General features: G+C 56.9%; 53 protein-coding genes, 1 tRNA gene and 1 pseudogene (2 of these 55 only partly in view). 30 read left to right on the top strand and 25 right to left on the bottom strand.

Translation table 11 applies throughout. The features are described 5' to 3' along the window. The 5 genes from AB4O11_RS10045 to AB4O11_RS10025 all read left to right on the top strand — a co-directional run. Window positions 1-128: the 3' end of an ABC transporter permease gene (locus AB4O11_RS10045; RefSeq protein WP_095047149.1), read on the top strand. It extends 565 nt beyond the left edge of the window; the window shows 128 of its 693 coding nt (coding positions 566-693); its start codon lies beyond the left edge, outside the window; it ends in the stop codon at window positions 126-128. Continuing rightward, window positions 128-817: an ABC transporter permease gene (locus tag AB4O11_RS10040; RefSeq protein WP_099757735.1), complete on the top strand. Its 690-nt coding sequence runs from the start codon at window positions 128-130 to the stop codon at window positions 815-817. Before AB4O11_RS10045 ends, AB4O11_RS10040 begins: the two co-directional genes overlap by 1 nt. Then, window positions 798-2,033, top strand: coding sequence for a methyltransferase (locus AB4O11_RS10035; protein WP_099757734.1), 1,236 nt, complete (start codon window positions 798-800; stop codon window positions 2,031-2,033). The genes AB4O11_RS10040 and AB4O11_RS10035 overlap by 20 nt, the downstream gene beginning before the upstream one ends. Before the next feature lie 430 nt (window positions 2,034-2,463). Beyond that, window positions 2,464-2,539: transfer RNA gene (locus AB4O11_RS10030), tRNA-Thr, on the top strand. 276 nt (window positions 2,540-2,815) lie between these two features. Then, the gene (locus AB4O11_RS10025) at window positions 2,816-3,805 is read left to right on the top strand and encodes an Abi family protein (protein ID WP_116256360.1); all 990 of its coding nucleotides are present in this window, start codon (window positions 2,816-2,818) and stop codon (window positions 3,803-3,805) included. Between the two features lie 455 nt (window positions 3,806-4,260). Here AB4O11_RS10025 and AB4O11_RS10020 read toward each other — a convergent pair. Beyond that, window positions 4,261-4,370, bottom strand: a pseudogene (locus tag AB4O11_RS10020) (helix-turn-helix domain-containing protein); the annotation flags it as partial. A gap of 473 nt (window positions 4,371-4,843) precedes the next feature. Here AB4O11_RS10020 and AB4O11_RS10015 point away from each other — a divergent pair. Then, window positions 4,844-5,125, top strand: a complete 282-nt coding sequence (locus AB4O11_RS10015) for a DUF3077 domain-containing protein (protein ID WP_460130564.1) — start codon at window positions 4,844-4,846, stop codon at window positions 5,123-5,125. A gap of 42 nt (window positions 5,126-5,167) precedes the next feature. On the opposite strand, the gene AB4O11_RS10010 is transcribed toward AB4O11_RS10015, so the two are convergent. Both AB4O11_RS10010 and AB4O11_RS10005 read right to left on the bottom strand, forming a co-directional pair. Next, window positions 5,168-5,833, bottom strand: a complete 666-nt coding sequence (locus tag AB4O11_RS10010; RefSeq protein ID WP_257356805.1) for an RES family NAD+ phosphorylase — start codon at window positions 5,831-5,833, stop codon at window positions 5,168-5,170. 11 nt (window positions 5,834-5,844) lie between these two features. Then, entirely contained in the window at window positions 5,845-6,252 is a 408-nt protein-coding gene (locus AB4O11_RS10005; protein ID WP_093430011.1) for an MbcA/ParS/Xre antitoxin family protein, read from the bottom strand. Window positions 6,253-6,949: 697 nt separating this feature from the next. On the opposite strand from AB4O11_RS10005, the gene AB4O11_RS10000 reads away from it, so the two are divergent. After that, on the top strand, window positions 6,950-7,876 hold the full coding sequence (locus AB4O11_RS10000; protein ID WP_093430009.1) for a LysR family transcriptional regulator: 927 nt from the start codon (window positions 6,950-6,952) through the stop codon (window positions 7,874-7,876). Here AB4O11_RS10000 and AB4O11_RS09995 read toward each other — a convergent pair. The 6 genes from AB4O11_RS09995 to AB4O11_RS09970 form a co-directional block, all read right to left on the bottom strand. After that, the gene (locus tag AB4O11_RS09995; protein WP_007909127.1) at window positions 7,793-8,110 is read right to left on the bottom strand and encodes an AzlD domain-containing protein; all 318 of its coding nucleotides are present in this window, start codon (window positions 8,108-8,110) and stop codon (window positions 7,793-7,795) included. The genes AB4O11_RS10000 and AB4O11_RS09995 overlap by 84 nt on opposite strands. Next, window positions 8,089-8,805 carry an AzlC family ABC transporter permease gene (locus AB4O11_RS09990; RefSeq protein WP_099757732.1) on the bottom strand — a complete coding sequence of 239 codons (717 nt, stop codon included), beginning with the start codon at window positions 8,803-8,805 and terminating at the stop codon, window positions 8,089-8,091. Before AB4O11_RS09990 ends, AB4O11_RS09995 begins: the two co-directional genes overlap by 22 nt. Beyond that, entirely contained in the window at window positions 8,802-9,179 is a 378-nt protein-coding gene (locus AB4O11_RS09985) for a GNAT family N-acetyltransferase (protein ID WP_008080517.1), read from the bottom strand. Before AB4O11_RS09985 ends, AB4O11_RS09990 begins: the two co-directional genes overlap by 4 nt. Window positions 9,180-9,258: 79 nt before the next feature. Continuing rightward, complete coding sequence (locus AB4O11_RS09980) at window positions 9,259-10,005, bottom strand: 2OG-Fe dioxygenase family protein (RefSeq protein WP_034151909.1); 747 nt, start codon at window positions 10,003-10,005, stop codon at window positions 9,259-9,261. 231 nt (window positions 10,006-10,236) lie between these two features. Beyond that, window positions 10,237-11,541, bottom strand: a complete 1,305-nt coding sequence (locus tag AB4O11_RS09975; protein ID WP_093430007.1) for an OprD family porin — start codon at window positions 11,539-11,541, stop codon at window positions 10,237-10,239. Between the two features lie 297 nt (window positions 11,542-11,838). Then, complete coding sequence (locus tag AB4O11_RS09970) at window positions 11,839-12,507, bottom strand: DsbA family protein (protein ID WP_460130562.1); 669 nt, start codon at window positions 12,505-12,507, stop codon at window positions 11,839-11,841. A gap of 256 nt (window positions 12,508-12,763) precedes the next feature. Between AB4O11_RS09970 and AB4O11_RS09965 the strand changes: the two genes are divergently transcribed. After that, entirely contained in the window at window positions 12,764-14,857 is a 2,094-nt protein-coding gene (locus AB4O11_RS09965; protein ID WP_460130561.1) for a TonB-dependent receptor, read from the top strand. A gap of 186 nt (window positions 14,858-15,043) precedes the next feature. Here AB4O11_RS09965 and AB4O11_RS09960 read toward each other — a convergent pair whose 3' ends face one another. From AB4O11_RS09960 to AB4O11_RS09945, 4 genes are all read right to left on the bottom strand, one after another. Further along, window positions 15,044-15,256, bottom strand: coding sequence for a hypothetical protein (locus tag AB4O11_RS09960; protein ID WP_008080512.1), 213 nt, complete (start codon window positions 15,254-15,256; stop codon window positions 15,044-15,046). A gap of 246 nt (window positions 15,257-15,502) precedes the next feature. Next, window positions 15,503-16,609, bottom strand: a complete 1,107-nt coding sequence (gene aguA / locus AB4O11_RS09955) for an agmatine deiminase (protein ID WP_034151906.1) — start codon at window positions 16,607-16,609, stop codon at window positions 15,503-15,505. Window positions 16,610-16,614: 5 nt separating this feature from the next. Further along, window positions 16,615-17,493 (bottom strand): N-carbamoylputrescine amidase, encoded by an 879-nt coding sequence (gene aguB, locus AB4O11_RS09950; protein WP_034151905.1) that lies wholly within the window; start codon window positions 17,491-17,493, stop codon window positions 16,615-16,617. Window positions 17,494-17,798: 305 nt separating this feature from the next. Beyond that, window positions 17,799-20,711 (bottom strand): aminotransferase, encoded by a 2,913-nt coding sequence (locus AB4O11_RS09945; protein WP_460130560.1) that lies wholly within the window; start codon window positions 20,709-20,711, stop codon window positions 17,799-17,801. Window positions 20,712-20,877: 166 nt separating this feature from the next. On the opposite strand from AB4O11_RS09945, the gene rfbC reads away from it, so the two are divergent. Genes rfbC through AB4O11_RS09925 form a run of 4 tightly spaced genes read left to right on the top strand, consistent with a single transcriptional unit; the run spans window position 20,878 to window position 25,108 of the window. Continuing rightward, window positions 20,878-21,423 (top strand): dTDP-4-dehydrorhamnose 3,5-epimerase, encoded by a 546-nt coding sequence (gene rfbC, locus AB4O11_RS09940; RefSeq protein ID WP_034151902.1) that lies wholly within the window; start codon window positions 20,878-20,880, stop codon window positions 21,421-21,423. A gap of 42 nt (window positions 21,424-21,465) precedes the next feature. After that, window positions 21,466-23,274 carry a sensor histidine kinase gene (locus AB4O11_RS09935; protein WP_095047127.1) on the top strand — a complete coding sequence of 603 codons (1,809 nt, stop codon included), beginning with the start codon at window positions 21,466-21,468 and terminating at the stop codon, window positions 23,272-23,274. Then, window positions 23,271-24,656 (top strand): sigma-54-dependent transcriptional regulator, encoded by a 1,386-nt coding sequence (locus AB4O11_RS09930; protein ID WP_093430001.1) that lies wholly within the window; start codon window positions 23,271-23,273, stop codon window positions 24,654-24,656. The genes AB4O11_RS09935 and AB4O11_RS09930 overlap by 4 nt, the downstream gene beginning before the upstream one ends. After that, window positions 24,653-25,108, top strand: coding sequence for a YiiD C-terminal domain-containing protein (locus AB4O11_RS09925; protein ID WP_093430000.1), 456 nt, complete (start codon window positions 24,653-24,655; stop codon window positions 25,106-25,108). Before AB4O11_RS09930 ends, AB4O11_RS09925 begins: the two co-directional genes overlap by 4 nt. A 205-nt stretch (window positions 25,109-25,313) precedes the next feature. Here the strand turns inward: AB4O11_RS09925 and cysQ are convergent, their stop codons facing one another. Then, complete coding sequence (gene cysQ / locus AB4O11_RS09920) at window positions 25,314-26,141, bottom strand: 3'(2'),5'-bisphosphate nucleotidase CysQ (RefSeq protein ID WP_116256366.1); 828 nt, start codon at window positions 26,139-26,141, stop codon at window positions 25,314-25,316. An 11-nt stretch (window positions 26,142-26,152) separates the two neighbouring features. After that, window positions 26,153-26,719 (bottom strand): ADP compounds hydrolase NudE, encoded by a 567-nt coding sequence (gene nudE, locus AB4O11_RS09915; RefSeq protein ID WP_034151897.1) that lies wholly within the window; start codon window positions 26,717-26,719, stop codon window positions 26,153-26,155. A gap of 88 nt (window positions 26,720-26,807) precedes the next feature. On the opposite strand from nudE, the gene yrfG reads away from it, so the two are divergent. Next, complete coding sequence (gene yrfG / locus AB4O11_RS09910; RefSeq protein WP_460089512.1) at window positions 26,808-27,470, top strand: GMP/IMP nucleotidase; 663 nt, start codon at window positions 26,808-26,810, stop codon at window positions 27,468-27,470. A 98-nt stretch (window positions 27,471-27,568) separates the two neighbouring features. Here the strand turns inward: yrfG and lysM are convergent, their stop codons facing one another. Continuing rightward, complete coding sequence (lysM, locus tag AB4O11_RS09905; protein WP_460130559.1) at window positions 27,569-28,009, bottom strand: peptidoglycan-binding protein LysM; 441 nt, start codon at window positions 28,007-28,009, stop codon at window positions 27,569-27,571. Between the two features lie 138 nt (window positions 28,010-28,147). Between lysM and AB4O11_RS09900 the strand changes: the two genes are divergently transcribed. The 4 genes from AB4O11_RS09900 to AB4O11_RS09885 all read left to right on the top strand — a co-directional run bounded on the left by AB4O11_RS09900 (window position 28,148) and on the right by AB4O11_RS09885 (window position 33,120). Then, window positions 28,148-29,035: a LysR family transcriptional regulator gene (locus AB4O11_RS09900; protein WP_460130557.1), complete on the top strand. Its 888-nt coding sequence runs from the start codon at window positions 28,148-28,150 to the stop codon at window positions 29,033-29,035. Window positions 29,036-29,127: 92 nt separating this feature from the next. Further along, window positions 29,128-29,967 (top strand): formate dehydrogenase accessory sulfurtransferase FdhD, encoded by an 840-nt coding sequence (fdhD, locus tag AB4O11_RS09895; RefSeq protein WP_460130556.1) that lies wholly within the window; start codon window positions 29,128-29,130, stop codon window positions 29,965-29,967. Continuing rightward, window positions 29,964-32,312 carry an FdhF/YdeP family oxidoreductase gene (locus tag AB4O11_RS09890; protein WP_099757725.1) on the top strand — a complete coding sequence of 783 codons (2,349 nt, stop codon included), beginning with the start codon at window positions 29,964-29,966 and terminating at the stop codon, window positions 32,310-32,312. Before fdhD ends, AB4O11_RS09890 begins: the two co-directional genes overlap by 4 nt. A gap of 328 nt (window positions 32,313-32,640) precedes the next feature. Beyond that, window positions 32,641-33,120, top strand: coding sequence for a glycine zipper domain-containing protein (locus AB4O11_RS09885; protein WP_093429994.1), 480 nt, complete (start codon window positions 32,641-32,643; stop codon window positions 33,118-33,120). Window positions 33,121-33,187: 67 nt separating this feature from the next. On the opposite strand, the gene AB4O11_RS09880 is transcribed toward AB4O11_RS09885, so the two are convergent. The 4 genes from AB4O11_RS09880 to AB4O11_RS09865 form a co-directional block, all read right to left on the bottom strand. Continuing rightward, window positions 33,188-33,613: an acyl-CoA thioesterase gene (locus AB4O11_RS09880; RefSeq protein ID WP_099757724.1), complete on the bottom strand. Its 426-nt coding sequence runs from the start codon at window positions 33,611-33,613 to the stop codon at window positions 33,188-33,190. A 220-nt stretch (window positions 33,614-33,833) separates the two neighbouring features. Continuing rightward, window positions 33,834-35,060: a 3-hydroxyacyl-CoA dehydrogenase gene (locus AB4O11_RS09875; RefSeq protein WP_460130554.1), complete on the bottom strand. Its 1,227-nt coding sequence runs from the start codon at window positions 35,058-35,060 to the stop codon at window positions 33,834-33,836. A 215-nt stretch (window positions 35,061-35,275) separates the two neighbouring features. Next, window positions 35,276-37,210: a RecQ family ATP-dependent DNA helicase gene (locus AB4O11_RS09870; RefSeq protein ID WP_460130552.1), complete on the bottom strand. Its 1,935-nt coding sequence runs from the start codon at window positions 37,208-37,210 to the stop codon at window positions 35,276-35,278. A gap of 179 nt (window positions 37,211-37,389) precedes the next feature. Next, window positions 37,390-37,893 (bottom strand): polysaccharide deacetylase, encoded by a 504-nt coding sequence (locus AB4O11_RS09865; protein ID WP_460130551.1) that lies wholly within the window; start codon window positions 37,891-37,893, stop codon window positions 37,390-37,392. 302 nt (window positions 37,894-38,195) lie between these two features. Between AB4O11_RS09865 and AB4O11_RS09860 the strand changes: the two genes are divergently transcribed. The 8 genes from AB4O11_RS09860 to AB4O11_RS09825 all read left to right on the top strand — a co-directional run bounded on the left by AB4O11_RS09860 (window position 38,196) and on the right by AB4O11_RS09825 (window position 45,906). Beyond that, window positions 38,196-38,471 carry a hypothetical protein gene (locus AB4O11_RS09860; RefSeq protein WP_007917948.1) on the top strand — a complete coding sequence of 92 codons (276 nt, stop codon included), beginning with the start codon at window positions 38,196-38,198 and terminating at the stop codon, window positions 38,469-38,471. 94 nt (window positions 38,472-38,565) lie between these two features. Further along, window positions 38,566-39,708, top strand: coding sequence for a hypothetical protein (locus AB4O11_RS09855; RefSeq protein ID WP_460130549.1), 1,143 nt, complete (start codon window positions 38,566-38,568; stop codon window positions 39,706-39,708). Window positions 39,709-40,070: 362 nt separating this feature from the next. Then, complete coding sequence (locus AB4O11_RS09850; protein ID WP_460130547.1) at window positions 40,071-40,370, top strand: hypothetical protein; 300 nt, start codon at window positions 40,071-40,073, stop codon at window positions 40,368-40,370. A 176-nt stretch (window positions 40,371-40,546) separates the two neighbouring features. After that, complete coding sequence (locus AB4O11_RS09845; protein ID WP_230669414.1) at window positions 40,547-40,708, top strand: YhfG family protein; 162 nt, start codon at window positions 40,547-40,549, stop codon at window positions 40,706-40,708. Between the two features lie 171 nt (window positions 40,709-40,879). Continuing rightward, entirely contained in the window at window positions 40,880-41,374 is a 495-nt protein-coding gene (locus AB4O11_RS09840; protein ID WP_311997135.1) for a helix-turn-helix domain-containing protein, read from the top strand. Beyond that, window positions 41,371-42,645: a type II toxin-antitoxin system HipA family toxin gene (locus tag AB4O11_RS09835; RefSeq protein WP_460130545.1), complete on the top strand. Its 1,275-nt coding sequence runs from the start codon at window positions 41,371-41,373 to the stop codon at window positions 42,643-42,645. Before AB4O11_RS09840 ends, AB4O11_RS09835 begins: the two co-directional genes overlap by 4 nt. A 245-nt stretch (window positions 42,646-42,890) precedes the next feature. Further along, complete coding sequence (locus AB4O11_RS09830) at window positions 42,891-44,102, top strand: hypothetical protein (RefSeq protein WP_460130544.1); 1,212 nt, start codon at window positions 42,891-42,893, stop codon at window positions 44,100-44,102. After that, window positions 44,095-45,906: an ATP-binding protein gene (locus AB4O11_RS09825; protein ID WP_460130542.1), complete on the top strand. Its 1,812-nt coding sequence runs from the start codon at window positions 44,095-44,097 to the stop codon at window positions 45,904-45,906. Before AB4O11_RS09830 ends, AB4O11_RS09825 begins: the two co-directional genes overlap by 8 nt. A 60-nt stretch (window positions 45,907-45,966) precedes the next feature. Here AB4O11_RS09825 and AB4O11_RS09820 read toward each other — a convergent pair whose 3' ends face one another. Beyond that, entirely contained in the window at window positions 45,967-47,508 is a 1,542-nt protein-coding gene (locus AB4O11_RS09820) for a phosphoenolpyruvate carboxykinase (protein WP_025110978.1), read from the bottom strand. A gap of 181 nt (window positions 47,509-47,689) precedes the next feature. Next, complete coding sequence (gene hslO, locus AB4O11_RS09815) at window positions 47,690-48,592, bottom strand: Hsp33 family molecular chaperone HslO (RefSeq protein ID WP_093429984.1); 903 nt, start codon at window positions 48,590-48,592, stop codon at window positions 47,690-47,692. Window positions 48,593-48,697: 105 nt separating this feature from the next. Between hslO and AB4O11_RS09810 the strand changes: the two genes are divergently transcribed. Continuing rightward, the gene (locus AB4O11_RS09810; RefSeq protein WP_460130540.1) at window positions 48,698-49,498 is read left to right on the top strand and encodes a phosphatase PAP2 family protein; all 801 of its coding nucleotides are present in this window, start codon (window positions 48,698-48,700) and stop codon (window positions 49,496-49,498) included. 151 nt (window positions 49,499-49,649) lie between these two features. Here AB4O11_RS09810 and AB4O11_RS09805 read toward each other — a convergent pair whose 3' ends face one another. After that, window positions 49,650-50,057 (bottom strand): RNA-binding S4 domain-containing protein, encoded by a 408-nt coding sequence (locus AB4O11_RS09805; protein WP_007917939.1) that lies wholly within the window; start codon window positions 50,055-50,057, stop codon window positions 49,650-49,652. A 117-nt stretch (window positions 50,058-50,174) separates the two neighbouring features. On the opposite strand from AB4O11_RS09805, the gene rimA reads away from it, so the two are divergent. From rimA to rimK, 3 genes are read left to right on the top strand one after another with little or no spacing between them, the layout of a single operon-like run. After that, window positions 50,175-50,954: a S6 modification regulatory phosphodiesterase RimA gene (gene rimA, locus AB4O11_RS09800; RefSeq protein ID WP_093429982.1), complete on the top strand. Its 780-nt coding sequence runs from the start codon at window positions 50,175-50,177 to the stop codon at window positions 50,952-50,954. 16 nt (window positions 50,955-50,970) lie between these two features. Then, a complete protein-coding gene (gene rimB, locus AB4O11_RS09795) occupies window positions 50,971-51,450 on the top strand; it encodes a retropepsin-like aspartic endopeptidase RimB (RefSeq protein ID WP_456107225.1) in 480 nt (159 codons plus the stop codon). After that, window positions 51,447-52,352 carry a 30S ribosomal protein S6--L-glutamate ligase gene (gene rimK, locus AB4O11_RS09790; RefSeq protein WP_007949201.1) on the top strand — a complete coding sequence of 302 codons (906 nt, stop codon included), beginning with the start codon at window positions 51,447-51,449 and terminating at the stop codon, window positions 52,350-52,352. Before rimB ends, rimK begins: the two co-directional genes overlap by 4 nt. Window positions 52,353-52,594: 242 nt before the next feature. Here rimK and AB4O11_RS09785 read toward each other — a convergent pair whose 3' ends face one another. Together AB4O11_RS09785 and ompR are read right to left on the bottom strand one after the other, a co-directional pair. Continuing rightward, a complete protein-coding gene (locus tag AB4O11_RS09785) occupies window positions 52,595-53,908 on the bottom strand; it encodes an ATP-binding protein (protein ID WP_016986270.1) in 1,314 nt (437 codons plus the stop codon). Window positions 53,909-54,021: 113 nt separating this feature from the next. Next, window positions 54,022-54,762: an osmolarity response regulator transcription factor OmpR gene (gene ompR, locus AB4O11_RS09780; protein ID WP_095123420.1), complete on the bottom strand. Its 741-nt coding sequence runs from the start codon at window positions 54,760-54,762 to the stop codon at window positions 54,022-54,024. A 357-nt stretch (window positions 54,763-55,119) separates the two neighbouring features. On the opposite strand from ompR, the gene AB4O11_RS09775 reads away from it, so the two are divergent. Then, on the top strand, window positions 55,120-56,001 hold the beginning of the coding sequence (locus AB4O11_RS09775; protein WP_093440637.1) for a Tex family protein. 1,443 nt of this gene lie beyond the right edge of the window; 882 of the gene's 2,325 nt are visible here — the first part of the coding sequence; it begins with the start codon at window positions 55,120-55,122; the stop codon falls past the right edge of the window.

Here is a 56,001-nt window from a genome sequence, read left to right as displayed (position 1 = left end):
TCGCCAAGCATCCATTCACCTTCTATCTGGTCGCAGCCGTCATGTATCTGGGCCTGACCATATTGGCGATGGCCACCATGCACTTCATGGAAAAACGCGCCGCCCGTGGCTTCGTGAGGACGACGTAATGGAATGGGAAGTCATCTATAAGTGGCTGCCGAAGTTCTTTCAGGGCGCCGTCCTGACACTCGAACTGGTGGGCATCGCCGTTATTCTCGGGTTGTTGCTGGCGATCCCTCTGGGCATCGCGCGCTCCTCCAAGCTCTGGTTTGTTCGCGCATTTCCTTACGCTTACATCTTTTTCTTTCGTGGCACTCCGTTGCTCGTACAACTGTTTCTGGTCTACTACGGCCTGGCTCAGTTCGACGCCGTACGCGACAGTTTCATGTGGCCGTATTTGCGAGAACCCTTCTGGTGCGCTGTCGCCACGATGACCCTGCATACTGCCGCCTATATCGCCGAAATCCTGCGTGGCGCCATTCAAGCGATCCCGCCGGGCGAGATCGAAGCCGCGCGTGCACTGGGCATGTCAAAGGCCAAGGCATTGTTCTATATCGTCCTGCCGCGCGCCGCTCGCATCGGCCTGCCGGCCTACAGCAACGAAGTCATCCTGATGTTGAAGGCCAGTTCTCTGGCGAGCACGGTGACCTTGCTCGAACTCACCGGCATTACCCGCACGATCATTGCCCGCAACTACCTCACCGTGGATATGTTCTTCACCGCAGGCGTCATTTACCTGCTGATGTCGTTTGTTCTCGTTCAGGCATTCAAACAGCTGGAGCGATGGTTGCGCGTCGATGCCTGCCAAGGGCGTTGACTCCTCCTGCGTGCTGACGGGCGAGGAGTTACTCGCCCGCTTCACCGCGCTGGATGCTTTTTTGATTGAGCATCAGGCGCTGTGGAAACCTCGTCCGTTCACTCATCTGCAGCTTCCCTGGGAAGCGTCCTACCCGAAGTTGGCCTTGTGGCTACGAGGACGGTCGCTGGACGATGCAGAAAACGCACACAACCAACCTGCTGATCTTGCCGAAGCGCCGGAGCCATTTGCTTCATTGGCAGCGATATCGGCTGAGCTGAGCGCTGTCGGTCAGTTGCCGGGGCATGCGCTGGAAGCTGCGGCGCATCGCTTGAATGTCGATGTACCGGGGCGCAAGTGGCAGCAGATTGAAGCGTTTGCCAGTCGTTTGTCTTTTTCCTCGCAACCGACGCACTGGCTCGATTGGTGTTCCGGCAAGGGGCATTTGGGCCGGCGGTTGTTGAGTGATGGCCAACAGTTGACCTGCGTTGAATACGATCCGGCATTGGTCGCCAGCGGTCAGGCGTTGAGTCAGCGCCATCATTTACACGCGCTGCATGTCGAGCAGGATGTGTTGGCAGCGAATGCTTCAAGTGTATTGAGCGCAGCCCACACACCCGTCGCCCTCCACGCCTGCGGCGATCTGCATGTGCGTTTGATGCAACTGGCCAGCGCTGCCGACTGCCAGCAAATGGCGATCGCGCCCTGCTGTTACAACCGCATCAGTCGCAACGAGTACCAGGCGTTGTCCTCTGTCGGTTTGCGATCCGTCCTACAGCTCTCGCTCGAAGATCTGGCTCTACCCATGAGCGAAACTGTCACCGCCGGTGCACGGGTCCGACGTCAGCGTGACACCTCCATGGCCCGGCGCTTGGCTTTCGATTTGCTGCAACGGCAAGTACGTGGAATAGACGAATACCTGCCCACCCCGTCCCTGCCCAGCGCCTGGTTGGACAAAACCTTCGCCGATTACTGCCGCGATCTGGCAGCGCTGAAAGAGTTATCCACAATCGGCTCGCCAGATTGGTCGACACTCGAAGCCGCCGGTTGGCAGCGGTTGGCCGAAGTTCGTAACCTCGAATTGCTTCGCGGATTGTTCCGACGACCACTGGAGCTTTGGCTGAATCTGGATCGGGCACTTTTCCTCGTCGAACAGGGATACGTCGTACGCCTCGGCACTTTTTGCGACACCTCGCTCACACCGCGTAATTTACTGCTGCTCGCCGAACGCGCTTAAAACCTTACAGCCTGTGGATAACTCTGTTGATGGATTTGCCGTGGATCCAATATCTGCGCCTGTTTCGTCGCCTTAACAACACTGGTCATTTTTTGTTCACATAAATAAAAAACCTGTAAAACAGGGATTTGCGAACAAAATGAGAATAGGTTCACAAAACCTCGCCTGAGTATGACTTCGTGCCTCTCAGTTGTGCATAAGCTGCCAATCAAAACGACATAACCGCCGAATAATTATCCCGCCGAACGAATAATTGGGAAGCTCGAGAAAGCCGAAATTCAACTGTGCGCCCTGCAAAACAGCCCTATCGTACGTAAGGCGCAAATCCTACGTTGCGCATTGCGCAGGGCTTAATTTGCCGCGATGCAAAAATAGTCTGAATTCAGGGGTTTACAGGATCTTCCCAATCGCTATAATCGTCGCCCACAACGCCGGTATAGCTCAGTTGGTAGAGCAACTGACTTGTAATCAGTAGGTCCCGGGTTCGACTCCTGGTGCCGGCACCATACAAAACGAAGCCCCTGCAGAAATGCAGGGGCTTTGTTGTTTCTGGCGTTTGGAACTCCAAGGAGCTTCAGCATCGCTGAGATGCGATCAGCGACGCCACTCAATCAACAGACCAACTCAGCCCGCGCGCCTCGACCCGTTACAATTTCACATCAGCCCAACATTGACGGGCTCTTACACCTACCTATAATGCACCCCAACACACCCGCCAAGCCTAGGTTGACCCTGTCAGCAAGCTCAAATCGTGCGGGTTTTTTTTGCCTGGAGAAAGCTACATGAGGCCCTTCGACAAGCCGGCCCTCAGCGTAGAACAGCAATTGGAACTGCTAAAGCAACGAGGCCTGCAAGTCGCAAACGACGAGCGCGCCATGCGTTTCCTAGAAGTGGTCACGCTGTTTCGCTTGAGCCCCTATATGCGCCCTTTTCAGGAAACAAACCCTGAACACACCTTCAAACCTGGTAGCAGTCTGAAAGCAGTCGTCGACATCTACCGTTTCGATGGTTCGTTGCGACGCATTACCATGGATGCTATCGAACGTGTCGAAGTCGCCATACGAGCGACTATCAGCAATCACATGTGCCCGAAGTACGGGCCTGACTGGATAGCTGATGCGTCAATCTTCTCCTCGTCATACTCTCATTCGGATTTATTGCGGCCCCTGCGAGATCAACTGAGCAAGGAACGCAACAAACTTGGACGTGAGATTGATCGTATAAAAAAGAGCAGCCGAGCAGATCAGATCCAGCAGCAGCGAATTGAAAATCGCACGCGCGATAACTATTTTCGATTCTACGGATCAACATATTCCAATCCCGAGTTGCCGCCCGCTTGGGCTGTTCTGGAAGAGCTTAGCCTTGGGACGGTATCCACCCTGTTCAATGCCATAGGCAAAAGCGTCGACAAGAAAGCGATCGCGAGCAGATTCAATCTCCCCTTCGAAGTACTGGCCTCCTGGCTCCACACTTTGACCTTCATTCGAAACTGCTGCGCCCACCACTCACGACTATGGAACAGAGAGCTCTCGATTCGACCATCCTTACCTAAAGAATGGGTCATCCAAAATGCACCTGGCGATCGGCCTCAGCCCAAGCAGCGGCTATTCATAGTACTAACGATGCTAGCGTATCTAACCGATTTGATCAGTCCAGACAGCCATTGGAAATTTCACTTGGCCGAAATGATGGACGAAAGAGAGCCGGGTTATTTGAGACTTATGGGATTTCCAGATGACTGGAAACGGCAACCGCAATGGTGTTTGGGGTAGGGAAAACATACGTCTTGTTTTTTTGCCATTGCGTCTGGAGAAATGTCAGGAGCGAACGCAGGCCTAAAGCAAAATGTGGTGCCTAAACCACAGATTGCCAACCGTGGATCCGTTCGTCCGGTACCGCACCATACAAAACAAAGCCTCTGCAGAAATGCAGGGGCTTTGTTGTTTCTGGGCGTCTATATCTTTAACCGCGTTTCACCTTCAGTAGAAATAGAGTCTCTCCTCCGCACACGTCGATCTAATTGCCAGACGCCCTTCTCCCAAAAAGCACAGCTTCTGACCAAAACGCTCAAATTTCCGCTTTTATGCCAAATTATGAACTGGCAATAATTATGGCGTGCCCATAAAAAGTGTAATTGCATGAGCAGCGCTTCTCAGCTCACTGAACCGGCGGGGTGAATGGCAACCCGGTTTCCCAGTCCAAGAGTGCTTGATGCCTCGACGCTTTGTTCCTCCGCCGCAGAGAGCAGCATCTGCGTTACGCGCGCGGCCTCACCGGCCTTCATCTGACGCACAGACTCCAGTAAATCCTGCTGGAATGCTCCAGTTCATCGACCATCGCTGATCTCCTCGTTTTGTTGCTTAGAAAAGGCGAAGGACAAGTCGTGACCGACAAAACGCATTGCGCGACATCCTGCGAAATTTTTGTAACGAGAAGCCAAGCAAAGCCACTACGGGCCACGATTGTGCATCGGCTCTTCCTCAAGCTAACGTTCAGTTCGTCGCTGCCAATTCAGCGACCGGGCCTGAGAACCCGGGTAAGATGCAGGCGCACCAGCGCCCCAACTCACGTTTGCCGGCGCATTTTTTGTGTCTGCATTACTGTGCAATGGCGGCTGTGCGTGGGAGACCTTCGGGTCTGCCGGGTTCCTGTATCTCCGGTTTCTCAGCCTGCGCATAGCTGCCACCTTTTCGCCTGAGAACGAAATGGCAGCTCTCATTTGATACAGGGAGTTAACAAATGAAAGGCATTGATCCGTCAGCACACCGGTCACTTCAAGTCCGTCCATCTCGAACGGCAGGTGAACCGAAATGACCCACTCTCAAGATCTGAAAACCCTCGGCCTCACCCACTTTTCCTTCCACTCCAATCAAGCGATGTTCCGCACCAACCGTGGTGTACCGGTAATCGCCGCCCTTTTCCACGCCTCGCACTTGCTTCACATTTCACGACTGCTCACTGCGGACACCTCAGTCTCTCGCGACCCTGACCTTCACGCTTATGCCTCGCAGTATCTGCAGGAGTTAAGCAAAGCGTTGATCGATGATGTCGTGAAAGTGATGGATGCGCCGCCGGACAAGCCGTTGATGTAAACGCCGGTTTAAGGCCCTCGTTGATGCGAGGGCTTTTGCGTTTCAGACCTGACTGATCTCAAACACAAACGAAATCTTCTGCTGACTCGCACTCCACACATAGCGCAAATGCTTACCCTGCTTCGGGATCGACACTGCCGGTGGTCGAAACGCCGCGATGCATTCATGGCCCGGCAGGCGAACGCTGTTGTAGAGCAGCCCCCACGACTCGGTTTCGCGCAGTTGCCGGGCGAATTGCTGAGACGGCCCGTAAGCCTCCGGATCCGGATTGTGCAGTTCGGGGTGATTGTGGCGGATATCGTGCAGCGGTTTAACCACCCGATTAACGTAAGTCCGCATGGTCAATTCAAGGTCCGCTTCTTGGGTCGCCGCAAGAAATCGTTCCTGGTGATAACAGGTCTCGGCGATGGCAGCAGCCTGACTGCTCGCAGCGTAGTAAACGCCGAAGGTGCCGTCGCAGAAACGACTGCGTTTGCCGATGTGGGTAAACGCAGCCATCACCGGAGTCGAGCCGGGGCCGGAGAGTCGATCTTCGAGTCGCACGCGGGCGAGTACGCCGGCCTGTTCGATCAGGCGATCGTTGGTTAGCGCTTCAATCGCGTAGGCAACTTCCAGGTCTTCGGGATCGAGCACGTCTTCGAACAGCGCAATCGGCGGGAAGCTGCTGTTGACGATCCGATAGGCTCTCGGCCACGCCACATCAACCATCTCTGGCGCCTTCAACCGCGCACCCCATCGAGGTAACGACGCACATCGGCGATATCGACCACGCGTCCGGCGAGCATGTAATCCAGCGCCGTTAGCCCATTGAACGGCGCCGCCGTGTTCGGACTACTGACCCATGTGTACGCGCGCTCACGGCTGTTGCTGAAGATGATGCTCAACGCCTTGTGAATGCCCATCAGATAAGAGATGCGCTCAAGGGTATCGTTAGGCAGACGTATGTTCGGCAGGTGTTTGTATTTATAGAACGTGGTGTTACCGACACCGCCCAGCAATGTGCGTTGCTGCTCAGCGCTGCAGCCCCAACGCTCCATGAGGTTAAAGAAGAACTTCAGCGCGACGCGGCCGGCTTCGGGGGCGTCTAGTTGTTCGCGTGGGGTGAGGGCTGGGGATGAGGTAGTCATTGAGCCTCTCCAGATTTGTCTTGCTTTGATACTAGTACATATACGAATAAATCGATAAAAAAGCTCCGTAAGCGTATTACTGGTTACCACATTCCCCATTGATTGGGATTCGGATATGACCGGATTTGAGCATTTCGTCGACCGAATCGAACCGCTGCCGAATAGTTCGTGCTTCCAACATGGCTTGGGCAGTCTTGTCCGTAGGAATTCGTGCAATGGACGGCTGCTCTTGGATTTCAATAACGTCGTGAAGCCTGTTGCCAACTTGGCACTCCATATCGGCCGCTTCTTGTGATGCAATCACTTCGCTTACCTCACTCAGAACTGTAGCCACAGAGACTCGATGTCTCGACGCTGCCACTTCATCTGCTTTAACAAGTCGCCGCTATCAGCTCGGTCGCAAGTTCGCCTAGGATGCATCCACGTATTTCGCAGGCCAAAACCACTAACGTTGTCAGCCATTTCCCCGTGAAAAATCACCCCCACGCACCAAAACCACGCATTTTTTTTGACCCTCATCACCCCCACGTCACCAAAAACCCCGATCCTGTGTCAGCCTCCAGCCATCGGCGAGGACATCAATTCGCTACTAAACCCGCGACAACTATGCTCAGGTACAGGAATATAGCCAGCATATGGCGCCTGACCGGCAGTCTCGTAAACAACAATACCCAGCCCACTTTAGAGGGCATTACCCATGGATAGCAGAACCTTACGCAACCTCATGCGCATCGTGCAGACCGGCTCGTTGTCGGCCGCAGCCGAGCATTCGTGCCTGACTGTGCAGGCCTTGGCCGCGCAGTTGAACAAGGTCGAAGAGCAGTTCGGTTTCCGCTTGTTTCGACGTTCCAACAAAGGCCTGACGCTGACGCCGCAAGGCACTGAGCTGACGCCTTATATGGACAAAGTGCTGATTGCCACGCGACAGATGGAAGAGAAGGTCGAGGCGCTGAAGGTGCCCGGCCAGCGCACGTTGAAGGTGGCGTTGAACAACACTTTGGCGGCTGACTTCAACCGCCGAATGATCGGACGCCTGATCGAGGTGTTTCCCGATTATCAGATGGAATTCAGCTACGCCGAGTCGATGGAAAATCTCAGCAAGCTGAAGAACGAAGACTTCGACCTTGCGGTACTGATCGGCCCGCAGCGGCCGGGCTTGCCGAGTATCGTCCTGCCGGATGTACAGGTGCAGGTCGTTGGCGCCCATTGTGGTCAGGAGAATGATCCCCTGACCTTGCTGGGCAACAAGTTTCAGGTACGTCCTGCGGAAGATTGTCCGTATTCCCACAGCTTTTTGCGTTTTCTCGACGCGGGGCTGGGCAATCACGAGAACGGCCAGCGCATGGTCTATTCATGCAGTGAAACGTTAACGCTGTCGTTGATCACGCAGATGGACGCGGTGGGCATGGTCTCGCGTGAAGCTGCGCAGAAGAACGGCCTGACGATTTTCCCCGGGTTCGAGGATTTTCTCGAAGTGCGTCTGGCGGTGAACAATCCGGAGTTGTCGAACCAGGCACTCAACGATGTCGTCGACTTGCCGCTACATGAACGAGCCGAGCGCAATGTACGCAGCCGTCCCAACCGCCACACTGAGAAAGAGGTTTTTGCTGAAATACGCACATAACAACGTCGGAATTGCGGCATAGAATTCCGGGCGATCGAGCTGTATGTGCTGATCCTTGATCAACAAGGGTGTCAGGCTGATCGCAGCGACGATCGCCACCGGCAAGTATTCCAGCGCCCGCGCAATAAACGGCGGCCAGTGCTCGGTGTTGACTTGCAGTGGCAGCGCGCGTGGCAGGAAAGTCACGGCCATCATCAGCGCGACCACCAGAATCAGGAACGTTTGGTCAGGCATACACCCACTCCGCAGCCCACAAACGTGGCGATAAACACATTGAACGGCGAACTGCCGACCAGGCTCAGCGCGCCCATGCAGGCCACGGCAGCCGCAGCAGCGATGAGTTTGTTGCGCGTGTTGCACAGCGACACCAGCACGTAGAGCATCATCGCGGTCAGGGCGTAGTCGAGCTGATATTTGATCAGGTGCGCCGCGTACTGCGCACAAACGGCGCCAAGCAAACCGCCGAGCACCCACGAGGTGTGGCAGAACAGGTTGAAGCCAATCAGATAACGCACATTGACCGGCGCACCGGTGCCGAGTTTAACGCTGTGGAAAGCGAAGGATTCGTCCGTCAGGCCACCGGCATAAGCCCAGCGCTCCATGCGGCTCAAGCCGAGTGCGCGCAGAGCCTTGGCCATGTAAACCGACATCAACATGTGCCGCGCGTTGATCAGGAAAGTGGTCAGTACGATAGTCGTCAGCGAGGCGCCGCTGGAGATCAGCGCCAGTGCGGCGAATTGCGAAGCGCCGGCATATACGAACAAACACATCGCCACTGGCAGCCACATCGGCAACCCGGCGTTGACGGCCATCAACCCGAACACGAATGACACCGTGAAGTAGCCAGCGACTACCGGGCTGGCTTCGGCAAACGTGCGCGACGGCTGATGGGTAGCCATCAGCGGCGCACTGCCGGACGTTTCATTCATAGATCCCTCTCAAATGTCCGCTCGCCGTGGGGTTCGCAAAAACCCTGGGCAGTCCAGAATCGCTTGCCCGCGAGGTTAGCATCGTCGACGAACAGAAACATCCGTAACACGCCGACCCGTTTCATATCGGACGACGCCGCTTCAACCAGTCGTTGACCGACGCCCTGGCTGCGATAGCGCGGGCTGACCGCCAGATGATTAATCGTGCCGCGACTGCCGAGCATGCCACCGAGTACCGCGCCGACGATCTCGCCCGCCACGTCAAAGGCGAGATAGGCCGTGGTGGTTTTCTGGATCAGCACGCCACGCAGGCACTTGGCGTCCTGCCACTCGCAGAAGGACACTTCGTCGAACTGGCGGAAGAAGCGCTCCATGCGCTGCGCATCCTTGGCCGTGGCGCGTCGCAGCACCACCGGCGTCGAGCACTCGACGCCGTCGATTGGGGTGATCTGATTAGCGAACAATGTCGAAAGCGGTCCCGGGCCGCGAGAAGGAGATCGCCAGAATCTGCCGGTACGCCATCGCATGGGTGTGCGTGTTGCGGGCCGGGGTCACGTAGTGGCGCATGTCACGATCGAGGAAGTAGGTGGTATCGAGAATTTCCTGGTAGGTGGTCGACGCCAGTTGATGCTCGTGGATGTCGTACAAACGACTCTCCGCGCCCTCGACATTATTGCGACCCCAGAAGTGCACACCGCTGAACGGATAGCCGTCGCAGTGAATGCCTTCAGGGGTGATTTCCAGTTGTTTGCCGGGTTTGATTTCGATGCGGATCTGATGGATCTGGCACTGCCAGATTTCATCGTGCAGCTCTTCCGGCAGTACGCTTTTGTACACTTCGAAATCGGTGTCGATCAGGCTGCGCATCACCGGTGAAGTAATTACTTCATCGGAGAAGTCCTGAAAGTGTCGTACCAGGCCGCCAACATAGGCGTTGTTCTCTTTCGACTGCACGTAGGCGCGATGCTCGAGTTGCTTGAGCTCGCGGGTTTTCGGGTTGTACTCAAAGTCGCTGTAACGACGGTAACGCATGCCGGCTTCGGCCTGACCGTAGTAGCTGTCAGGCTCCATGTTTTCCCAACTTTTGGTCAGTCTGACGAAGTCGGCAAAATGACCGTAGAGATTGAAGTCACCACCCTGGACGTTGACATATTTGTCGCGCCGTAGCGATTCGCCCACTTCTCTGTTCAAAACGATCATTACCAAATTCTCCGCTGCGTTGAGCGGCCTAATCTATTAGGTGGAGAATTTGCGTCCATGAGAAAGAATTTCAGGCATTTAAAGCACTGTTTGAAACGGCGTTTGCAGGCGCTTAAAAACAACTTTTACATGACAAAAACACGGGTTTTTTCCGGTTTTCATCGAATAACCGTCGAAAAAAACCCCGAACCAGTCGGGGTTTTTCTCATGTTTCTTACACTGGATCAGGCATCAGAAGATGTTGATCGGGTAATCCACGAAAACGCGCAGTTCGTTACCGCTGACGTTGTACTCGCTGGATTTCTGCGAAACACGCAGGATCGAGCTGCGCAGTTTCACGCTCAGGTCTTTGGCCGGGCCAGACTGCACGACGTATTTGAACTGGTTGAAGATCTCACGCTCGGTACCGCCTTCGCTGGTGGACGTGGTGATGTTGTCGCCACGCACATAAGCGAAGTTGTAGCTCAGGCCCGGTACGCCGAATGCGCCGAAGTCGAGGCCGTAGCCCAACTGCCAGCTGCGCTCGTCTTCAGCGTTGAAGTCGGACCAGTAGGAGTTGGCCAGGTAGATGGAGTTACCACCGTCACCGACGCGGTGTTGATCTTTCTGGTAACCGCCATAGGCGTAGCCCAGGTTGCTGTCGCCGGTGGAGCGCTGGTGCGCCACGGTGAACGAGTGCGGGCCAGTGGCGAATGTCGCGGCCAGGCTCCAGATCTTGTTGTCGCGACCGGTCACGATGCTTTCGCCCGGAACGGTGTTTTCGCGAACGTACGAGCTGTCCAGCTTGGTGCGATAGCCGTTGAAGTCCAGGGTCAGCGACTGATCCTTGTTGAACGGCAACACGTAGTTGGCGTTCACGTATTGTTTCTTCAATACGTCTTCGACGTCGGAAGCGTACAACGCACCTTTGAAGTTCTCAGTGAACTGGTAGCTACCGCCCAATACGTTGATCGACTTCAGTCCACCGCTGTCACGGCCTTCATCGCTCTTGCGCGATTCGGCGGTGAAACGACCGGCGTTCAGTTCCAGGCCTTTGATCTCTTTGGAAGTGATCAGGGTACCGGTGTAGCTTTCCGGCAGCAGACGCACATTGTCGTAGCTCAGCACCGGCAGGGCCGGCATCTGGTCGCCGTAGGTCAACACGGTGTTGGAGAAGCGGAACTTCACCGCTGCACCGCCCTTCGCTATGTCATGGTTCGCGCGACCGTCATTTTCCTGCTTGAAGAAATCGATACCACCGGCGCCGCTGCGGCCCTTGCCGCCGTCCAGACGCAGTGCGTACAGACCGAAAGCGTCGACACCGACACCCACGGTGCCTTGGGTGAAACCGGACGAGAACGTACCGATGGCCGCTTGGCCCCACTCGGCTTTGTCTTTGTTGCCGTCTTTGTAATCACGATTGATGTAGGCATTGCGCAGCAGCACTTTGAGGCTGCTGTCTTCAACAAAACCCTTGGACTCGGCCTGGTCGTTAGCCATGGCCTGAGTGGCGCTCAACATCCCCAGTGCGATCAGACTGATTCGCTTGTTCAACATTTTGTTTTCCTTATTACGGGTTGAAACGCGCTGTGTCGAACGGCGGAAACGGCGCTTTTGCACTCTTTTATTCACCCCGAAACAAAAAGACCCGCCCACGACGATGTCATGGCGGGCCTGCTCCTTATTTTGAGTCATGGCGGTTGGCCACAGGCGTTGAGCCGAATCGTAGCCGCGCCCTGAACAATGTGTCAATTTCAAGAATCGTCTTTAAATAGGTAAAAATCGTCTAAGAAACGTAAATTTTGCGCTGACTCCTTGCTGGGAAATGCAAACAGCCAGTGAATCCAGCGCGTATCAGGCGCAACCATCGATAGAACAAAATGCAGAAGTTTTACCGGTTTCATCGACGACGATTGCCTGTTGCAACCAATCGGCAAATGCCTGCGGCTTGCCCAGCCAGGGGCTGATGTCGATCAACTGGAACGTGCCGTTCTGCTCCAGAGCAATCGTTGGAAAACCCTGACCACCCAATTGAGCCAAAAACTGGCGACTGGCTTTTATATGCCCCTCGCTATCAACGGACTCAAACGCAAGGTGGAAATCTTCCTGCGCATAGCCCATCTGCATCGCCAATTCCAACAGCACGGCTGAATCGGCAATGCGTCGCCCTTCCACATAGTGCGCCGTCTGCAACCGCCCCAGCAGGCGCAAACCGCCGCCGTCGATGGCTTCAGCCGCCATGACCGCAGCAATCGCTGGCGTCGAATCGAACACCGCTGAGTGATCACGCAGCAAACCTTCGAAATAGGCCTCGCCAAACGGCTGGCCGGTGTACTCGGCAATGCGTCGGTCATGGGGCATGACGTAATCGCGCAGTTGCGGGGAAACACGCTGGCGATTAGCGCCACTCATCATTCCGCCGGCATGGGCATTCACCGGCAACACTGACTGTGCCGCTTCCACCAGCGGCTTGGCGCCGTAACACCAGCCACACAGCGGATCGTAGATGTAGTGAAGAATCATGGGAAAAACTCCGGCAGAAAGTCAGGAAAATCGATGGCGGCAGATTAGTCCTCGCACTCTTGCGGAAAAACGCCGGAATGGCTTTCAGTCTGTTTCAGGAATCGGTCGAATGATTTGTTCAGTCAGATTGTGTCGGTTAGGACACAAATTGAAACAATCAGCCAAGGGAGCTTATAAGGAATAATTAACGGAAGTAAATGCAAAGCATTACCATTCGCACAATCGAATTCTTCCACCCTTTCGGATGCGCTGTTCAATGCCTGCCCCGTTCCGTCTTACGCCCGTCACCCTTGGGCTTTCTGCTTTTCTGTCCAGCGGTTTTGCCTGTTCCGCGACCGAGTTACCCGCCACCGCAATCAGCGCCGAAGCGCAAGCCGATGACCCACGCGAGAAGCTCAGCAGCACCGCGACTCGGACCTCGACGCCCGTACGTTATGTGCCGCAGGCGATCGATTCGGTCAAGACCTCGAACGTCGCCAGCTACGGCACCAATGACATCGGCGACGCGTTGAGCGGTATGCCTAACGTCAGCAGCAGCGCCGACACCCGTTTCGACAGCCTGCGCATCCGCGGCTTCGACGCGAGCAACGATTTCTATCTGGATGGCATCCGCGACGACAGCCAATACAAACGCGACTTGCACAATATTGAACGCGTCGAAGTGCTCAAAGGCCCGGCCGCCGTACTGTATGGCCGTGGCAGTCAGGGCGGGATCGTCAACCGCGTGAGCAAAATACCCGAGTTCGGCCGGCGCTCGACTATCGAAGCCCAGGCTGGCAGCGAAGATTTGCGCAGTCTTTACGCCGACCTCAGCAGCGACCCGAGCGAAAACATCAGCCTGCGCCTGAACATGGGCAACATGGATGAAAAAAGCTTCCGCGACGGTGTCAGTGGCAATCGCCAATTGTTCGCGCCGTCGATGAGCTGGCAACTGACGCCGGACCTGAACTGGCTGGTGCAGTACGAATACAGCCGCTACAACCGCACCCCGGATCGCGGCATCCCCGGCATCAACGGGCGCCCGGCCGATGTCGGGCGCGATACGACCTACGGCAACGATCACGATTTCATCGACGACAAGTCGCAATCGCTGCGCTCGAAACTCACTTATGAAATCAATGACAACTGGCAACTGCGCCAGACCCTCGGCGTGTTCAAGCTCGACAGTGATTTCGACAACACCTACCTCACCGGTTACACGCCGGCGACCAACAAGGTCACGCGCCAGCATTGGCAGCAGGATCTGACCACTCGCAACGTCTATAACAACGTTGAACTTGAGGGCGGATTCGATACCTTGGGCCTTGAGCATCGCCTGCTCACTGGCATCGAGATCGGCAGCCAGCGCCGCGACCCGACGCTGTACAACGCGGCCACTGGCAGAACCCCGGGCGCGCGCCCCGTACCGTCGCTCGACCTGTACAACCCGAACCGTGATCTGCGCCACACCGGCAGCATTCAGGTCTCCAGCAGCAGCCACACCGAAGTCGAAAGCCGTGCGGTATATGTGCAAGATCAACTGCGCCTGAACGACCAATGGCAAGTGCTCGCCGGTCTGCGTTACGACACTTTCGATATCGAGTCGACCAACAAGCTGCGCAACATCTCCGAAGATCGCGACAGCCATAGCACCAGCCCGCGCGTCGGCCTGGTCTGGACGCCGCTACAAAATCATTCGTTCTACGCCTCGTGGTCGAAGACGTTTTCGCCGGTGGGCGGTGGCTTGATCGGCATCACTCCGGGTGCAGCCGGCAACACCAACGACCTCAGTCCCGAGCTGACCAAGCAGAAAGAAATCGGCGTGAAAAGCGACTGGCTCGATGACCGCTTGAGCACCACGCTGGCGATCTACGATCTGGAACTCTACAACCGCCGCACCACTGATCCAAACGATCCGACCCTAACGGTGATGTCAGGTTTGCAACGCTCGCGCGGGATCGAATTGACGGCCACCGGCAATCTCGTCGGCAACTGGTACATGCGCGGTGGCGTCGGTCTGCAGGATGCGAAGATCGAGAAGGACAACAACGGCCTCGAAGGCAAACGCATCAACAACGTTGCCAAGCATAACGGCAGCCTGTTCCTGACCTGGAAACCGGAGATGGGCTGGTACGGCGAAACCGGCCTGACCCTGGTTGGCCAACGCTATGCCGATAACGCCAACACCACCGTGTTGCCGGGTTACGGCCGCTGGGATGCCTTGGTCGGTTACCGCTTCAAGGATTGGGATTTACGCGCGGCGCTGAACAACATCACCGATCGTGAGTACTACGCGTCCGCGACCAGCCAGTATCAAATCCAACCGGGTGCACCACGTAGCGTTGTGATGACCGGCACCTACAGTTTCTGATTTCACACCAATCCTGTGGGAGCGAGCCTGCTCGCGAAAGCGTCGGATCAGTCGGCATCTTCGTTAACTGATCCACCGCTTTCGCGAGCAGGCTCGCTCCCATATTGATTGGGTGTGTACAAGATAGCCGTGCATAAAAAAGCGCCGCCATCCCGGCAGCGCTTTCACCAATCCCTGTTGTGCTTCTTATCCTTCCATCACAGCCCACAATGCTTCCAGTTCGGCCTCGCTGAACAGACCAGCGGGGTAACGCTCGATCATCATCCGGCGCGGATCAGGTTCCCTGATCTGACGCGTTCCATTGGACTTTAACCAGTGCGCGACAATCTGGAGCGATTCGCCGTTTACGGCCATGGGATGCAACGTCCGCTCGCTGACTACGTTCACTTCGGCGTTCATTTCAGCGCTCTCTCCCCGTTCGTGAGCGGCTACGTTATCCAAGGTTTATGACAGAACTGTTGAAGTTCTCCCCCCTCCCTAGTGCACGGGTGATGAATACAAGAGCTATGCCAATGTTTCTTAGTTGTCGACAAGCGGATACAAAGAAGCCCGCGGTCCTGTCGGGCTGCGGGCCTCAGTTGATGCATAGCGAGCTAATCATTACCCGGCTGATTTGTTAATCAACTCAAGGTGTTACGACTCAACTCACTCTTTGTGCGGCGCGGGTTGCTGTTGGGTAAGGCAATGGATATTGCCGCCACCCAGTAACAGTTCGCGACCCGGCACCATCACCACTTCGTGCTGCGGGAACAGCTTCTGCAGGATTTCCTTGGCCGGCGCGTCCATTGGATCGTCGAAGCTCGGCGCGATGATGCCGCCGTTGACGATCAGGAAGTTCACGTAGGAACCCGCCAAGCGCACAGACGGATTGCGTTCCTGCGTGCCGTCCACCGGATCGACACCGGCGCACTCTTCTTCTGTCGCGTAAAGCGGTCCCGGAATCGGCATTTTGTGCACCGTGAACGGGCGACCCTTGGCGTCAGTGCTGCTTTGCAGGACTTTCATCGCAGCCTGGCAGCGCGGGTAGTTCGGATCCTGCGGATCGTCGGTCCACGCCAGCAATACTTCACCCGGACGCACGTAGCAGCAGAAGTTATCCACATGGCCGTCGGTTTCGTCGTTGAACAGACCGTCCGGCAGCCAGATGATTTTATCCACAGACAGATTGGCGCTGAGTACCGCTTCAATCTCTTCGCGGCTCAGGTGCGGGTTGCGATTGCGGTTGAGCAGGCATTCTTCGGTGGTGATCAGCGTGCCTTCGCCGTCGACATGAATCGAACCGCCTTCAAGCACGAAACCTTCAGTGCGGTAACGCGGGCTGCGCTCGATCTCGAGGATCTTGCCGCCGACCTGCGAATCGCGATTCCACGGCGAATACAAACCGCCGTCGAAACCTCCCCAGGCGTTGAAGTCCCAGTTCACACCGCGCACTTCGCCGCTGTTGTTGATGACGAAAGTCGGGCCGCTGTCGCGTACCCAAGCGTCATCGCTGGACATCTCGACCACGCGGATATTCGGCACGTCGAGGCGCGCGCGGGCGTTTTCATACTGGCCGGCGGACACGGCCACGGTGACCGGTTCAAAACGCGCGATGGCCTTGGCCACCGCAGCATGTGCGGCTTGCGCCGGTTTGCCGCCCAGACGCCAGTTGTCCGGGCGCTCGGGCCAGATCATCCAGGTCTGCGTTTGCGGCGCCCACTCGGCCGGCATGTGAAAGCCGTCGGCGCGCGGGGTACTTTTCAAAGTTGTCATCGGGATCAGGACTCCAGGGAACCGTCGAGGGTTTTCAACGCGCCGTACAGGTTCGGACGGCGGTCACGGAATGAACCCCACGCGCTGCGAATGTGTTCGAGCTCGTCGAGGTTGAAAGTGTGCACAAGAATACCTTCTTCGGTTTTATTCAGCTCCTGCACTTTTTCGCCGAACTGATTGGCGATGAACGAAGAGCCGTAGAACGTGATGTCGTAGCCGTCCTGTTCTTCGTTGCCGATGCGGTTGCTGGCGATCAGCGGCATCAGGTTGGCGCCGGCATGACCCTGTTGCACGCGCTGCCAGTGATCGCGCGACGAAATGGTCTTGTCGTGCGGCTCGCTGCCGATTGCGGTTGGATAGAAGAGGATTTCAGCGCCTTGCAACGCCATGCTGCGCGCAGCTTCCGGGAACCACTGGTCCCAGCAAATGCCCACGCCGATTTTCGCGTAACGGGTGTTCCACACCTTGAAACCGGTGTCGCCCGGGTTGAAGTAATACTTCTCGTGGTAGCCCGGGCCATCCGGGATGTGGCTTTTACGATAAATCCCGAGGTTGCTGCCGTCGGCATCGATGATCGCGATGCTGTTGAAACGCGCGCGGCCGGCCAGCTCATAGAAGCTGATCGGCAGCACCACTTGCAGCTCTTTGGCGATTTTCTGGAAATGTTTGATCGCGACGTTTTCTTCCACCGTCGTCGCCAGTTGCAGATAGTCCGGGTTCGGCTTCTGGCAGAAGTACGGCGCCTCGAACAGCTCCTGGATCAAGATGATCTGCGCGCCTTTGGCGGCGGCTTCGCGCACCAGCCTTTCAGCGATTTCGAGGTTGGCTTCCAGATCCCAGGAACAGGCCATCTGAGTGGCGGCAACGGTAACGATACGGCTCATGAATCATCTCCGGGCAAGTGCTTTGACGGTCGACAATTCGACCGAAAAGAAAAACGCGCGCACCGGACATGAGATCACCATGCCGGAGCAATGGCGACTTTATAGCCGATAAATATCGGCTTTAGAAGCTTGCAAAGTGCCTTTCGTCTAAATAATCCCGATAAAAGCCGATACAAATCGAATTAGAAACCCAAGAAAATGTGGGAGCGAGCTTGCTCGCAAATACGGTGTGTCAGGAACTGAGTAAGGTGACTGACACACCGCTTTCGCGAGCAAGCTCGCTCCCACAGGGGATTGGCTGCGTTTTACAGGCCCTCGGTTAGGACTTGATCAAGCATATCGACAAAGAAATCCACACTCTGACGCGACGTCACCATCGGCGGTTTGATCTTGAGAATGTTCAGATCATCCCCGGTCGGCTGCATGAAAATCCCCAGTTCACGCAAGCGATCGCACAGTAACGCCGTCTCCTCGGTCGCCGCTTCCAGCGTCTCGCGATTGCGGATCAGCTCAAGCCCGAGATAGAACCCGGAACCGTGCACCGCGCCCACCAACGGATGTTTATCGATCAACGCTTCGAGCCGCGCCTTGAAGTGGCCACCGACCACCTGCGCGTTCTCCCAGAGCTTTTCTTCTGCCATGACATCGAGCACCGCCATGCCGATCTGACAACTGACCGGACTGCCGCCCGCCGACGAGAAGAAATAGCCCTCGGCCTCCAGCGCCTCGGCAATTTCCCGTCGCGTGATCACCGCGCCCAGCGGTTGACCGTTGCCCATGCCCTTGGCCATGCAGATGATGTCCGGCACCACACCCTGCTCTTCAAAGCCCCAGAAGAAGTGGCCCATGCGCCCGTAACCGACCTGCACTTCGTCGGCGATGCACACGCCGCCCTGCGCGCGCACCAGCGCGTATACCTGCTGGAGATATCCCGGCGGCAGCGAGATACCGCCGGCATTGCCATACACCGGCTCGCAGATAAACCCGGCCAGCTGGCGCTTCTGTTCGGCAAGTTTCGCCAGGTGATGCTCAACACTGCGCACGTAATCCGGCGCCGAATCGAGACCACGGAATTCACCGCGATAAGTGTTTGGCGCAGGCACCGGATGCACCCAGTCCGGGCGGCTTTCCAGGGCTTTCGGGTTGTCAGCGATTGACGTCGATACCGCATCGGCGCCGACCGTCCAGCCGTGATAGGCCTCAAGCACGCTGATCATGTCGCGCCCGCCGCTGTAGGCCCACGCCAGACGAATCGCCAGGTCATTGGCCTCGCTGCCGCTGTTGACCAGAAACACCCGGTCCATGCCTTCCGGCGCCAATTTCAGCAAGCGCTCGGAAAACTCCGCCACCGCCGCATAGTTGAATCGCGAGTTGGTGTTGAGCAGCGACCACTGCCGCGCCGCGACTGCCGACATGCGCGGGTGGCCGTGACCGAGCACGGCAACGTTGTTGAGCATGTCGAGGTAGGAGCGGCCCTGCATGTCGATCAGGTGATTACGCCAGCCGCGTTCAATCCGCGGCGGATCAACGTAGTAGTGTTTCTGCGTGCGGGCGAAACTGGCATCGCGGCGTTCGAGCAGGGTTTTTGCGTCCAGTTCCGGCTCGGCATCGCAGGCCAGTCCTAACAACGCCGCTGGCGACGGGCACAGGGCCTGCCACGCTGCAGCATGCGCCGGGGTGCAAAACAACGGCGCATTGATCTGCGCGCCCCGGCACAACTGCACCCGTAATGGGCCGCTGACTGCGCCCAGCACCTGACCTTTGACCAGCGCCGCGCCGCTGTGCAGCGAAGGTGTCACGCCCCACAAGCGCACGCTGAGTTGCGGGCCATCCAGTTGCAGCACACCGTCTGCTGGCTGATGCACGACGCCAGCGAACGGCGCTTCCACGGCGGTACCATCGGGCACGCGCAATTCCACGTGCAGCGGGAAAGTGTCCGGTTCAACGGCGCTGTCGGGACGGGTGCGCGACAAACGGTACTGACCATAACGGCTTGCCGCCAAACCATGGGCCGCCGCCGCTTCGTTCAACAGGTGCTGATCGATGCCGGCCTGCTCCCAGTTGCCGGCCTCGAAATGCGGGCTGAGGACACCGAGATCGATCAGGGCAAATTCACGTCCGACCAGACCGGGCAGCAAGGGCGCAAAACCTTCGCTATCGATCACCGGCAATGCGTGACCGACGGCAGTGAGGATCGCCGCTTCCATCAGTGCCTGTGGCACCGATGTCGCTACGCGGAAGATTTCCCACTCATGGCTTAGGTTGTCACGGCTGTAGGTATTCGCGGGGTCGATGCTGACCTGTTGCTCGCCACTGAGCACCAGCACCGCCGCACGCGCGACGATCAATGGCCACAGCGCCTGCAGCTCTTCATGTTGCAGCGGGTTGACCGCGTGGTAGGCCTGCACCGCCGGCAGGATGACAAACGGATCGCCACCGGCGTGATGCAGCAACGCCGCACAGGTCACCGACAGATCGGTGATGCGCCAGGTGCGCACCAGATCGCCAAAGTCGATCACGCCCTGCAACTGCCAGTGACGCAAGGCATCGCGCGCCCAGACGGCGTTGTCATCAGTGATGTCCATGTGGATCGCCTGCACCGGCAGCTTGCCCTGCAACGGCTGCAAGCGGCGCTCGGCTTGTTCGGCCGCATCGGCAATCAATATGCGTTGCTGCTCATCCTTGATCACCGGCAGCAGATGGCTGATCAGGGCACTGGCGTGACGGGCATCCCACTGCAACGTGCGCTCCAGGCCCGGGTGATCGAACCCGGCCAGCGCCAGATCCATCTCACCGCAGAGCCGGCCAAACCCCGCCACCACGTCGCGCCCCAAGTGTTCGAGATGCGTGAGCGGCTGGCCCTCGATGTAATCCAGCAGCCGCACATGGACGGCTTCGCCGCCGACCTCGAGCGACAGCAGATCCTCGCAGTTATTGGCCGCGATCACCCGCGGCACCGTCACCGCCGAGTGCTCGGCCAGATACTTGAGCCCGGCATGCTGGGCTTGCAGCTCCACCAAGGCGTAATCGCCACGGCAGATTTTCAGCACGAACCGCCCACGCGGGCTGTCGACGCGGTAATTGAGATCCTGCTGACTGCCAAGAGCCTGCAACGTGCCGCTGAGCCCGTAATGCTCCGCCAGCCATTGCCGGGCCTGCTCGGCAGAAACCTGCGGGCTGGGCAAACTGGCGCGATGAATCAACGTGGCGAGCGGCATGAAAAGACCCCTGTAATTTTATTAGGCGCCTATATCGCCATTGCTGGACGGGATCCGCAACCCCCAACCGCGCAAAGGTATACGGGCTATTTGTCTTGCAGCACTCGCACCCTCAGGCACTTTGCGCAAGAATGTCGACCATTCACACCTGCCTATGGAACTCCCCATGAATGTAATCACCACCGACCTGCCCGGTGTCCTGATCATCGAACCGAAGGTGTTCGGTGACGAGCGCGGCTTTTTCTACGAGAGTTTCAATGCCAAGGCGTTCCAGGACGCTACCGGTCTGGACACGCAATTCGTTCAGGACAACCACTCGCGCTCGCAAAAAGGCGTGTTGCGTGGCCTGCATTACCAGTTGCAAAACACCCAGGGCAAACTGGTCCGTGTGACCGTCGGTGAAGTGCTGGATGTGGCCGTGGATATTCGGCGCAGCTCGCCGCACTTCGGCAAATCGGTGGCTGTGCGCTTGTCGGCCGAAAATCATCGTCAACTGTGGGTGCCGGAAGGTTTTGCCCATGGTTTCGTGGTGCTGAGCGAGTTCGCTGAATTCCTCTACAAGACCACCAACTACTACGATCCATCATCCGAGCGCAGCATTCGCTGGGATGATCCCGCGCTGGGCATCGACTGGCAGCTGGACGAAGCGCCGAAGCTGTCCGCCAAGGATCAGGCTGCAGCCCTGCTCAAGGACGCTGACGTCTTCGCCTGAGCCTAGGCATAATGCGCCTGACATCTCAGGCGCATCCGGCTCATGAAACCAACCCTCCCCCGCAGACCCCGCTGGCGCAGCCTCGCTCTGCTGGCCCTGTGTCTGGCGCCGCTGCTGTGGCCGCTGGAACATCTCGCCGAGCGCTATTACCGCAGCGAACTGGCCGGACAGAACCGGCAGACCCTAGACCTGTACGTCGCCAACCTGCTGGGCACCCTGCACCGCTATGAAGTGTTGCCGCAAATTCTCGGCGACCTGCCTGCCCTGCGTGCGGTACTCGGCGCGCCAGACGACGGCGTCAGCCAAGGCAACGCCAATCGCCTGCTGAAGAACATCGCCGCGCAGACCGGCGCCGAAGTCATGTACCTGATGGACACCAGCGGGCAGACGCTGGCTGCGTCGAATTGGGACAAGCACGACAGTTTCGTCGGCCGCAATTTTTCGTTCCGTCCGTACTTCAGTGAAGCCATGGCCGGACGCCTCGGACGCTTTTTCGGCCTCGGCACGACCTCGGCCAAACGCGGCTACTTCTTCGCTGCCGCCGTGCGCAACGGCGAAAAAATCATCGGCGTGCTGGTGATCAAGGTTGACCTCGACCACACCGAAAGCCTCTGGGGCAAAACCCCGGAACAACTGCTGGTGACCGACCACAACGGCGTGGTCATCCTCACCTCGCGCCCGGAATGGCGCTTCCGTTCGACCCGTAACTTGAGCGACAGCGAACGCTCGGCGATCACCGCTATCCAGCCTTACCCGACCCGCGAGCCGCGCCCCCTGAACCTCAGCCCGACTGCGTGGCTGATCCAGACTCACGACATCGCCGAAACCGGCTGGAGCGTCAGCATCCTTGCCCCACGCACGCTGATCGACCGTCCGGTGCGCACCGTGGTCGCCATCGGCGGCGCCACGCTGCTGGTGCTGATGTTGTTGCTCGGTCTGATGATGCAGCGCCGCCGCCATTATCTGGAGCGCATCGCCTTCGAGGCCAAAGCACGTCGCGAGCTGGAGGGCCGCGTCGCCGAGCGTACCAGCGACCTCGAAGGCCTCAACCGGCGCTTGAAGGAGGAAGTGCTGGAGCGTGAACAAGCCCAACAGGAACTGGTGCGTGCCCAGGACGATCTGGTCCAGGCCGGCAAGCTGTCGGCGCTGGGGACGATGTCCGCGAGCATCAGCCACGAACTCAATCAGCCGTTGGCAGCGATCCGCAGCTACGCGGAAAACGCCGAAGTGCTGCTCGATCATCAGCGCACCGACGATGCGCGCGGCAACCTCAAACTGATCAGCGAACTGACCGGGCGCATGGCCTCGATCATCGCCCACCTGCGCGCCTTTGCCCGCCGCGATCGCCACGCGCCGGAAAGCGTTGCCCTGCAACCGGCGCTCGACGATGCCTTGGCGCTGCTGGCCAAACGGCGTCGCAGCATGGAAGTCGAACTGATCCGCGATCTGCCAGCCGCGACTCTGTGGGTCGAGGCCGGGGAAACCCGATTGCGCCAAGTGCTCGGCAATCTGCTGGCCAACGCCCTCGACGCCCTCACCGAGAAAGGCCCGCCGCGCAAACTCTGGCTGAGTGCCGAATCCACCGCCGAGGGCGTCAATCTGTACATTCGCGACAACGGCCCGGGTTTTTGCATGGAAGCCCTCGGCCGCGCCAGCGAGCCCTTTTACACCACCAAGACCCGCACTCAAGGCCTTGGCCTGGGGCTGGCCATTTGTGAAACGCTGATGCGCGCCTTCGGCGGTGAACTGTCGTTCGCCAACCACAAGCAAGGTGGCGCCTTGATTACCCTGCGGCTGCGCGCCGGTGCGCCCGGGGTCAGCCTGCAACCGTCCGAGGATCGAAGTGCATGACCATCGACAATCGCATTCAGGTGGTGTTGATCGACGACGATCCGCACCTGCGTCAGGCCCTCGGCCAGACCCTGGACCTGGCCGGCCTGAAAATTCTGCCGCTGTCCGAAGCCAAAGGCCTGGCCGCACAGCTTGAGCGTGACTGGCCGGGTGTGGTGGTCAGCGATATCCGCATGCCAGGCATGGACGGTCTCGAATTGCTCAGCGAACTGCACGCGCAGGATCCCGAACTACCGGTATTGCTGATCACCGGCCACGGCGATGTGCCGCTGGCGGTGCAAGCCATGCGTGCCGGCGCTTATGACTTTCTCGAAAAACCTTTCGCCAGCGATGCGCTGCTCGACAGCGTGCGCCGCGCCCTGGCCTTGCGCCGACTAGTGCTGGACAACCGTAGCCTGCGCCTGGCCCTCAGCGATCGCAATGAGCTGAGCGCGCGGCTGGTCGGCCATTCGCCCCCAATGCTGCGCCTGCGCGAGCAGATCGGCGCGCTGGCCGCGACCAAGGCTGACGTGCTGATCCTCGGCGAAACCGGCGCCGGTAAAGAAGTGGTTGCCCGCGCCTTGCACGATTTATCCAGCCGCCGAAACGGCCCGTTCGTGGCGATCAACGCTGGCGCACTGGCCGAGTCGGTAGTGGAAAGCGAACTGTTCGGCCACGAACCCGGCGCGTTCACCGGCGCGCAAAAACGGCGGATCGGCAAATTCGAATTCGCCAATGGCGGCACTTTGTTTCTCGATGAAATCGAGAGCATGAGCATGGATGTGCAGGTGAAGTTGCTGCGCATGCTGCAAGAGCGCGTGGTCGAGCGTCTGGGTGGCAATCAACTGATCCCGCTGGACATCCGCGTCATCGCCGCGACCAAGGAAGACTTGCGTCAGGCCGCTGACCAGGGCCGCTTCCGCGCCGACTTGTATTACCGCCTCAACGTCGCGCCACTGCGCATTCCGCCACTGCGTGAGCGCGGTGAAGATGCGCTGGTGCTGTTCCAGCATTACGCCGATGAAGCCAGCGCCCGCCACGGTTTGCCGCCCCATGAACTGCAACCGGCGCAACGCGCCTTGCTGCTGCGCCACACCTGGCCGGGCAACGTACGCGAACTGCAGAATGCCGCCGAACGTTTCGCCCTCGGCCTGGAATTGGCGCTGGATAACGCTGACGCCGAGGGCGGTGGCAGTACCACGGTCGAAGTCATCAATGGGGGCCTCAGCGAGCAGGTGGAAAATTTCGAGAAATCGCTGATCGCTGCTGAACTGGCGCGCTCCCACAGTTCGGTGCGCAGCCTCGCCGAAGCCTTGGGCATTCCGCGCAAGACCCTGCATGACAAGTTGCGCAAGCATGGCCTCAACTTTGGCGACAGCAGCCATGGGGACGAGAACGAATGATCAGCCACAGCGCCTATCTTCAGTCAGTTTTGCATCACGACATCCCGCTGACCCGAGACATGGGCCTTAAGGTGCTCGACTGGCATGAACAGCAACTGAGCCTGCATCTGCCACTCGAGCCGAACGTCAACCACAAGAGCACGATGTTCGGTGGCAGCCTCTACTGCGGCGCGGTGCTGGCCGGGTGGGGCTGGTTGCATTTGCGCCTGAAAGAGGAAGGAATCACCGACGGGCACATTGTTATTCAGGAAGGGCAGATCAGTTATCCGCTGCCGGTGACCGGGGACGCTACGGCGATTTGCCCGGCGCCTGATGCGAAGGAGTGGAAGAGGTTTCTGGCGATGTATCGGCGTTATGGGCGGGCGCGGTTGACGTTGAATACGCGGATCGTCAATCAGGGTAGCGAAGAAGACGCCGTGACATTTACCGGGCAGTACGTTTTGCATCGCTGACAATCAAAAGCCCCTCACCCTAACCCTCTCCCAAAGGGACAGGGTTAGGGTGAGGCGTCTTGCGATATAGATCGACCTGAAAGATCGAAGCGATTATGGATTCAGCAAAACTCGACCAGGTCGGCGCTACTCTCAAATATCCCGCGGTCGGCTCCCTCTCCTGGGGGAGAGGGCTGGGGTGAGGGGGGATTTCGGATCAGCCCACTTAACCGCGAGCCAACTCCAACAATCTGGAGCGCCAGGCCGCCTTGGCCGGCAATGCCAAAAAGAACTCATTGAGTAGCGATTCCCGCGCCGGATAACAGAACGCCTCCCCGCGCAGATCCAGCACCTCACCGCCCGCACCTTCCAGCACACCTTGAGCCGCCGCCGTGTCCCACTGCGAAGTCGGCGCCAGTCGCGGATAGCAATCCGCCGCGCCTTCAGCCAACAGGCAGAATTTCAGCGAGCTGCCAATATTGGCCAGTTGCAACTCGCCCAGACTCGCACTCAACCCGGCGAGCAAACGTTCCTGCTCGGGACTCGAATGGCGACGGCTGGCGACCACGGTGAACGCCTCGCCCGGCCCCGGTACATCGCGCACCTGAATCGCAACCGGCGTGCCGCCCTTGTCACAACGCCAAGCGCCAAGCCCGGCACCGCCGACGTAGAAACGACCATTGGTCGGCATCGACACCACACCAAACACCACGCGACCGTTTTCGATCAGCGCGATGTTCACGGTGAACTCTTCGCTGCCGCTGATAAATTCCTTGGTGCCGTCCAACGGGTCGACCAACCACCAGCGCTGCCAGCCGGCGCGCACGCTCTGAGGGATGTTGGCGTCTTCTTCCGACAACACTGGAATGCTCGGGTCCAGCGCCGTCAGCCCGGCGAGGATCAGGTGATGCGCGGCCAGATCGGCCGCCGTCACGGGCGAGTCATCGGACTTGGCCGTGACCTCAACCCCGGCGCGCCAGAACGGCAAAATCGCCTCGCCGGCCTGCAAGGCCAGCTCTACGACCGGCGCCATCAACGGGTGGGGGAAATTCATCGATATCTCACTCATGCTGGAAAGAACCCGCGCTCGGTCAGCAGATCGCGGGTCAGATACAGTGCAGCCAATGCACGGCCTTCGGAAAACTGAGGATTGAGCGCCAGCGACGACAGTTCGCGCAGGTTCACTTTGTCGACACGCATCGGCTCAGGCTCGTCGCCTTCGAGACGCTCCTCGTACAAATCAGTCGCCAGAACCACCTGAATCTTCTGGCTCATGTAACCGGGCGACAGCGACAGCTCGGTCAGATGCTCCAGTTGCCGCGCACCAAAACCAGCCTCTTCCTTGAGCTCACGTTCGGCTGCCGCCAACACATCCTCGCCCGGTTCGATCAGACCTTTGGGCAAGGACAATTCATATTCATCAGTGCCGCCGCAGTACTCTTCGACCAATACCGCGTGCTCGGCATCCAGCATCGCCACGATCATCACCGCGCCGTAGCCCGCACCTTTACCAACCAGACGTTCGTAAGTGCGTTCCACGCCGTTGGAAAAGCGCAGCTTGAGTTCTTCGACGCAAAACAGGCGACTGGTGGCGACGATCTCGCGGGCAAGTACGGTGGGTTTCTGGCGCATGCAAAGCTCCTTGGCGTGAACGCGCTACTATAACGCGGCTTTCCCGATTGTTTATGTCGGATATCTTTCTACCGTTCGAGACGTTGCCATGCCTTCATTAACGTGGTCCGACATCGATACCGTTCTGCTCGACATGGACGGCACGCTGCTGGATCTGCACTTCGACAATCACTTCTGGCTGGAACACCTGCCCCAGCGTTACGCCGAACTGCACGGGGTCAGCCGGGCCATGGCCGAAATGGAATTGCAGCCGTTGTTCGAACGCCATGCCGGCCAGTTGCAGTGGTACTGCCTGGATTTCTGGAGTGCCGAACTGAAGTTGTCGGTGCGTGAACTGAAGCTGGAAACTGCGCACCTGATTGCCTTGCGCCCGGATGCCGATACCTTTCTGGAAGCGATCAAACGCGCGGGCAAACGGGTGATCATGATCACCAATGCACACCGCGACTCACTGTCGCTGAAGCTTGAGCGAATCGAACTGGCGCCGTATTTTGAGCGGCTGATCAGCTCCCACGATTACGGTTTTCCCAAGGAGAACCCGCAGTTCTGGGATGCCTTGCAGGCGGACATCGGCTTTGATCCGGCGCGCAGTCTGTTTATCGACGACACCTTGCCGATTCTGCGCAGTGCGCGGGATTTTGGTGTGGCGCATTTGTTGGCGGTGAAAGAGCCGGACAGTCGCAAGGGGCCGAAGGACACGGCTGAGTTTGCGGCGGTTGAGGATTATCGGGATTTGATTGCCGGACTCTAATCTTCTGTAGGAGCTGCCGCAGGCTGCGATCTTTTGATTTTGATTTTTTACAAACAAGATCAAAAGATCGCAGCCTTCGGCAGCTCAGAGGGTTTGTGTTACTCAGGAATACGCAGGGTCTGACCCGGATAGATTTTGTTCTCATCCTTGAGCATCGGCTTATTGGCCTCAAAGATCTTGTTGTACTGGTTGGCATTGCCATACACAGCGAGGGAAATCGCGCTGAGGGTGTCGCCTTTTTTCACCACGACAAACTTTGCTGCCGCCACCACCGGACCAGTCACCGTGATCTGATCATCCACGCTGCCAACCCCGGCAATATTGCCCACCGCCAGCAAAATTTTCTCTTTCTCTTCCTGACTCGCGACTTCACCGGTGACGGTCACTTTGTCGCCATCCACCGTCGCATGCACATTCGGATTACCCAGACCGACCTTGCTGATGTGTTCCTTCAACTGCTCACTGGCATTGGCGTTGCCCGGGGTCAACAGATCAAGCAGCTTTTCACCGGCTTCTTTTACAAAACTTAAAAGACTCATCGTGGTTCTCTCCATGGAATAAAGGTTCAGTCGTCCAAGCCTAGACCACGACAGACAAACCCGGTTCCAAGCCGACCAATGACCCTGCCACCGCGCAAGCGGTAGAATCGCCCAACCCTGCCAGCGCCCGGAGCGAAGATGGACATCAAGCAGCTGAAATTCCTCATCGCCCTCGACGAAACCCGCCACTTCGGCCAGGCCGCAGCGCGTTGCCACATCACCCAGCCAACCCTGTCGATGCGCCTGCGCAGCCTCGAAGAAGAACTCGACTTGCCACTGGTCAACCGTGGCCAACGCTTTGAAGGTTTTACCGCGCCGGGCGAGCGCGTACTGGCGTGGGCGCGCTCGGTGATGGCGGCTTATGACGGTTTGCACGCGGAAGCGGCGGCGTGTCGCGGCAATCTGATCGGCACGCTGAGGCTGGGCGTGGTGCCGCTGTCGAGTTTCGATCCACTGCCGTTGATGCAACGCCTGCACAGCGCCCACCCGAATCTGCACTTTGAAATGTCGGCACTGAGTTCTGAGCAGATCCTCGAGCATCTGGCGAACAACCGAATCGACATCGGTGTTTCTTATCTCGACCGCCTGGATCACGAACGTTTCGAATCACTGGCATTCGACGAAACCCGCATGGGCCTGCTGTACGACCAGCGCACTTTTACCTTCGGCGAAGCTCCGCTGAGCTGGGAATCGCTGATCGAACTGCCGCTGGGCATGCTCACCAGCGGCATGCATTTCCGTCAGTCCATCGACCACAACTTCCACAGCCGTGGGCTGACTCCGCAACCGTTGCTGCAAACCGACGCCGTGCATCAATTGTTACAAGCCGTACACGGCGGTTTCTGCTGCGCGATCATGCCGTTGGACGGCGGGCTGGAAAAACTCACCGACCATCTGCGTCTGCAGCCCATCGAAAAAGCCCAGACCCTAGCGCCACTGGGCTTGATCATGCGTCGCGGGGCGCCACGCTCGGCGCTCGCCGAGGCGTGTTTTGCGCTGTATCAGAAATCACCAACGGCGCCTTGATCGACGGCCTCTATCGATAGATCGACACTAGCGATTAGACGCGACAACTTGCCGCGCCTAGTCTTAACGTTGATCAAACCGTCGGTGATGCCATGAACGCCAAGCGCCCTGCCTGCGCGGCGCCTGCACTTGAAACGCCCGCGCCTGCCGCCAGCCAGACCTACAGTTACAGCGATTTACCCCGTGAGGAATCGGCCAGCACTGCGCTCGCCGAGGAAATCGCGTTGGCGATTGCCTACAACGGTATCAGCCAGGCCGTCATGCTGGTGACGCCGACCGACCTGGAAGACTTCATCGTCGGCTTCAGCCTTGGCAGCGGCATCATCATCGATGCCACCGACATCTATGACCTGCAACTGACCGGCGCAGGCTCCGCGCAATACGCGCAAGTGACCATCGCCAATCGCGCGTTCTGGAACCTCAAGCAACAACGTCGGCAAATGGCGGGCACCAGCGGTTGCGGCTTGTGCGGGGTTGAAGCGGTGGAGCAGGCACTGCCTGATCTCAAGGTCTTGCCCGGCGCGCCGCTGCCACCGAGCGAATGGCTCGACGGTCTGCGTCAGCGCATCGGTGCGTTCCAACCGCTCGGTCAGCACTGCGGCGCGGTACATGCGGCCGTGTTCATGAACGCCAGCGGCGAATTGTTGCTCGGGCGCGAAGACATCGGCCGGCACAACGCCCTCGACAAGCTGATCGGCGGACTGATCCGCCAGAAGATATCCACAGATGGCGGACTGGCGATTGTCACCAGCCGTTGCAGTCTCGAATTGATCCAGAAAGTTTTGCGCGCCGGCATCCAGACCCTGGTCAGCCTGTCCGCACCCACCGGCCTTGCCGTGCAGTGGGCCCGTCGACATAACCTCAATCTCATCCACCTGCCGCAGAAAAGTGCGCCGCGGGTGTATAGCCCCGCGATGGAGAATCAAGCGTGAGCCAACATCATCAAGCCGACCAGAAACCTGTCCCGCGCTACAAGCCTTACAAAGGTGCCGCCGGCGGCTGGGGTGCCCTGATCAGTGTGGCTCAGGCCTGGTTGACCAGCGACAACGCCCTGAAAAACCTGCGCATGATGCTCAAGACCAACCAGAACGGCGGTTTCGACTGCCCGGGTTGCGCGTGGGGCGATTCGCCGGAAAGCGGCATGGTCAAGTTCTGCGAAAACGGCGCGAAAGCGGTGAACTGGGAAGCGACCAAGCGTCGTGTAGACGCCAAGTTCTTCGCCAAGCACAGCGTGACTTCACTGCTGGAGCAGAGCGACTACTGGCTGGAATATCAGGGTCGTCTCACCGAACCGATGGTTTACGACGCCGAAACCGATCGCTACAAGCCGATCAGTTGGGACGACGCCTACACGCTGATCGCCAAGCACCTGCAAAGTCTGCCGAGCCCCGATCTGGCCGAGTTCTACACCTCGGGTCGCGCCAGCAACGAAGCGGCGTATCTGTATCAACTGTTTGTGCGCGCCTACGGTACCAACAACTTCCCGGACTGCTCGAACATGTGCCACGAGGCCAGCGGTGTTGCCCTGGCGCAGAGCGTCGGCGTCGGCAAAGGCACCGTGACCTTCGATGACTTCGAACACGCCGATGCGATTTTCGTTTGGGGCCAGAACCCGGGCACCAACCACCCGCGCATGCTCGAACCCTTGCGTGAGGCAGTGAAACGCGGCGCGCAAGTGGTGTGCATCAACCCATTGAAAGAGCGTGGTCTGGAACGCTTCCAGCATCCGCAACACCCGATCGAAATGCTCACCAACGGCGACAAGCCAACCAACACCGCTTATTTCCGCCCGGCACTCGGCGGTGACATGGCGCTGCTGCGCGGCATGGCCAAGTTCCTCCTGCAGTGGGAGCGCGATGCGCAGAAGGCTGGCGAACCTGCCGTGTTCGATCATGACTTCCTCAATGCCCACAGCGCCAACGTGCTCGAGTACCTGGGCGTAGTCGATGACACGCCGTGGGAACAGATCGTCGAGCAATCCGGCCTGACCCTCGTAGAAATCGAGCAAGCCGCGCGTATGTACGCCAAGGGCAAGAACGTAATCATGTGCTGGGCGATGGGCATCACTCAGCATCGCCACTCGGTGCCGACGATTCAGGAAATCGCCAACCTGATGCTACTGCGCGGCAACATCGGCAAACCGGGCGCCGGCCTGTGCCCGGTGCGCGGCCACAGTAACGTGCAAGGCGACCGCACAATGGGCATCAACGAGCGTCCGCCGGTGGCGTTCCTCGATTCGCTGGAGCGACGCTTCCAGTTCAAGGTGCCGCGCCACAACGGCCACAACGTGGTTGAAGCGATCCACGCAATGGCTGAGGGTCGCGCCAAGGTCTTCATCGGTCTGGGCGGTAACTTCGCCCAAGCCACGCCGGATAGCCCGCGTACCTTCGCCGCACTGAGCAATTGCGACCTGACCGTGCAGATCAGCACCAAGCTCAACCGCAGCCACCTGGCTCACGGTAAAGACGCGCTGATCCTGCCGTGCCTCGGTCGTACCGACATCGATATCCAGACCGAAGGCCCGCAAGCGGTCACCGTGGAAGACTCGTTCAGCATGGTTCACGCTTCCAACGGTCAGTTGCAGCCGCTGTCGAACCAGATGCGTTCAGAGCCGTCGATCATTGCCGGTATCGCTGCCGCCACATTGGGCAGTAAACCGGTGGACTGGAACTGGCTGGTGGCTGATTACGGGCGCATCCGCGAACTGATCGCCGACACCATTCCCAACTTCAAAGCGTTCAACGAGAAGATCAAGAACCCGGGCGGTTTCTACCTCGGCAACAGCGCTGGCGCACGCAAGTGGAACACGCCGTCGGGCCGGGCCAACTTCCGCGCCAACATGTTGCCGAAAGATCTGGTGCACGAACGCACTCGCGCCACCGGGCAAATACCGGACCTGATCCTGCAATCGATGCGCTCCCACGATCAGTACAACACGACGATTTATGGCCTCGACGACCGCTATCGCGGGGTGAAAGGCCAGCGTGATGTGCTGTTCGCCAATGAGGCGGACATCATTCGCCTAGGCTTCCGTCCGGGGCAGAAGGCTGACATTGTTTCGATATGGGACGATGGTCGCGAGCGTCGGGTAAAGGGCTTCACACTGCTGGCATTTGATATTCCGGCGGGACAAGCCGCAGCTTATTACCCGGAAGTGAATCCGCTGGTGCCGCTGGAAAGCACCGGGGATGGCAGCCATACACCGACGTCGAAGTTCATTGCGATTCGACTGGAAGCGGCGAGTGAGACTGGGTTGATCATGGCCAAGTCCGCGTAACGCGATGTCAGAACCGGCCTCTTCGCGAGCAAGCTCGCTCCCACATTGGAATGCATTTCAAATGTGGGAGCGAGCTTGCTCGCGAAGGCGTAGGTTCAAGCAATACGCTTCCAAGCCCTGGCACTTTTCCAACGCCCACAAAAAAGGCCGCTTTTTCACAAAAGCGGCCTATCCGAAGTAGCTAAAGACCGGCGAAAATCGGTTAAGTTCCGCTGATAAAACAGCAACTTGCAAAATTGTATACAAGTCGTGTTATTCGTCGGATTTCGATTGTCACGCTCGTTACACAGCCTCAGGATCGGCGCCGTCATCCCTTTGAGGCTCATCTATGAAGTTCTCCTCGATTCTCTTGTTGTCCCTTGGCCTGGTCAGTGGTTTTGCTTCCGCAGGCGGCACCACCGAAGCAGGTGTGGGCGGCGCATTGGGCGGGGTTCTTGGCTCGGTCGTCGGTCAGTCCTTAGGCGGCAATACAGGTTCCACCATCGGCGCAGCCTTGGGCGGCGCGGGTGGTAGCGCGGTTGGCGCCGACAAACGCAGCCGTGGCGAAGCCGCCATCGGTGGTGCGCTGGGCGCAGCCGGCGGTAACGTGGTCGGCCGCAGCATGGGCGGCACCACCGGCAGCCTGATCGGCTCCGCAGCAGGTGGCGGCGCCGGTGGCGCGCTGGGCAACTACATGGGCAACAAGAGCGATGACGACGATCGTCGTTACGATCGCCGCCATGATGATCGTCGCTACTATCGTGACGACCACCGTGGTCGCGGCCATGCCTACGGCCACCGCAAGCATCACAAGTACTATCGCGACTGAGGCCTCAAACACCTCGCTGGCCGGTAAAGCAAAATCGCAGCCCAAGGGCTGCGATTTTTTTTGCCGTTTACACCACCAGGTATTCCAGTGCCTGTCGCAGTTCAGCAGGGATCGGCACCGGCTGATTACTCGCCCGATCGACGAATACGTGAACGAAGCGCCCGGCCGCACACGCCTCGCTTTCACCCACCTTGAACACCGCCAATTCGTATTGCACTGAACTGTTGCCCAACTTGCCGACTCGCAGACCGATCTCGATCAGGTCCGGGAAGGCGATCGAGGCGAAGTAATCGCACGCCGAACTGACTACAAATCCCACCACCTCACCGCCATGAATATCCAGACCACCGACCTGTATCAGGTAGGTGTTCACCGCCGTGTCGAAGAAGCTGTAGTAGGTGACGTTGTTGACGTGACCGTAGGCGTCGTTGTCGTGCCAGCGTGTGGTGATGGGCTGGAAGTGGGGGTAGTCGGTGCGCTGAGGGGTGGACATGGTTGTGCTGGTTCTCTTGTTTTTTCAGTGAGGCTGCTTGCCCTCACCCTAGCCCTCTCCCAGAGGTAGAGGGGACTGACCGAGGTGTTCTCTCGAAATACACCGACCTGATCCTTCGAGTCGAACTCAGATGCTGAAACCCACGCAGATCGGCTCCCTTCCCCCTCTCCCCCCCTGGGGGAGAGGGCTGGGGTGAGGGGGAACGATTTTGGCCGCGACATTACACTTGAGCAAACCCCTTATCCTGCGCCACCAACTCACCAATCAACCGCGCCGGTTTCCACTGATCGCCCTGCCGCGTCTCCAGCGCCAGCAAGCGCTGATGAATATCCGCGAGCCCTTGCTGATCCGCCCAGGCCATCGGCCCGCCCTTGTCCGCCGGGAAGCCGTAGCCGTTCAGGTACACCAGATCGATGTCGTGTGCAGACTCGGCAATGCCCTCCTGCAAAATCTTCGCACCCTCGTTGACCAATGCCAGAAGACTGCGCTCCAGGATCTCCTCAGGACCGATCTCGCGGCGCTGGAAGCCCAACTCTTCGCTGACCTGCAATACCAGCGCATCGACCTCAGGATCGTGCTCAGCCTGACGACTGCCCGGTTCGTAATGGTAATAACCGTTGCCAGACTTCTGCCCGAACCGGCCCATCTCGCACAAACGGTTATCCACCTGCACCTCTGGCGCATCCTGGCCCTTGCCGGCCAACTCGCGTGCACGCCATTCCAGATCGATGCCGACCACGTCGTACATGCGGAACGGCCCCATGGCAAAACCGAAACCTTGCAAGGCTGCGTCGACCTGCTGTGGATAAGCGCCCTCAAGCAACATCTTGCGCGCCTCGAGGACATACGGATGCAGCATGCGATTGCCGATAAAACCATGGCAGTTACCCGACACCACACTGACCTTGCCCATGCGTTTGCCCAGTGCCAGTGCCGCCTCCAGCACCGTCGCAGAGGTCTGTGCGCCGCGAACGATTTCCAGCAGTTTCATGATGTGCGCCGGGCTGAAGAAATGCAGGCCCAGCACCTGATTCGGACGCTTTGTCGCTGCGGCTATCGCATCGATGTCCAGCGCCGACGTATTGCTTGCCAACAGTGCCTCAGGCTTGAGCAAACCATCCAGCTCACGAAAGATCTTCTGCTTCAGCTCAAGATTTTCGTACACCGCCTCGATCACCAGATCGACATTGCGAATCGCCGCATAATCCGCTGCCGCACTGACCCGCGCCAAACGCGCATCCGCTTCGGCCTGATCAATCCGTCCCTGGCGCACGTTGTGTGCATAAGTCTCGGCCACAGTGGCGAGTGCCTGTTCAAGCATCTGTGGATTGTTATCCACCCAATGCACCGTCACGCCGGCATTGGCCAGACACATGACAATGCCCCGGCCCATGGTGCCCGCGCCGATCACCGCGGCTTGCTGAATATCGAAGGTTGTCTGGCCCATGTTGTTCTCTTGTTGGCGATCCAAAGACAGACCTCAACCATAGTCAGCCAACGACGGTTTTTGAAGTTTATTACCGTGATGATCGACATTCAGCGGATGGATACAGCCCTGCTTTTGTGGGAGCGAGCCTGCTCGCGAAAGGGTCATCACATTCAAAATAGTGTTGCCTGATGTACCGCTTTCGCGAGCAGGCTCGCTCCCACAAGGGCTCTTGCTCAACCGAGCAAATGATCATCAGCCCAGCTGCGGACTTCGGCGTAGGGATATTCCTCCAACGCAGCAAACCCGGGAATAGCGCGCGCCTTGAGCTTGGTGAACAACGGCACGCTGATCCCACACAAAAATCGCGTCAACCGCTCAGCCGTTGGAATCACCCCGGTGTACTGCTCATGCCTGTGGATAAAATCACCACACAGCGCCGCAAAGTTTTTATCCACAAGTGCTGGCAACTCCGGTGGTGCCGGCAACCGCGCCACTTGACCATGACACACCGAACAATGCCCACACCGCTCAGGCGCATTGTGATCACCGAAATACTCCGCCAGGCGATAACCCAGGCAGCGTTCGGTGGCGAATACCTCAAGCATGGCGTGGATGCGCGCCACTTCGGCCTGCTCATGCCGGGTGAAATACTCATGCAGCTCGGCACTCAGGGCATCGCTGTCGAAGTCGCTGTGCAGCAGGCTGTAGACCTCGGTCATCTGCTTGCTTTCCAGCTCGACCCAACCCTTCTCCTGGAAGTAATCCAGCGCCTTCACCACTCGATTGCGCTCGGCGGAATACTGCGAATACATCGCCTCGAAATTCACCGTGGCCCAGGTGCGCGCGCGCGCCGAGGTCTGAATGATTGCGCCGACAAAATCCCTGCGCTCACCGTCGAAGCGCTCAAGCAGCGCTTCGGGTTCCAACAGGTATTTGAAACGGTATTCGGCGTAATAGGCGTAGCGCGGCGCGATCAAACCGCGCAGTTCCAGTTGCACCAGCAAGGTCTTCAGCGGCAGTGCACGTATGTTGCTTTGATCAGCCAATGGCCCGAGCAGAAACTCCCACTGCCCTTCCGGCACCGAGGCCTTTAGCTCATCGAGTACATAGCGAATGCCGTCGCGCTCCGGCGTATCGCCGTAGACGAAGTTTTCCAGCACATTGAGGCTGTCGCGATTGGCCAATACCAGACAATCCGACGGCTGCCCGTCACGCCCGGCGCGGCCGATTTCCTGACTGTAGTTTTCGATGGATTTGGGCAGGTCGAAGTGCACGACATTGCGGATGTCACTCTTGTCGATCCCCATGCCGAACGCGATGGTCGCGACGATGCAATTGGATTGTCCGGCCATGAAGCGTTTCTGGATCGCTTCGCGTTTGTCGTGCGCTAGGCCAGCGTGATACGCCTCAGCCTGAATGCCGTTGCGCTCAAGGTGTTCAGCGATGTGCTCAGCAGTTTTCTGCAAGGTCACGTAGACGATGCTCGGCTGCCCCGCACGCTCGGTCATCCACTCGACCAGCCGCCGGCGCTTGTCCTGGCCACGTACCGGTTCCACCAGCAGATTGAGGTTGGGCCGGTAGAAGCCCGTGGTCACCACATCGTCAGCGGCGATAGCGAATTTGGCCTGCATGTCGGCGATGACTTTCGGCGTTGCCGTAGCGGTCAGCAGCAAGGTTTGCGGGATGTTGAACTGCCGCTGATAGTCCGGCAGCTTGAGATAATCGGGGCGGAAGTTATGGCCCCACTCCGAGATGCAATGCGCCTCGTCCACCACCAGCAGCGAGATGGGTACCTGCTGCAAAAAGTTGCGAAAGCGCTCGTTTTTCAAGCGCTCCACCGAGATCATCAAAATCTTCAATTCACCCGAGCGGGCGCGGGCCATCACGTCATTGGCATCATCGCGACTCTGCGCCGAATCGATGCTGCCAGCGGAAATACCGTGTCGCTGCAAAAAGGCCAGTTGATCCTGCATCAACGCCAGCAACGGCGAGACTACCAACGTCAGGTGCGGCAGCATCAGCGCCGGCAATTGGTAGCAAATCGACTTGCCGGAACCGGTAGGAAAAATCGCCGCCGCCGAACGCCCGGCCAGCACCGCGCTGATCGCGGTTTCTTGACCGGGTCGAAACTGTGGAAAACCAAAAACCTGTTCCAGGGTGTTGTGCATTCGCTGTCACTCCATTGACTGCTGCCATGCCAACAGCCTAGCGGGCGATCGCAGCGAGTCGAGAAAAGGTCGGGGCCAAATCGATTCGGAATGATACAGCGATTACTTGATTGCCACGGTCCCTGTGGGAGCGAGCCTGCTCGCGAAGAGGCCAGTCAGAACAACACCACACCGAAGGTTCAGGGGCGCAACACCGCCACCCGCAACTGTTCATTCAGCATCTGCTCATGCACACCTTGGCTCTTGCTCGCCCACAGCGCATGAGCCGGGCTGATGTCCCCCGTGAACGCTGCCGCCAACTGCCGCAGGTCAGCGACGCTGCGCACACGCGGGCAGAACAGTTGTTCATCACAGCTCTGACTGGCGTTGCGATAGGTGCTCAACAACCCCTCCCAGAGGCCATCACGCACGTGGCGAATCGACTTCAATTGCACGTGGGGCACACCGAGTCGCTGCTCAAGCCCTTCCTCATCCAGTGCTTCGCTGGCCAACAGAGCTTTGGCGAACATCAACACTTCACCGCGCGCCGCCGTGTCCATGCTCGCCTGGCTGATGAGTGCCTCCGGCCAATCGGTGCGATCGAGGCGATCCAGCACCCACGCATTGCCAACGTCAGAGGCCATGGCCAAACGGCAAGTGCCCAGCCCGAGCAATAAAATCGCGGCCATTCGTAGCCAGTGCATACCTAATTCCCTTTAAGCGCGTGTCAGACGTTTGGAAACGCCCTACAGATTCTGGCGCGCACGATACAGCGGTTTACCGCGAATCGCCTGACAATCACGTAGGAATTATTACGCCTAAGGGTTTTGGCCTGAAAAAGCTGCGAAAACACGTAGGGTATTTCCTCAAAACACGGAAAAACCCCTACGAATACTGTCCATTGCGGCTGTCTTGTCCCACAGAGAAACGCCCTTCTATAGTGGCCGGCGCGGCTGCAAACACTGCACCAGCCCGCCCCAGCGCCTTCGAACAGGACACGCCTCACATGATCAACCGCTATCGCCCCCTCAAGACTTGCTACAGCGAAAACCCGGTACTGCTTATCGACAGCCACTCCAGCCAGACTGACCTGATCAATGCCGCCGATCAACGCCTGCGCGCGGCCGGGGATTTGCTGGAAACGCTCTACTGCTTATGTTTCAAACAGGCTGACGTGAAAGATATTCCAAACATCGTTAACGCGCTTTATCTGCTGGTTCAGGATGGTTGTGACTTGCTTGAAGTGGCCAAACAAAAACCACCACAAACAACATATAACTAAAATTTGCTACAAACTCGGAAACACCAGAACTCTTTATTTATATATGAAACCCGCACTAACTTGTTCGCTCTTACAACTAAGCGAGAGCAACACCATGACAGTTTTAACCATATTTTTTTGCGGCACTGGCTCCAACAAGTTCGATACCGCCCATGAAAATTTCTGGGACGGCGAACTGGTTTCAACACTGGCCGCCAATCATACCGGCCGTGAGTTCGCCGAATGGATCATCGTCGACGGACCTGGCAGCGGCAACCTGCAAGCTGACGATCTGTTCACCAAAACCAAGGAGTACGGCCTTACCGGCACACTGTTCGGTAAAGGCTGGGAGGAAAACGTGCAGCATGCCGTCAATGTTACAAAGGGCAAGTGCGACTGGCAGCGTGAGCAACTTACCGAGGCCGAATACAACCGCCTCAAAGCCGCTGGGATTCCCATTGAAGATGTAAAAGTCGAGGGTTCGTGGTTCTGGCGTAAATATAACTACGGTGATCGCAGCGTGACCCAACAAAAGTTACAGGAGCAGATCATCAAGACATTTCGCAAGGATGGCGTTATTCCCACTCAGGTCAATCTGGTGGGCTGGAGCCGAGGTGGTGTAAGTTGCCATATGCTGGCCAATGCGATGCTCAATGATCGCGAGCTGAATAATATCCCGGTGAATATATTTGCCCTTGATCCGGTACCAGGAATCGGCAACTTCCAGGATGCGCGCGTCAAACTCGGCGCCAACGTCAAAGAATATGTCGCCTTCTATGCCCGCGATGAACGCTCCAAAGGGTTCAGCTGCGTCATTCCACAAACCGCCACCGGCACTAAAACCTGCGTGTACCCGATGGCCGGTCGCCACGCGACCATGGCCGGCAACGCCACAGCTGACGGTGGCGTGCCTGCCAGCGCAAGCGACCTGAAAACCCTGGTGGAACCTGGCCGCATCGTTCGCCACCTCGCCGAAACCTGCCTCAAACGCTGGGGCGTACAACTGAACAAAACCCTGAATCTGAACGAAGCCGACCTCCTGCGCCTGACAGGCGCCATCGTCGCCGACGAAGCGCGCTACAAGCGGATGCACAGCATTTCCTACACCTACTTCACCGAACTGGATAAAGGCGAACGCTACGTGTCTCTGGGCAGCAAAGGCGTGCCGTTCTCGGCGGTGAAAGGCCCGATCTACGCGCCTGCGACGGGGCTGACGACGAGTGTGCTGGATGTGGCGGCGTATCGGGTTATTGGCTGAAGGCCGTGGGCGCGTGAGCGGACGAAAAAACCTACAGCAATGGCCTATCCGCTATTCGTCCCATTCCTACAAACCCAGACTCCCTTGCCGCCTATCGCAGCTTGGTAAGCCAAATCTATAGTCGTGACTGTCGCTGCCAAATCAGCGGCTCGGGCTTGGTCACCCGATTGGATCGTGTATACGCACGCGCTGTATGCTGCCGGCACTCACTTGCCTGCGGTTTATGGTGACTGTGTTTGGGACACCTTCGGGTGTGCCGGGTATGTGCACGATCCTCACCGGTTGACCAACCCGAACACAGTCGCCTCCTGTCGCTTGGTCACGATGCGGTGGCTTCTTTCGAAGCAATTGAGGATTAAAAAATGACAACTTGGAATCAATTCACCACCGATCGCTACCGCGCCCTCGAATCCAACCTCACCGACACCAAGCCCCTGATCATCGACACAACGGCCAATCCACAAGACATCCTCGAATGCGCCGTCCAGCGCCTGCGCGCTTCAAGCGACCTGCTAAAAACCCTCTACTGCCTCAGCTTCAAACAAGCCGACGTCGAAGACATCCCCCACATCACCCACGCCCTCTATCTGCTGACGCAGGATGGCTGTGACCTGCTGCAAGTCGCACAGCAGCAGATGCTCAATTGGAAGGCTCCAGTCTGAAATTGAGTGATCGTATCGCTCTTATGCACTCTGTGAGAGCGATCAAAAAACGGTAATTAAACATGGGAGCAACCATGAGCAAATTCTTTGATGAGCTGATGGAAAGCGTTATCGAAATGGACGAGATCTTACGCAAAAATCATCGCGATTCAGACTCAAATGCTGACACGAGCGTTTTGACGTTTCAGCAAAAGCAGGCCCATTACGACAAGGTTCGCCGGTCAAACTACTTGGCTAGCCTAAGTATTGAAGGTTTTGAAACCACCCCTGCCGATGCTGAAAAGCCACTTTCCTCACGCATGGAGGTTCTCGAAAAGTACCGGCAAAAACCGGGCTGACTCGAGGAAGCGCTCACGTTTAAGTGGCAGTATTCTAGCTATACAAGCCAAAAACAGATGGAATAATGCCACTTAACTTCTTTTTTCAGGGATCTTGCGGCAAACAGCGTCCTTCAGCTTAAGTGCTATTATTCTGGCAGTTAAGGTTTAAAAATGAAGGAATACTGCCACATGGCCAAGAAAACAGCGCCGCTTTTGCCCTCCACTGCTCGGCTGTTGGTCGACCTTGGTGAACGACTGAAGCTGGCTCGCCTACGCCGCAAATTGACGGCCAAGCAGGTCGCCGAAAGATCAGGCATGTCGCTGACAACCTTGCGCCATCTGGAGTCAGGTGGATCAGGCGTCACCATCGGGGCCTACTTGTCGGTCATGCAAGTGCTGGGGCTGGAAAAGGATCTGAACAAACTGGCTGCATCCGATGAAATGGGTCGCCAATTGCAGGATGCGCAGTTAATGCCTGCAACAAGATCCGCAGCCAAAAAAACCCAGCGAGTACGAGCAGTCAGTGCGGCAAAAAAGGGCACATCCGAACACGCCGGGACTTCAAACGTTATCGATGCCGCCACTACCACGAAAATTCCGGCTGACTTCCCATTCAACACACACTCACTCTCCAGCCTTTTGAACACGAAGAAAAAGGCCGGCCCCCCAACAGGTGAAGAATGACGCTGATTGCTGTTTATGCAGACTGGGAATCCTTGAAAGGCGCCAGACGCCTCGGATTTCTACACGCAAGGAAAACACGCAACACCAACGTGTTCGAATTTGAGTACGACCCTAAGGCGTTGGCCGATCCCGAGTTGAGTTCCATAACTCTAGACCCGCGCATCGGCCCCTTCGAAGGCCGCCAATTCCCCGGCGAACATCAGAGCCGCTTTGGCGTCTTTGCAGACTCGAGCCCCGATCGTTGGGGCCAACTGCTGATGAAACGCCGATTGGAAAGGGACATTCGCGACGGCTTGCTCCCCAGCAACAGCAAGTTGTTTGAATCCGATTACCTGCTTGGCGTCCACGACCTGTTCCGTGTCGGCGCCCTTCGCTACAAACTCAATGACGAAGGCAACTTCCTCGACGACCGCGACGGCGTTGCCGCCCCACCCTTTGTCGAGCTACGCGCGTTAGAGCAGGCAAGTCTCGCCCTGGAAAACGATAGGGACAACACAGCCACCGAGGGCCGCGAATGGCTAAGAATGCTCATCGCACCGGGCGGCTCGCTGGGCGGCGCCAGACCGAAAGCCAGCGTAGTCGACGAGTTCGGCCAACTGTGGATCGCCAAATTCCCTAGTACGAGAGATGACTACGATGTTGGTGGTTGGGAATTTGTAGTAAACGCTTTGGCAGTCAACTGTGGTCTGCGTGTTGCGACCGGCATGGCCCGACGCTACGCAAGCGATCACCACTGCTTCCTGGTGAAGCGTTTCGACCGAACCGAACACGGCGGCCGACATCACTTCGCATCAGCCATGACCATGACCAACCGCGTCGACGGCGACGACGCCTCAACCGGCGCCAGCTATCTAGAGTTGGCGGAAGTCATCATGGAACACGGCTCGGAACCCAACACCGACCTCCGTGAACTCTGGTCACGAATCGTCTTCAACATCCTGGTCTCCAACACCGACGACCACCTGCGAAACCATGGTTTTATTCTGGATCCTGGTCGGGGATGGCGACTGTCGGCAGCGTATGACATGAATCCGGTAGCGCATGCGGATGGGTTGAAGCTGAACATCACTGATTCTGACAATGCTTTGGATTTGGAGCTGGCGAGGGAAGTGGCGGAGTATTTTCGGGTTAACCGCTCAGACGCTGAAAGCATCATTCAGCATTTTAAATCTGTAATTAGCCAGTGGATGGCATTAGCTAGTGCTTTGGGTCTATCTAGACGCGAACAAGAAAAAATGGCGTCTTCCTTCAACATTAAAATTTTCGAGTAGCTGCTTGAAAATAAGAATACACGCACAACTCCATAGCCTCACCAAAGACCTTATTCGAAAGAATAGACACATCCTCTTATCAAAAACCTCACCTCAATCCCACCAAAAAATGGACAGAACCAAAAAATAGACTAAGTTTAAGCAGATATTTAGCATTTTAGTCATCCAGTTTATTTTGATACGTCAATAAAACTTTCTCAGTCTATAGACCAGAAATCCTAAGACAAAATATCGAGACTAGCTTAATGAGTCGTGTGGCGGACAGCACAATCAAAGGTTTCTTATATCAATTCAATAAGACACTAATAGAGATATTAGACTCCGACCATAACAAAGAAATAACAATAGAAGGAATAATAGAGGATATAGACATAGAATCATCCTCTGGAGATATAATTGCAATCCAATGCAAATACCATGAGTCAGTTGCTAATTTTACAACCAGTGTAATTTACAAACCTCTACTGCAAATGGCAGAAGCTTTTTCTAAGCAGACAGCTCCAGCAAATATTAAGTACAAAATTTTCATACATATACCATCCGAGAAAGAATCGATCAGACATATTACCCCAGCAGAAATTGACGCGGCATTAGCAACCCAAGACGTTAACCTTATAAAAATCGCAGGTCGAATTACACGCCCATTCTCATCCAGCAACTTTGCCACATTGGTAGAGTTAGAGTTTGGTCCTTCTCTTGATACTATCGAAGAACAGGTAAAGAGAAAACTTGACTTGCTTGAAATAAAAGCGTCTGACACAAACTGCATTCTTTACCCAAACGCAGTGAGTCAAATTGCAAAAACATCTAGTCAATCCAATGAAAACGATAGGAAGACAACAAAACTCAAACTGAAGGATTTCCTATCGAAAATAACCAGTACTGCAATCAATAAATGGACACTTGCATTAAAAAATAAAAAAGAGCTACTCCAAGCAACGCGAAAGCAATTAAAGAGCAGCCTAAATAATAACTCACAAAGTCGATACTTTTACTTTGAACAAAACACCATAAAAGATTTTTCAACTCACATCGTAAGTTTCATAAGCAACTACATATCAATTTATCATTGCAAGCCCACACACATAAAACCTCCATTATTTGCAATTAACTGCACACTAGTAACATTGCAAGACATCGAAGCTCGCCTATATACAAAAAACATTAAATCAAACACAGGAATAATTGGCGCTAACTTTGTTCCAGAAAAATTCTGGAAAGACCCATTAGTAAAAAAAGCCAACAATAGAATTGAAGATATTGAGTTTCACCTAAGGCTCCTTGCATTAGCCGATTATCCCAATGGACTGGATTACAAAAAAGGGGATGATTTTTTCTTTATTTGCAACGCAATTCCAATCGATATAGATATAAGCGATACCAATGCATACCTAGTGGGAGTGAATGACTTCCGAGAACTAGAATACATCATGCAATTGAGGGAAACTTATGAGTAATTTAGGATATGTTGTATCCAGTTCGCCAACATCCATAACAATCGAAATAAACGGATTAGAAAATTTCGAAAAATTCAAACCTTCCTTACAAGTTGGAAAGTTTTTAAAAATCGAAGATGGCAATCACAACTTCGCTGTAGCTTCGATAAGAAACATAAGTAGCCAGCATATCAACAAAGAAGGCGAGTTAGAGTGGAAATTTTCCATTGAAGCCTCTCCCACTGGAGCTTTAACTAGAAACGACGAAGATCAGTTCATCTTCACCCGAGGCACGCAGGTGTTACCTGTCCCAACGGAAAAAGTACATATATTTGAACCCAAAGATCTAGATTTTATTTTTTCTAAAGATGGGAACTTTAATTACAAAATAGGTACTCTATCAAACAATAAAGCAATAGATTTTCATGTGGACGGGGATAAATTTTTTGGTAAGCATATCGGAATTGTAGGCTCGACGGGTTCTGGAAAATCATGCACTGTTGCTAGGATCCTTCACAACGCAGTCGGTATAAACGATAACAAAAATCTGAATCTCGAATGTCAAAAAAATTCGCATGTAATAATATTTGACATGCACTCAGAGTATGCATCGGCGTTCACCATGCATAACTCTCAAAATTTCAATCTCAACTTGTTGAATGTTGATGACTTAAAGCTGCCTTACTGGCTAATGAACTCAGAAGAGCTTGAGTCTCTATTCATAGAAGGAAACGAACAAGGTGCCCACAACCAAATCTCACAATTCAAAAAAGCCGTAATTCTCAATAAAGAGAGGTTCAACCCTGAACTCGGATCCATAACCTACGATACGCCAGTATATTTCAGCATCAGAGAAGTATTTAACTATATAAAAAATAAAAACAACCTAACCACTTACGAGAAAAACGGAAAAACTTATCTAGCGTCTCTTAACTCATTAACGCGCGAATATACTGAAGACTGTCTATGGGAGAATATTTTCTTCGAGACATCAACCGCAAACTCCAAACATGCAGTCATTGGGGAAAAAGTTTCAAAAGATGGCGGTTTTAATGGAGAATTTGATAGATTTGTATCAAGATTAGAGACAAAACTTAATGATAAGAGGTTAGGCTTTCTACTGAACCCGACAAAACCAACTGGCGGGGGAGAATACGAAACTAAAGACTTTGAAGAAATACTCAAGCAGTTTTTGGGCTATTTAGAAAAATCCAACGTAACTATAGTTGATCTCAGCGGAATCCCATTTGAAGTACTGAGTATAACTGTAAGCCTTATTTCTCGTCTCGTATTCGACTTTGCATTTCACTATTCAAAATTAAAGCATAAAAAAGACGAGACGAACAATGTTCCATTTATGATAGTTTGTGAAGAAGCCCATAACTATATACCTCGCTCAAATAGCGCAGAGTTCAAAGCATCAAAAAAATCCATTGAACGGATTGCTAAAGAAGGTAGGAAATACGGGCTTAGTTTGATGGTGGTCAGTCAACGACCTTCAGAAGTATCAGACACAATATTTTCACAGTGCAGCAATTTTATTTCTTTAAGACTCACCAACACCATAGATCAGGGCTATATAAAAGCGCTGCTCCCAGACAGCGCTGACGGATTGGTTGACCTACTTCCTAGCCTAGCGCAAGGAGAAGCACTAATAGTTGGTGACGCAGTCTTGATGCCTAGCCTGGTTCGTTTAGAAAAACCTAATCCTGAACCAAAATCAGCAAGTGTTAATGTGTATAAAGAATGGAATGACAACTGGCAGGAAGTAGTGTTTTCAAGTGTCATTGAACGATGGAGAAAGCAAGATATGACTGGTTCTTAAAATAAACCCACAAAAAAACCGCCCCTAAAGGGCGGCTTTTTCATTCACAACAAACCAATCTTACAACTTCGGCCCAGCAGCCTTGATCGCGTCGCTCACTTCGAACTTCTTGAAGTTCTCGATGAACAGACCGGCCAATGCCTTGGCAGCCTCGTCGTACGCAGCCTTGTCAGCCCAGGTGTTGCGTGGGTTGAGCAGGTTGGTTTCAACGCCCGGTACGGCCAGTGGCACGTCGAGGTTGATGGTGTCGAGGTGTTCGGTGGCTGCACCGATCAGCGCGCCGCTCTGGATCGCTGCGATCACCGCGCGGGTGGTCGGGATGTTGAAGCGTTTGCCGACGCCGTAGCCGCCGCCGGTCCAGCCGGTGTTGACCAGGTAAACCTTGGAGCCGAAGCCGCGGATGCGCTTGATCAGCAGCTCAGCGTATTCGCCAGCCGGACGCGGGAAGAACGGTGCGCCGAAGCAGGTGGAGAAGGTCGACTTGATGCCGCTGCCCGAACCCATTTCAGTCGAGCCAACCAGTGCGGTGTAGCCGGACAGAAAGTGGTAGGCCGCTTGTTCTTCGTTGAGGATCGACACTGGCGGCAGGACGCCGGTCAGGTCGCAGGTCAGGAAGATCACCGCGTTTGGCTCGCCGCCCAGGTTCTTCTCGGAACGCTTGGCAACGTGCTCCAGCGGGTACGCGGCGCGGCTGTTCTGGGTCAGGCTGACATCGGCGTAGTCGGCGTGCTTGGCGTCGTCGATGACAACGTTTTCCAGCACTGCGCCGTGCTTGATGGCTTTCCAGATCACCGGCTCGTTCTTCTCGGAGAGGTCGATGCACTTGGCATAGCAACCGCCTTCGATGTTGAACACCACGCCTTCGCCCCAACCGTGTTCGTCGTCACCGATCAGGTAACGGCTTTCGTCGGCCGACAGGGTGGTTTTACCGGTGCCCGACAGACCGAAGAACAGGGTCACGTCGCCTTCTTCGCCGATGTTGGCAGCGCAGTGCATTGGCAGCACGTCAGCGGCCGGCAGCAGGAAGTTCTGCACGGAGAACATGGCTTTCTTCATCTCACCGGCGTAACGCATGCCAGCGATCAGCACTTTCTTCTGTGCGAAGTTGAGGATCACGCAACCGTCGGAGTTGGTGCCGTCACGCTCAGGCACGCATTCGAAGTTGGCCACGTTGAGCACTTGCCACTCTTCACGACCGGCCGGGTTGTACTGGGCCGGGTTGATGAACAGGCAACGACCGAACAGATTCTGCCAGGCAGTCTGGGTGGTCATTTTCACGGCCAGGTAGTGATCTTCCGCCGCGCCTACATGCACGTGGGACACAAAGTGCTCTTGCGCGTTGTTGAAGGCTTCTACGCGAGCCCACAGCGCGTCGAACTTGTCGGCCGGGAACTTGCGGTTGATCGGGCCCCAGGCGATAGCGGCCTGGGTGGAAGGCTCTTCAACGATGAAACGGTCAACAGGCGAACGACCGGTGCGGTGACCAGTGCGAACAACCAGAGCGCCGGTATCGGCAAGCTCGCCCTCACCGCGGTTCAGGGCTTCTTTAACCAGATCATCAACACTCAGATCGGTGTACACGGCGTTATTGGCTTGCGTCATGAGGTTCCCCGTCGGCCAGTGGCCGAGTGTGCTCCAAACGTTTTGTAGTAGAAAGTCGTGCACTACTACCGCGAAAAAAGTGGGCCGGATTATGCCAGAAAAGCCCAAAAAGAGTAGGGTCCTCCCGTCGTAACGGCGAAATTCCGTCGTTACGCAGTGAATTTACCTGCGCTGAACCGTTTTAGTGCCGGGTATCTGACGGCGTGTCGACGCCTGCGCCAGCGAACAATTGAGCAATATCGGCTGCGTCGAACAGGTACTGCTGGTTGCAGAACTGGCAATCGATCTCGACAGTGCCGCCGTTCTCTTGAACCAATTGCTGTGCATCCTCAAGACCCAGACTGACCAGCGCGTTGCCCGAACGCTCGCGTGAGCAGGTGCAACGGAAGCGCAGATTCTGCACATCGAACAGGCGCACCTGCTCTTCATGGTAGAGGCGATGCAGGACGGTTTCGTTGTCCAGGCTCAACAACTCATCGGCGGTCAGCGTGCTCGCCAGTGCCGTGAGGTGCTGCCAGCTGGCGGCGCGCTCTTCTTCGTCTTTCAGGCGATCGGCCGGCAGTTGTTGCAGCAGCATCCCGCGGGCGCGGCGGCCGTCAGCGAACAACTTGAAGCGCGTGCCGACTTGTTGCGACATGACGAAATAGTTGGTGAAGCACTCAGACAGGGTTTCGCCATCAAGATCGACGATGCCCTGGTAACGCTGGCCAATCGTCGGGTCGACGGTCAGGGTCAGGTCACCGCCCGGCATCAGGTCGGCAAGGCTCGCGTCCGGCTTGATCCGCTCAGCGTCATAACGCGCCAGACCACGAATTTCGCGCTCGCTGGAGCATTCGATCATCAGCAGCGGGATCGGCCCTTCGGAACGCGCCTGCAGAATCAGCAAGCCATCGAACTTCAGCGTGCCCACCAGCAACGAGGCGGCCGCCATCAATTCGCCCAGCAATTGCGCCACCGGCTCCGGGTACGGGTGCTTGGCGAGGACCTCGGCGTAGCTGCGTTCAAGCGCAACCAGTTCGCCGCGCGTGTCGCTGTCATCGAAGATGAAACGTTGGGTGAAATCGGTATCCGCTAGCTCGGTCATAATTTTGGGTATCTGAATGTGGTGACAAAATGGTTACAAGGCGTGAAAATTTGCGCTTCTTGGCACTCTTTTTGGTGCCGACTGCTCTGCCATGGGAGGCATTTTATGAACAATCCGGGTTTGTTCCAATCTAGGTGGAACCTCGGCCGGCTGGTTCTGTGCAACGCAGTGCCACTGGCGCTACTGGCTTTCTGGTTATGGCCTACGGGCAACTCGCTGTGTGTGATTTTCGACGAGTGGCTGTTCCGCTTGCTCAATGCACCGCTGGCCAGCAACCCGATATGGCTCCACATCTGGGCAATTGCAAGTCTGCGTCCGTTCGACATCGTTGTCGGTCTGATCTTGCTGACGCTGCTGATCAAGGGCGACTGGGTCTTCAAGGCAATTGATGTGCGTCGTGCGTTCTTCGGTTTTTTCTCGATCCTGCTATTGATGGTGGTGATTCGCGCACTGTTTTCCAAATTCGCCGACCACATGGACTGGCAGCACAGCAGCCCGTCGATGGTGCTGGAAGGCGCGGTGCATATCAGCGATTACTTCCCGCACATGGAGAAGACCTGGGAGCTGAAGGATCGCTCGAGCCAGAGCTTTCCCGGTGACCATGCTTCGGTGCTGCTGATCTGGGCGTTGTTCATGGGCGTGTTCAGCCGCACGGTCGGGCAGTTTGTGGCGATCTGGGGTCTGGCGCTGTTGTTCATGCTGCCGCGTCTGGTGGCCGGTGCGCATTGGGGTCAGGACGATTACATCGGCGGTATGCTGCTGGCGGTGTGGGCGTTGGGCTGGGGTTACTACACACCGTTTGCTTATCACGTCTCGAATTTCTGGCTGAAGGTGACTTCGCCGATTTTCAATCTGCTGAGCAAGTTGCCGCTGGTTTCGCGAATGAGTGTGGTGCGTAGCGCCTGATACCGAGCTGGCTTCGGCGAGGGCTGCGCCCTCGATTCGCGAGCAGGCTCGCTCCCACAATTGATCAAGTATCCACTGGAGGAACCGGATCTACTGTGGGAGCAACCTTGCTCGCGAAGAGGCCAGCACAAGCAGCCCGGAAACGTCGCGCTTACTCGTCGTTGCTGCTACCCCGAAACTTGAACAAATCCCGCCGCTGCTTCTTGCTCGGCTTGCCGTCGGTGCTCACACCCAACGCCCCCGCCTTGCGCATTGCCGCGGCCGCTTCACGTTTGGCAATACTCGCCTCGGTCTCCGCGTACAACGTCTGTGCCTCCGGTGCGCCGCGCCGCACAATCGACAACGCCTCGACCTTCACCGTACGCACCTCGAACCCGGTACGAATCTCGAACTCATCGCCAATGCGCGGCTCTTTGCCAGGCTTGCAGCGCTCACCGCGACAATGCACCTTGCCGCTTTCGATCGCCGCTTTGGCCAAGGCACGGGTTTTGTAAAAACGCGCGGCCCATAGCCACTTGTCGAGACGAACCTTGTCGTCCTCTTCGCTTTTTTGCGCCATTTGAATTCCTCGTTCAGCCAGTAGTCGGAACTGTACTACCGTTTCTGTCGGGCGCAACAACTCGGCCCTCCAGATAGACTGTGATCTTGGCCGGTGCACCGGCATGGGGGTGCTCGAATGACTAAATTTCCCTCTTCATTGACTTCGACTCACACCGGTTGCCAGGGCTGCCAGCACAGTGAACCGTTGGGCTTCGATTTTGACTTTGCCTATCAACCCATCGTGGATCTGCGCGATCAGTCGGTTTTCGCCCATGAAGCGTTGGTCCGTGGGGTGAGCGGTGAAGGCGCATTCACTGTGTTGAATCAGGTTACAGAAGAAAACCGCTACCGTTTCGACCAGCTCTGCCGGACCCGCGCCATCAAAGGTGCGGCTGATCTTAATATGCAGACACACTTGTCGATCAACTTCATGCCCAACGCCGTCTATCGTCCAGAGCTGTGCATTCGCAGTACGCTCGAAGCGGCAAAAAAGCACTGTTTCCCGCTCGACCGACTGATTTTTGAAACCCTGGAAAGCGAGCACGTAGATAACTATCGCCATTTGACCAATATTCTGCGTGAATACCGCGAATTCGGCTTCAAGACCGCCATCGACGATTTCGGTGCCGGTCATTCGGGGCTCAATCTGCTGGCTGATTTTCAACCGGACCTGATCAAACTCGACATGGCGCTGATCCGCGATGTCGATCAAGACCGTGTTCGTCAGGTGATCGTTCGGGGGATTGTCACAATCTGTGCGGAGTTGGACGTTACAGTCATTGCCGAAGGCATTGAGAGCGCCGGTGAACGGGATTTCCTGGCGGACTGTGGAATATTTCTGATGCAGGGCTACTGGTTCGCCAAACCTGCATTCAAAGCGTTGGCCCGGGTTTCGCCTGAGGCCTGGACGCGTTAATCGTTGGTTTTTTCTATTGAAGACATTTGACCATTTGACCGTTGTCGGTCTGCGCGAGTGGGTGGCGCTCCCGGATTTGGGAGTCGCAGGCCTGCGAGCGAAAATCGACACCGGCGCCAGCACCTCCAGCCTGCATGCCACCGACATCGAGCCGTTCGAACGCGACGGCCAGAAGTGGGTACGTTTCACCGCGCACCTGGGCACGGTGGTGCAACTGCGTCACCGCCGCTGCGAAGCGCTACTGGTGACGCGCAAAACCATCAAAAGCTCCAACGGCCATGCCCAGGAGCGCTATGTGATTAGCACCACTCTGGCCCTGGGTGATCGGGTCTGGCCGATCGAGTTCACCCTCGCCTGCCGCAAGTCCATGCGCTATCGCCTGTTGCTCGGTTCCAAAGCCCTGATCGATGGCCATCTGGTCGTCAATCCGGGCATCAAGTATGTACAAGACAAGCCGGTGTTCCCGGTATCTACCTCTTCCACAGGTGTTGCATGAAGATCGCTGTGCTGTCGCGGAACCCGCGTCTGTATTCCACCCGCCGTCTGGTCGAAGCCGGAACCGAGCGCGGGCATGAAATGGTAGTGATCGACACCTTGCGCGCCTACATGAACATCGCCAGCCACAAGCCGCAGATCCACTATCGCGGCAAACCGCTGGAGGGTTTCGACGCGGTGATTCCGCGGATCGGTGCGTCGGTGACGTTTTATGGCTGCGCGGTGTTGCGTCAGTTCGAAATGATGGGGGTGTTCCCGCTCAACGAATCGGTGGCCATCGCCCGTTCACGGGACAAGTTGCGTTCGCTGCAACTGCTGTCGCGGCGCGGCATCGGTCTGCCGGTGACCGGTTTTGCTCACTCGCCGGATGACATTCCCGACCTGATCGACATGGTCAACGGCGCGCCACTGGTGATCAAGGTGCTGGAAGGCACGCAGGGCATCGGTGTGGTGTTGTGCGAAACCGCGACCGCCGCCGAATCGGTGATCGAGGCGTTCATGGGCCTGAAGCAGAACATCATGGTTCAGGAGTACATCAAGGAAGCGGGCGGTGCGGATATTCGCTGCTTCGTGGTCGGTGACAAGGTCATCGCAGCGATGAAGCGTCAGGCCAAGCCGGGCGAGTTCCGCTCCAACCTGCATCGTGGCGGCAGCGCCAGCCTGATCAAGATCACCCCGGAAGAGCGCATGACCGCATTGCGCGCGGCCAAGGTCATGGGCCTGGCGGTGGCGGGTGTGGATATCCTGCGTTCCAATCACGGGCCGCTGGTGATGGAAGTGAACTCGTCGCCGGGGCTGGAAGGGATCGAGACCACTACCGGCAAGAATGTGGCGGGGATCATCATTGAACATCTTGAGAAGAATGGCGGGCCGAATATGACCCGGACCAAAGGCAAGGGCTAGAGCGAAGAGCTAGAGCTAAGAGCAAGAGCCCCTCATCGGAACGCCGCCCGCCTAACCCTCTCCCGAAGGGGGAGGGGACTGATTGGGGGATATTGAAGAACTACGCCGACCTGATCCTGCTGTGCCGAATCCACAATCGCCCCAGTCTTTCAGGTCGATGTATAACGCCAGACACCTCGGTCAGCTCCCTCTCCCTCGGGGAGAGGGCTGGGCGGGCGGCGTTCCGATGAGGGGCTTTTGATCTACACAGCATCCCGCGGCAGCATCAATCCCAACGGCAGCCGCACCCGCGCTTCCAGTCCACCCCCGGACCGATTGCGCAATTCAACATTGCCGCCATGCATCGAAGCAATCCGCTTCACAATCGCCAACCCCAAGCCGGTGCCCTTACCGCCCCGGGCACGATCGCCTCGGGTAAACGGGTTGAAAATCGCTTCAAGTTCCGAAGGATCAATCCCCGCGCCTCGGTCCATCACGCTCAGCACCACATACGGCGCACTGACGTCACCGGACACATAAGCGGCTACCTCAACGCTGCCACCGGCATGGTTCAAGGCGTTGCCGATCAGGTTATTCAGCAAGCGCTTCATCGAGACCCGACGCAGCGGGAACGGCTGAATCGGCTCCAGACGCAAACGCACTTTCTCTTCATTCTGGTTGTAAGGCGCCGCCACCTCGCGCACCAGATCAGTCAGATCCACCTCCTCCACCGACTCGTCACGACCATCGCGAATAAACGCGAGAAACTGGTCGAGAATCGCATCCATGTCTTCGATGTCCCGGACCATGTCGTCCGTCAGGTCATTTCGGTCGCCCATCAATTCCAGCGACAGCCGCAAGCGGGTCAACGGTGTGCGCAAGTCGTGGGACACGCCGGCCAACATCAATTCACGCTCGCGACCGGCCTGTTCGACGTCTTCCGCCATCTGGTTGAAAGCGCGATAGACCTCGGTCATCTCGCTCGGTGTATCGCTGATCGGCAGCCGCACGCTACGACCCTGACCAAGCTGCCGGGCGGCATACACCAGACGTTTCAACGGCTGGTTGAGCTGACTGACGAAAATCCATGCAGAGGCTGTCGAGAGCAAGCCGATGGCGAGGAACCAGCCGAGCACGTTCCAGATTTTCTGGCCACGCAACGGGTGCGGATACAACGGCACCTTCAACCAGCCATCACCGAGGCTCGGCGCACGCACCCACAACGCTGGCGGCGAGTGCATGCGCAAACGCACTTCAGTGTCGGCGCCCAACTCCGCCTGCATTTGTCGCTGATAGATTTCGCTGTACGGCCAGTGCTGTTCGCCTTCCGGCACACCGGCGCCGACCACCCGGATCAGGGTCGCCGCATCAGCAATCTTTGCGCGGTTCTCTTCATCCGCAGCCCAATAGGCACGCAGCGTCAGGGCGACGCCATGGCTGTATTGGCGATCCACCAGCACGTCCTCGTTCATCAATAGATAAACCAGGGTCAGCGCCTTGGAAAACAGCACGACGATGAGCACCAGCCAAAGGGTGCGGGAGAAAAAACTTTGGGGGAACCAGACAGGGGTTTTCATCTATAACCGCTACACACTTGCAGGAGCGAGCAATGCTCGCATATTGCGGATTGCGAGTCTGCGGGCATGGCCGTTCGACCAAAACCTGCAGACCCGCTCCTACAAATCGCCGATCACTTGGTGGCGGCGCCATCCGGTACGAACACGTAGCCCACACCCCAGACAGTCTGGATATAGCGCGGCTTCGATGCATCAGGCTCGATCATGCGGCGCAGACGGGAAATCTGCACGTCGATGGAACGTTCGAGGGCATCCCACTCGCGGCCACGGGCCAGGTTCATCAGTTTGTCGCGGGTCAGCGGCTGACGCGCGTTCATCACCAGGGCCTTGAGTACCGCAAACTCACCGGTGGTGAGCATGTGCACTTCGTCGCCGCGTTTTAGTTCGCGGGTGGCCAGCGACAACACGTAATCACCGAAGGTGACGTTTTCGTCTTCGCTGCCCGGCGCGCCCGGTACTGGTGCGGCCTGACGACGCAGAACAGCTTTGACCCGCGCCATCAGCTCGTCCGGGTTGAACGGCTTGGCCAGATAATCGTCGGCGCCCAGTTCCAGACCCTTGATACGGCTCATCTCATCGCCCTTGGCGGTGAGCATGATGATCGGGATCTGGTTGTTCGCGGCCCGCAGACGCCGGCACGCGGTCAGACCGTCTTCACCGGGCAGCATCAGGTCGAGGACGACCAGATTGAAAACTTCACGCGACAGCAGACGATCCATCTGCTCGGTGTTCGGTACGGTACGGGCGCGATAGCCCTTGCTGACGAAAAAACGTTCCAGCAGGCTGCTTAAGCCCGGATCGTCGTCAACGATGAGAATTTTTTCGCCTTCAGCAGTTTGTGCAGTGCTGCTCATTGGATGCTCCTTTTAGCTCGGCGCGCATTATGGCGTAGCTGCCGTTATACGCACCGTGTGCATTGTTAGCAGATTTTTCCTTCACTGCCAGAAAACCGGGGTTTATGCCTACAGACTGCGACGCCCCCGAATGACAGAACGCTGGTTATAATGCGCGGCGTTTTGTGCCAGGCAACGTCTGAATCGTTACCGCAGGTGGCAGGCTTTTTTCCTGCCGCGCGCAGTAATTGTTCGATTTCACGGGTCAATGGGCTGCCTTTTGACCCAGGCAGCGGCAATTTTCTAGCCGCTCAACCAGACTCCGGGCCTTTATTTCCGTGCCTGCGAGCCTGATTTCACAATATGTCAGGTGGTTTTATGGACAGCATCAACAGCCGCATTGCCGAGGAACTCGGCGTACGCCCACAACAGGTCGAAGCGGCCGTCGCGCTACTCGATGAAGGCTCTACCGTTCCCTTCATCGCCCGTTACCGGAAAGAAGTCACCGGCAGCCTCGATGACACCCAGTTGCGTCATCTGGAAGAGCGCCTGCGCTACCTGCGAGAACTCGACGAACGGCGCATCAGCATCCTCGCCAGCATCGAAGAGCAAGGCAAACTCACCCCTGCCCTCGAGCGCGACATCAAACTCGCCGACACCAAGACTCGCCTCGAAGACTTGTACCTGCCGTACAAGCAGAAGCGCCGTACCAAGGGCCAGATCGCCCTGGAAGCCGGCCTCGGCGACTTGGCCGATGGCCTGTTCAACGACCCCAACCTGACCCCGGAAACCGAAGCCGCACGCTTCGTCGATGCCGAAAAAGGCGTGGCCGACGTGAAGGCTGCGCTCGAAGGCGCCAAATACATCCTCATGGAACGCTTCGCAGAAGACGCCAGCCTGCTGGAGAAACTGCGTAACTACCTGAAACAGGAAGCGACCCTCAGTGCCCGCGTCATCGCTGGCAAGGAAGAGGAAGGCGCCAAGTTCCGCGATTACTTCGAACACGACGAACCGCTGAAAAGCATGCCGTCGCACCGTGCGCTCGCCATTTTCCGTGGCCGCAACGAAGGCATCCTCAGCTCCGCGCTGAAAGTCGGCGACGAACTGCCGGGCACCATGCACCCGTGCGAGGGCATGATCGGCCAGCAATTCAACATCCAGAACCAGAACCGCCCGGCCGACAAATGGCTCGGCGAAGTGGTGCGCTGGACCTGGAAGGTCAAGCTCTACACCCACCTGGAAACCGACCTGCTCGGCGAG

The organism is Pseudomonas sp. H1_D05 (assembly GCF_054682705.1).
Note: the sequence above shows the minus strand (reverse complement) of the source record. Positions and strands in the feature narration are given on the sequence as shown.

What these genes read in the sequence shown, in the direction of transcription:
- AB4O11_RS10040 (WP_099757735.1), top strand. Translation starts at nt 128, where the DNA reads ATGGAATGGGAAGTCATCTATAAGTGGCTGCCGAAGTTCTTTCAGGGC.
- AB4O11_RS10035 (WP_099757734.1), top strand. Translation starts at nt 798, where the DNA reads ATGCCTGCCAAGGGCGTTGACTCCTCCTGCGTGCTGACGGGCGAGGAG.
- AB4O11_RS10025 (WP_116256360.1), top strand. Translation starts at nt 2,816, where the DNA reads ATGAGGCCCTTCGACAAGCCGGCCCTCAGCGTAGAACAGCAATTGGAA.
- AB4O11_RS10015 (WP_460130564.1), top strand. Translation starts at nt 4,844, where the DNA reads ATGACCCACTCTCAAGATCTGAAAACCCTCGGCCTCACCCACTTTTCC.
- AB4O11_RS10010 (WP_257356805.1), bottom strand. Translation starts at nt 5,833, where the DNA reads ATGGTTGATGTGGCGTGGCCGAGAGCCTATCGGATCGTCAACAGCAGC.
- AB4O11_RS10005 (WP_093430011.1), bottom strand. Translation starts at nt 6,252, where the DNA reads ATGACTACCTCATCCCCAGCCCTCACCCCACGCGAACAACTAGACGCC.
- AB4O11_RS10000 (WP_093430009.1), top strand. Translation starts at nt 6,950, where the DNA reads ATGGATAGCAGAACCTTACGCAACCTCATGCGCATCGTGCAGACCGGC.
- AB4O11_RS09995 (WP_007909127.1), bottom strand. Translation starts at nt 8,110, where the DNA reads ATGCCTGACCAAACGTTCCTGATTCTGGTGGTCGCGCTGATGATGGCC.
- AB4O11_RS09990 (WP_099757732.1), bottom strand. Translation starts at nt 8,805, where the DNA reads ATGAATGAAACGTCCGGCAGTGCGCCGCTGATGGCTACCCATCAGCCG.
- AB4O11_RS09985 (WP_008080517.1), bottom strand. Translation starts at nt 9,179, where the DNA reads ATGGAGCGCTTCTTCCGCCAGTTCGACGAAGTGTCCTTCTGCGAGTGG.
- AB4O11_RS09980 (WP_034151909.1), bottom strand. Translation starts at nt 10,005, where the DNA reads ATGATCGTTTTGAACAGAGAAGTGGGCGAATCGCTACGGCGCGACAAA.
- AB4O11_RS09975 (WP_093430007.1), bottom strand. Translation starts at nt 11,541, where the DNA reads ATGTTGAACAAGCGAATCAGTCTGATCGCACTGGGGATGTTGAGCGCC.
- AB4O11_RS09970 (WP_460130562.1), bottom strand. Translation starts at nt 12,507, where the DNA reads ATGATTCTTCACTACATCTACGATCCGCTGTGTGGCTGGTGTTACGGC.
- AB4O11_RS09965 (WP_460130561.1), top strand. Translation starts at nt 12,764, where the DNA reads ATGCCTGCCCCGTTCCGTCTTACGCCCGTCACCCTTGGGCTTTCTGCT.
- AB4O11_RS09960 (WP_008080512.1), bottom strand. Translation starts at nt 15,256, where the DNA reads ATGAACGCCGAAGTGAACGTAGTCAGCGAGCGGACGTTGCATCCCATG.
- aguA (WP_034151906.1), bottom strand. Translation starts at nt 16,609, where the DNA reads ATGACAACTTTGAAAAGTACCCCGCGCGCCGACGGCTTTCACATGCCG.
- aguB (WP_034151905.1), bottom strand. Translation starts at nt 17,493, where the DNA reads ATGAGCCGTATCGTTACCGTTGCCGCCACTCAGATGGCCTGTTCCTGG.
- AB4O11_RS09945 (WP_460130560.1), bottom strand. Translation starts at nt 20,711, where the DNA reads ATGCCGCTCGCCACGTTGATTCATCGCGCCAGTTTGCCCAGCCCGCAG.
- rfbC (WP_034151902.1), top strand. Translation starts at nt 20,878, where the DNA reads ATGAATGTAATCACCACCGACCTGCCCGGTGTCCTGATCATCGAACCG.
- AB4O11_RS09935 (WP_095047127.1), top strand. Translation starts at nt 21,466, where the DNA reads ATGAAACCAACCCTCCCCCGCAGACCCCGCTGGCGCAGCCTCGCTCTG.
- AB4O11_RS09930 (WP_093430001.1), top strand. Translation starts at nt 23,271, where the DNA reads ATGACCATCGACAATCGCATTCAGGTGGTGTTGATCGACGACGATCCG.
- AB4O11_RS09925 (WP_093430000.1), top strand. Translation starts at nt 24,653, where the DNA reads ATGATCAGCCACAGCGCCTATCTTCAGTCAGTTTTGCATCACGACATC.
- cysQ (WP_116256366.1), bottom strand. Translation starts at nt 26,141, where the DNA reads ATGAATTTCCCCCACCCGTTGATGGCGCCGGTCGTAGAGCTGGCCTTG.
- nudE (WP_034151897.1), bottom strand. Translation starts at nt 26,719, where the DNA reads ATGCGCCAGAAACCCACCGTACTTGCCCGCGAGATCGTCGCCACCAGT.
- yrfG (WP_460089512.1), top strand. Translation starts at nt 26,808, where the DNA reads ATGCCTTCATTAACGTGGTCCGACATCGATACCGTTCTGCTCGACATG.
- lysM (WP_460130559.1), bottom strand. Translation starts at nt 28,009, where the DNA reads ATGAGTCTTTTAAGTTTTGTAAAAGAAGCCGGTGAAAAGCTGCTTGAT.
- AB4O11_RS09900 (WP_460130557.1), top strand. Translation starts at nt 28,148, where the DNA reads ATGGACATCAAGCAGCTGAAATTCCTCATCGCCCTCGACGAAACCCGC.
- fdhD (WP_460130556.1), top strand. Translation starts at nt 29,128, where the DNA reads ATGAACGCCAAGCGCCCTGCCTGCGCGGCGCCTGCACTTGAAACGCCC.
- AB4O11_RS09885 (WP_093429994.1), top strand. Translation starts at nt 32,641, where the DNA reads ATGAAGTTCTCCTCGATTCTCTTGTTGTCCCTTGGCCTGGTCAGTGGT.
- AB4O11_RS09880 (WP_099757724.1), bottom strand. Translation starts at nt 33,613, where the DNA reads ATGTCCACCCCTCAGCGCACCGACTACCCCCACTTCCAGCCCATCACC.
- AB4O11_RS09875 (WP_460130554.1), bottom strand. Translation starts at nt 35,060, where the DNA reads ATGGGCCAGACAACCTTCGATATTCAGCAAGCCGCGGTGATCGGCGCG.
- AB4O11_RS09870 (WP_460130552.1), bottom strand. Translation starts at nt 37,210, where the DNA reads ATGCACAACACCCTGGAACAGGTTTTTGGTTTTCCACAGTTTCGACCC.
- AB4O11_RS09865 (WP_460130551.1), bottom strand. Translation starts at nt 37,893, where the DNA reads ATGCACTGGCTACGAATGGCCGCGATTTTATTGCTCGGGCTGGGCACT.
- AB4O11_RS09860 (WP_007917948.1), top strand. Translation starts at nt 38,196, where the DNA reads ATGATCAACCGCTATCGCCCCCTCAAGACTTGCTACAGCGAAAACCCG.
- AB4O11_RS09855 (WP_460130549.1), top strand. Translation starts at nt 38,566, where the DNA reads ATGACAGTTTTAACCATATTTTTTTGCGGCACTGGCTCCAACAAGTTC.
- AB4O11_RS09850 (WP_460130547.1), top strand. Translation starts at nt 40,071, where the DNA reads ATGACAACTTGGAATCAATTCACCACCGATCGCTACCGCGCCCTCGAA.
- AB4O11_RS09840 (WP_311997135.1), top strand. Translation starts at nt 40,880, where the DNA reads ATGGCCAAGAAAACAGCGCCGCTTTTGCCCTCCACTGCTCGGCTGTTG.
- AB4O11_RS09835 (WP_460130545.1), top strand. Translation starts at nt 41,371, where the DNA reads ATGACGCTGATTGCTGTTTATGCAGACTGGGAATCCTTGAAAGGCGCC.
- AB4O11_RS09830 (WP_460130544.1), top strand. Translation starts at nt 42,891, where the DNA reads ATGAGTCGTGTGGCGGACAGCACAATCAAAGGTTTCTTATATCAATTC.
- AB4O11_RS09825 (WP_460130542.1), top strand. Translation starts at nt 44,095, where the DNA reads ATGAGTAATTTAGGATATGTTGTATCCAGTTCGCCAACATCCATAACA.
- AB4O11_RS09820 (WP_025110978.1), bottom strand. Translation starts at nt 47,508, where the DNA reads ATGACGCAAGCCAATAACGCCGTGTACACCGATCTGAGTGTTGATGAT.
- hslO (WP_093429984.1), bottom strand. Translation starts at nt 48,592, where the DNA reads ATGACCGAGCTAGCGGATACCGATTTCACCCAACGTTTCATCTTCGAT.
- AB4O11_RS09810 (WP_460130540.1), top strand. Translation starts at nt 48,698, where the DNA reads ATGAACAATCCGGGTTTGTTCCAATCTAGGTGGAACCTCGGCCGGCTG.
- AB4O11_RS09805 (WP_007917939.1), bottom strand. Translation starts at nt 50,057, where the DNA reads ATGGCGCAAAAAAGCGAAGAGGACGACAAGGTTCGTCTCGACAAGTGG.
- rimA (WP_093429982.1), top strand. Translation starts at nt 50,175, where the DNA reads ATGACTAAATTTCCCTCTTCATTGACTTCGACTCACACCGGTTGCCAG.
- rimK (WP_007949201.1), top strand. Translation starts at nt 51,447, where the DNA reads ATGAAGATCGCTGTGCTGTCGCGGAACCCGCGTCTGTATTCCACCCGC.
- AB4O11_RS09785 (WP_016986270.1), bottom strand. Translation starts at nt 53,908, where the DNA reads ATGAAAACCCCTGTCTGGTTCCCCCAAAGTTTTTTCTCCCGCACCCTT.
- ompR (WP_095123420.1), bottom strand. Translation starts at nt 54,762, where the DNA reads ATGAGCAGCACTGCACAAACTGCTGAAGGCGAAAAAATTCTCATCGTT.